The 55,777-nt window shown below is 70.8% G+C and carries 53 protein-coding genes (2 of these 53 running past the window's edge); 23 read left to right on the top strand and 30 right to left on the bottom strand.

Features of this window, described 5'->3' with window-relative positions; genetic code table 11:
* Together AC2CHG_RS00520 and AC2CHG_RS00525 are read right to left on the bottom strand one after the other, a co-directional pair.
* A protein-coding gene (locus AC2CHG_RS00520; RefSeq protein WP_194800757.1) for a response regulator crosses the window boundary here: on the bottom strand, window positions 1-189 show its beginning. It extends 450 nt beyond the left edge of the window; 189 of the gene's 639 nt are visible here — the first part of the coding sequence; the start codon lies at window positions 187-189; its stop codon lies off the left edge, out of view.
* Entirely contained in the window at window positions 186-1,406 is a 1,221-nt protein-coding gene (locus tag AC2CHG_RS00525; RefSeq protein WP_194800759.1) for a sensor histidine kinase, read from the bottom strand. The genes AC2CHG_RS00520 and AC2CHG_RS00525 overlap by 4 nt, the downstream gene beginning before the upstream one ends.
* 171 nt (window positions 1,407-1,577) lie before the next feature.
* Here AC2CHG_RS00525 and AC2CHG_RS00530 point away from each other — a divergent pair, with 171 nt between their 5' ends.
* The 4 genes from AC2CHG_RS00530 to AC2CHG_RS00545 all read left to right on the top strand — a co-directional run bounded on the left by AC2CHG_RS00530 (window position 1,578) and on the right by AC2CHG_RS00545 (window position 6,693).
* Window positions 1,578-2,669 carry an ABC transporter permease gene (locus AC2CHG_RS00530; protein WP_484523923.1) on the top strand — a complete coding sequence of 364 codons (1,092 nt, stop codon included), beginning with the start codon at window positions 1,578-1,580 and terminating at the stop codon, window positions 2,667-2,669.
* The gene (locus tag AC2CHG_RS00535; RefSeq protein ID WP_194800761.1) at window positions 2,666-3,349 is read left to right on the top strand and encodes an ABC transporter ATP-binding protein; all 684 of its coding nucleotides are present in this window, start codon (window positions 2,666-2,668) and stop codon (window positions 3,347-3,349) included. The genes AC2CHG_RS00530 and AC2CHG_RS00535 overlap by 4 nt, the downstream gene beginning before the upstream one ends.
* A gap of 129 nt (window positions 3,350-3,478) precedes the next feature.
* Window positions 3,479-4,228, top strand: a complete 750-nt coding sequence (locus tag AC2CHG_RS00540; RefSeq protein WP_194800762.1) for an ABC transporter ATP-binding protein — start codon at window positions 3,479-3,481, stop codon at window positions 4,226-4,228.
* Complete coding sequence (locus tag AC2CHG_RS00545; RefSeq protein WP_484523924.1) at window positions 4,225-6,693, top strand: FtsX-like permease family protein; 2,469 nt, start codon at window positions 4,225-4,227, stop codon at window positions 6,691-6,693. The genes AC2CHG_RS00540 and AC2CHG_RS00545 overlap by 4 nt, the downstream gene beginning before the upstream one ends.
* Window positions 6,694-6,701: 8 nt before the next feature.
* On the opposite strand, the gene AC2CHG_RS00550 is transcribed toward AC2CHG_RS00545, so the two are convergent.
* A complete protein-coding gene (locus AC2CHG_RS00550; protein ID WP_484523925.1) occupies window positions 6,702-7,466 on the bottom strand; it encodes an aminoglycoside adenylyltransferase domain-containing protein in 765 nt (254 codons plus the stop codon).
* Between the two features lie 66 nt (window positions 7,467-7,532).
* Window positions 7,533-7,742, bottom strand: coding sequence for a hypothetical protein (locus AC2CHG_RS00555; RefSeq protein ID WP_484523926.1), 210 nt, complete (start codon window positions 7,740-7,742; stop codon window positions 7,533-7,535).
* A 128-nt stretch (window positions 7,743-7,870) separates the two neighbouring features.
* Between AC2CHG_RS00555 and mraY the strand changes: the two genes are divergently transcribed.
* Window positions 7,871-8,974: a phospho-N-acetylmuramoyl-pentapeptide-transferase gene (gene mraY, locus AC2CHG_RS00560; RefSeq protein ID WP_194800766.1), complete on the top strand. Its 1,104-nt coding sequence runs from the start codon at window positions 7,871-7,873 to the stop codon at window positions 8,972-8,974.
* Between the two features lie 17 nt (window positions 8,975-8,991).
* Here mraY and AC2CHG_RS00565 read toward each other — a convergent pair whose 3' ends face one another.
* Together AC2CHG_RS00565 and AC2CHG_RS00570 are read right to left on the bottom strand one after the other, a co-directional pair.
* Window positions 8,992-9,480 carry a MarR family transcriptional regulator gene (locus AC2CHG_RS00565; RefSeq protein WP_228532060.1) on the bottom strand — a complete coding sequence of 163 codons (489 nt, stop codon included), beginning with the start codon at window positions 9,478-9,480 and terminating at the stop codon, window positions 8,992-8,994.
* An 8-nt stretch (window positions 9,481-9,488) separates the two neighbouring features.
* Window positions 9,489-10,736 carry an FAD-dependent oxidoreductase gene (locus AC2CHG_RS00570; protein WP_484523927.1) on the bottom strand — a complete coding sequence of 416 codons (1,248 nt, stop codon included), beginning with the start codon at window positions 10,734-10,736 and terminating at the stop codon, window positions 9,489-9,491.
* A 91-nt stretch (window positions 10,737-10,827) separates the two neighbouring features.
* On the opposite strand from AC2CHG_RS00570, the gene AC2CHG_RS00575 reads away from it, so the two are divergent.
* From AC2CHG_RS00575 to AC2CHG_RS00585, 3 genes are all read left to right on the top strand, one after another.
* Complete coding sequence (locus AC2CHG_RS00575) at window positions 10,828-11,211, top strand: PadR family transcriptional regulator (protein ID WP_484523928.1); 384 nt, start codon at window positions 10,828-10,830, stop codon at window positions 11,209-11,211.
* A complete protein-coding gene (locus AC2CHG_RS00580; protein ID WP_484523929.1) occupies window positions 11,208-12,104 on the top strand; it encodes a hypothetical protein in 897 nt (298 codons plus the stop codon). The genes AC2CHG_RS00575 and AC2CHG_RS00580 overlap by 4 nt, the downstream gene beginning before the upstream one ends.
* A gap of 895 nt (window positions 12,105-12,999) precedes the next feature.
* Window positions 13,000-14,055 carry an IS110 family RNA-guided transposase gene (locus AC2CHG_RS00585; protein ID WP_484523930.1) on the top strand — a complete coding sequence of 352 codons (1,056 nt, stop codon included), beginning with the start codon at window positions 13,000-13,002 and terminating at the stop codon, window positions 14,053-14,055.
* Between the two features lie 25 nt (window positions 14,056-14,080).
* Here AC2CHG_RS00585 and AC2CHG_RS00590 read toward each other — a convergent pair whose 3' ends face one another.
* Window positions 14,081-14,497, bottom strand: coding sequence for a hypothetical protein (locus AC2CHG_RS00590; protein WP_484523931.1), 417 nt, complete (start codon window positions 14,495-14,497; stop codon window positions 14,081-14,083).
* Window positions 14,498-14,873: 376 nt separating this feature from the next.
* Window positions 14,874-15,830, bottom strand: a complete 957-nt coding sequence (locus AC2CHG_RS00595) for an HNH endonuclease (protein ID WP_484523932.1) — start codon at window positions 15,828-15,830, stop codon at window positions 14,874-14,876.
* A 305-nt stretch (window positions 15,831-16,135) separates the two neighbouring features.
* Between AC2CHG_RS00595 and AC2CHG_RS00600 the strand changes: the two genes are divergently transcribed.
* Window positions 16,136-16,654, top strand: coding sequence for a hypothetical protein (locus AC2CHG_RS00600; RefSeq protein WP_484523933.1), 519 nt, complete (start codon window positions 16,136-16,138; stop codon window positions 16,652-16,654).
* A gap of 490 nt (window positions 16,655-17,144) precedes the next feature.
* Here AC2CHG_RS00600 and AC2CHG_RS00605 read toward each other — a convergent pair whose 3' ends face one another.
* Window positions 17,145-17,642 (bottom strand): hypothetical protein, encoded by a 498-nt coding sequence (locus AC2CHG_RS00605; RefSeq protein WP_484523934.1) that lies wholly within the window; start codon window positions 17,640-17,642, stop codon window positions 17,145-17,147.
* Between the two features lie 488 nt (window positions 17,643-18,130).
* Here AC2CHG_RS00605 and AC2CHG_RS00610 point away from each other — a divergent pair, with 488 nt between their 5' ends.
* The 3 genes from AC2CHG_RS00610 (at window position 18,131) to AC2CHG_RS00620 (ending at window position 20,124) form a co-directional block, all read left to right on the top strand.
* A complete protein-coding gene (locus AC2CHG_RS00610) occupies window positions 18,131-19,342 on the top strand; it encodes a helix-turn-helix domain-containing protein (protein WP_281600652.1) in 1,212 nt (403 codons plus the stop codon).
* Window positions 19,343-19,648: 306 nt separating this feature from the next.
* Entirely contained in the window at window positions 19,649-19,828 is a 180-nt protein-coding gene (locus AC2CHG_RS00615) for a hypothetical protein (protein WP_281600653.1), read from the top strand.
* Window positions 19,825-20,124, top strand: coding sequence for a hypothetical protein (locus AC2CHG_RS00620; RefSeq protein WP_281600654.1), 300 nt, complete (start codon window positions 19,825-19,827; stop codon window positions 20,122-20,124). The genes AC2CHG_RS00615 and AC2CHG_RS00620 overlap by 4 nt, the downstream gene beginning before the upstream one ends.
* A 16-nt stretch (window positions 20,125-20,140) precedes the next feature.
* On the opposite strand, the gene AC2CHG_RS00625 is transcribed toward AC2CHG_RS00620, so the two are convergent.
* Window positions 20,141-21,229, bottom strand: coding sequence for an epoxide hydrolase family protein (locus tag AC2CHG_RS00625; protein ID WP_484523935.1), 1,089 nt, complete (start codon window positions 21,227-21,229; stop codon window positions 20,141-20,143).
* Window positions 21,230-21,635: 406 nt separating this feature from the next.
* On the opposite strand from AC2CHG_RS00625, the gene AC2CHG_RS00630 reads away from it, so the two are divergent.
* Window positions 21,636-22,613 carry a phosphotransferase family protein gene (locus AC2CHG_RS00630; RefSeq protein WP_281600656.1) on the top strand — a complete coding sequence of 326 codons (978 nt, stop codon included), beginning with the start codon at window positions 21,636-21,638 and terminating at the stop codon, window positions 22,611-22,613.
* Window positions 22,614-22,637: 24 nt separating this feature from the next.
* Here the strand turns inward: AC2CHG_RS00630 and AC2CHG_RS00635 are convergent, their stop codons facing one another.
* Window positions 22,638-23,345 carry an SDR family NAD(P)-dependent oxidoreductase gene (locus AC2CHG_RS00635; RefSeq protein WP_104114708.1) on the bottom strand — a complete coding sequence of 236 codons (708 nt, stop codon included), beginning with the start codon at window positions 23,343-23,345 and terminating at the stop codon, window positions 22,638-22,640.
* A gap of 102 nt (window positions 23,346-23,447) precedes the next feature.
* On the opposite strand from AC2CHG_RS00635, the gene AC2CHG_RS00640 reads away from it, so the two are divergent.
* Window positions 23,448-24,284 (top strand): helix-turn-helix transcriptional regulator, encoded by an 837-nt coding sequence (locus AC2CHG_RS00640; protein ID WP_484523936.1) that lies wholly within the window; start codon window positions 23,448-23,450, stop codon window positions 24,282-24,284.
* Window positions 24,285-24,314: 30 nt separating this feature from the next.
* Here the strand turns inward: AC2CHG_RS00640 and AC2CHG_RS00645 are convergent, their stop codons facing one another.
* From AC2CHG_RS00645 to AC2CHG_RS00655, 3 genes are read right to left on the bottom strand one after another with little or no spacing between them, the layout of a single operon-like run.
* On the bottom strand, window positions 24,315-24,644 hold the full coding sequence (locus tag AC2CHG_RS00645) for a cupin domain-containing protein (RefSeq protein ID WP_064447525.1): 330 nt from the start codon (window positions 24,642-24,644) through the stop codon (window positions 24,315-24,317).
* A gap of 13 nt (window positions 24,645-24,657) precedes the next feature.
* The gene (gene fmdA, locus AC2CHG_RS00650; RefSeq protein WP_484523937.1) at window positions 24,658-25,911 is read right to left on the bottom strand and encodes a formamidase; all 1,254 of its coding nucleotides are present in this window, start codon (window positions 25,909-25,911) and stop codon (window positions 24,658-24,660) included.
* A gap of 21 nt (window positions 25,912-25,932) precedes the next feature.
* Window positions 25,933-26,211, bottom strand: coding sequence for a zinc ribbon domain-containing protein (locus AC2CHG_RS00655; RefSeq protein ID WP_194800774.1), 279 nt, complete (start codon window positions 26,209-26,211; stop codon window positions 25,933-25,935).
* 200 nt (window positions 26,212-26,411) lie between these two features.
* On the opposite strand from AC2CHG_RS00655, the gene AC2CHG_RS00660 reads away from it, so the two are divergent.
* Together AC2CHG_RS00660 and AC2CHG_RS00665 are read left to right on the top strand one after the other, a co-directional pair.
* Window positions 26,412-27,593: a cellulose binding domain-containing protein gene (locus tag AC2CHG_RS00660; protein WP_194800775.1), complete on the top strand. Its 1,182-nt coding sequence runs from the start codon at window positions 26,412-26,414 to the stop codon at window positions 27,591-27,593.
* Between the two features lie 11 nt (window positions 27,594-27,604).
* Window positions 27,605-28,732 carry a glycoside hydrolase family 53 protein gene (locus tag AC2CHG_RS00665; RefSeq protein WP_194800776.1) on the top strand — a complete coding sequence of 376 codons (1,128 nt, stop codon included), beginning with the start codon at window positions 27,605-27,607 and terminating at the stop codon, window positions 28,730-28,732.
* Between the two features lie 23 nt (window positions 28,733-28,755).
* Here the strand turns inward: AC2CHG_RS00665 and AC2CHG_RS00670 are convergent, their stop codons facing one another.
* Both AC2CHG_RS00670 and AC2CHG_RS00675 read right to left on the bottom strand, forming a co-directional pair.
* A complete protein-coding gene (locus AC2CHG_RS00670; RefSeq protein WP_194800777.1) occupies window positions 28,756-29,160 on the bottom strand; it encodes a DoxX family protein in 405 nt (134 codons plus the stop codon).
* A 112-nt stretch (window positions 29,161-29,272) separates the two neighbouring features.
* A complete protein-coding gene (locus AC2CHG_RS00675; RefSeq protein WP_194800778.1) occupies window positions 29,273-29,845 on the bottom strand; it encodes a hypothetical protein in 573 nt (190 codons plus the stop codon).
* A gap of 206 nt (window positions 29,846-30,051) precedes the next feature.
* Between AC2CHG_RS00675 and AC2CHG_RS00680 the strand changes: the two genes are divergently transcribed.
* Window positions 30,052-31,323, top strand: a complete 1,272-nt coding sequence (locus tag AC2CHG_RS00680; protein ID WP_484523938.1) for a hypothetical protein — start codon at window positions 30,052-30,054, stop codon at window positions 31,321-31,323.
* Here AC2CHG_RS00680 and AC2CHG_RS00685 read toward each other — a convergent pair.
* Entirely contained in the window at window positions 31,229-31,690 is a 462-nt protein-coding gene (locus AC2CHG_RS00685; RefSeq protein ID WP_484523939.1) for an SRPBCC family protein, read from the bottom strand. The genes AC2CHG_RS00680 and AC2CHG_RS00685 overlap by 95 nt on opposite strands.
* 152 nt (window positions 31,691-31,842) lie before the next feature.
* Between AC2CHG_RS00685 and AC2CHG_RS00690 the strand changes: the two genes are divergently transcribed.
* Both AC2CHG_RS00690 and AC2CHG_RS00695 read left to right on the top strand, forming a co-directional pair.
* Window positions 31,843-32,706, top strand: coding sequence for a DUF6745 domain-containing protein (locus AC2CHG_RS00690; RefSeq protein WP_484523940.1), 864 nt, complete (start codon window positions 31,843-31,845; stop codon window positions 32,704-32,706).
* Window positions 32,707-32,947: 241 nt separating this feature from the next.
* Window positions 32,948-34,198, top strand: a complete 1,251-nt coding sequence (locus AC2CHG_RS00695; protein WP_484523941.1) for a cellulose-binding domain-containing protein — start codon at window positions 32,948-32,950, stop codon at window positions 34,196-34,198.
* A gap of 74 nt (window positions 34,199-34,272) precedes the next feature.
* Here the strand turns inward: AC2CHG_RS00695 and AC2CHG_RS00700 are convergent, their stop codons facing one another.
* Entirely contained in the window at window positions 34,273-35,112 is an 840-nt protein-coding gene (locus AC2CHG_RS00700) for a helix-turn-helix transcriptional regulator (protein WP_194800781.1), read from the bottom strand.
* A gap of 87 nt (window positions 35,113-35,199) precedes the next feature.
* Between AC2CHG_RS00700 and AC2CHG_RS00705 the strand changes: the two genes are divergently transcribed.
* Window positions 35,200-35,997 (top strand): SDR family NAD(P)-dependent oxidoreductase, encoded by a 798-nt coding sequence (locus AC2CHG_RS00705; protein ID WP_194800782.1) that lies wholly within the window; start codon window positions 35,200-35,202, stop codon window positions 35,995-35,997.
* A gap of 6 nt (window positions 35,998-36,003) precedes the next feature.
* Here the strand turns inward: AC2CHG_RS00705 and AC2CHG_RS00710 are convergent, their stop codons facing one another.
* The 12 genes from AC2CHG_RS00710 to AC2CHG_RS00765 all read right to left on the bottom strand — a co-directional run bounded on the left by AC2CHG_RS00710 (window position 36,004) and on the right by AC2CHG_RS00765 (window position 51,845).
* Window positions 36,004-36,702 carry a DUF4386 domain-containing protein gene (locus AC2CHG_RS00710; protein WP_194800783.1) on the bottom strand — a complete coding sequence of 233 codons (699 nt, stop codon included), beginning with the start codon at window positions 36,700-36,702 and terminating at the stop codon, window positions 36,004-36,006.
* A 148-nt stretch (window positions 36,703-36,850) separates the two neighbouring features.
* A complete protein-coding gene (locus AC2CHG_RS00715; RefSeq protein ID WP_194800784.1) occupies window positions 36,851-37,939 on the bottom strand; it encodes a TFIIB-type zinc ribbon-containing protein in 1,089 nt (362 codons plus the stop codon).
* Window positions 37,936-39,042, bottom strand: coding sequence for an SPFH domain-containing protein (locus AC2CHG_RS00720; protein ID WP_269696442.1), 1,107 nt, complete (start codon window positions 39,040-39,042; stop codon window positions 37,936-37,938). Before AC2CHG_RS00720 ends, AC2CHG_RS00715 begins: the two co-directional genes overlap by 4 nt.
* 123 nt (window positions 39,043-39,165) lie before the next feature.
* Window positions 39,166-40,194, bottom strand: a complete 1,029-nt coding sequence (locus AC2CHG_RS00725) for a glycosyltransferase family 2 protein (protein ID WP_442929330.1) — start codon at window positions 40,192-40,194, stop codon at window positions 39,166-39,168.
* Window positions 40,195-40,215: 21 nt separating this feature from the next.
* Complete coding sequence (locus tag AC2CHG_RS00730) at window positions 40,216-42,027, bottom strand: hypothetical protein (RefSeq protein ID WP_194800786.1); 1,812 nt, start codon at window positions 42,025-42,027, stop codon at window positions 40,216-40,218.
* 89 nt (window positions 42,028-42,116) lie between these two features.
* On the bottom strand, window positions 42,117-42,707 hold the full coding sequence (locus tag AC2CHG_RS00735; RefSeq protein WP_194800787.1) for a DinB family protein: 591 nt from the start codon (window positions 42,705-42,707) through the stop codon (window positions 42,117-42,119).
* 43 nt (window positions 42,708-42,750) lie between these two features.
* Window positions 42,751-43,167, bottom strand: a complete 417-nt coding sequence (locus AC2CHG_RS00740) for a PPOX class F420-dependent oxidoreductase (RefSeq protein ID WP_194800788.1) — start codon at window positions 43,165-43,167, stop codon at window positions 42,751-42,753.
* Between the two features lie 107 nt (window positions 43,168-43,274).
* Window positions 43,275-44,399 (bottom strand): RICIN domain-containing protein, encoded by a 1,125-nt coding sequence (locus tag AC2CHG_RS00745; protein ID WP_194800789.1) that lies wholly within the window; start codon window positions 44,397-44,399, stop codon window positions 43,275-43,277.
* A gap of 11 nt (window positions 44,400-44,410) precedes the next feature.
* On the bottom strand, window positions 44,411-46,135 hold the full coding sequence (locus AC2CHG_RS00750; RefSeq protein WP_194801036.1) for a family 43 glycosylhydrolase: 1,725 nt from the start codon (window positions 46,133-46,135) through the stop codon (window positions 44,411-44,413).
* 124 nt (window positions 46,136-46,259) lie between these two features.
* The gene (locus AC2CHG_RS00755) at window positions 46,260-48,677 is read right to left on the bottom strand and encodes a ricin-type beta-trefoil lectin domain protein (RefSeq protein ID WP_484523942.1); all 2,418 of its coding nucleotides are present in this window, start codon (window positions 48,675-48,677) and stop codon (window positions 46,260-46,262) included.
* Between the two features lie 53 nt (window positions 48,678-48,730).
* Entirely contained in the window at window positions 48,731-50,254 is a 1,524-nt protein-coding gene (locus AC2CHG_RS00760; RefSeq protein ID WP_463839851.1) for an arabinofuranosidase catalytic domain-containing protein, read from the bottom strand.
* Window positions 50,255-50,528: 274 nt separating this feature from the next.
* Window positions 50,529-51,845 carry a cellulose binding domain-containing protein gene (locus tag AC2CHG_RS00765; protein WP_262012106.1) on the bottom strand — a complete coding sequence of 439 codons (1,317 nt, stop codon included), beginning with the start codon at window positions 51,843-51,845 and terminating at the stop codon, window positions 50,529-50,531.
* A gap of 636 nt (window positions 51,846-52,481) precedes the next feature.
* On the opposite strand from AC2CHG_RS00765, the gene AC2CHG_RS00770 reads away from it, so the two are divergent.
* The 3 genes in view from AC2CHG_RS00770 to AC2CHG_RS00780 are tightly spaced (at most 14 nt apart) and all read left to right on the top strand, a layout consistent with a single transcriptional unit that may run on beyond the window.
* Window positions 52,482-54,137, top strand: coding sequence for an ABC transporter substrate-binding protein (locus tag AC2CHG_RS00770; protein ID WP_366623745.1), 1,656 nt, complete (start codon window positions 52,482-52,484; stop codon window positions 54,135-54,137).
* Between the two features lie 14 nt (window positions 54,138-54,151).
* Window positions 54,152-55,162, top strand: coding sequence for an ABC transporter permease (locus AC2CHG_RS00775; protein ID WP_463839849.1), 1,011 nt, complete (start codon window positions 54,152-54,154; stop codon window positions 55,160-55,162).
* Window positions 55,162-55,777 carry the 5' portion of an ABC transporter permease gene (locus AC2CHG_RS00780; protein WP_013285150.1) on the top strand. The gene runs 269 nt beyond the window's last position, so only the first 616 of its 885 coding nucleotides appear in the window; the start codon lies at window positions 55,162-55,164; its stop codon lies beyond the right edge, outside the window. The genes AC2CHG_RS00775 and AC2CHG_RS00780 overlap by 1 nt, the downstream gene beginning before the upstream one ends.

Genomic DNA, 55,777 nt, shown 5'->3' on the forward strand with positions numbered 1-55,777 from the left:
GCCGAACTGCAGGTCCATCAGGACGACGTCGATGTCGCCTGCGGCGGCGCGGGTGACTGCCTCCTCGGCGGTGGCGGCTTCGGCCACGACGACCAGGCCGGGTTCGGTTTCCAGCACGGCGCGCAGCCCGGCCCGTACGACCGGGTGGTCGTCGGCCAGAAGGAGGCGGATGGGGACGTCGTCGGTCACGGGCGGCCCTCGGGCTCGGTGCTGGTGGGCGGGGTGAGGGGAAGCTCGGCGGTCACGGCGGTGCCCCGGCCGGGCGCGGATGCGACGGCCAGGGTGCCGCCGAGGGCGGCCATGCGGGCGCGCATGGCCGCCAGGCCGAAGCCGCCGCCGTCTACGTCGGGGGCGGGCAGGTGGTCCGGGTCGAAGCCGCGCCCGTCGTCGACGACGTGAAGGGCGATGCGGTCGCCGAGATGACTGAGGGTGATCTCGGCGGTGGTGGCCTGGGCGTGGCGGACCGTGTTCGCGACTGTGGACTGGGCGATACGCAGGAGCGCCACCTCGTGGGCGGTCGGCAGCGATACGGGGTCGCCGACGAGGTGGAAGCGGGCGGTGAGGCGGTGGCGGGCGCTGGTGGTGGTGCACAGGCGTTCCAGGGCCCCGGCCAGGGTGGTGCCTTCCAGGGTGGGCGGGGTGAGCGCGGCGACGAAGCGGCGGGCCTCGGCGAGGTTGTCCACGGCGACCTGACGGGCCGCGTCGACGTGACCCGAGGCGGCACCGGGCCGGCCGGGCAGGGCGCGCTCGGCGGCGCGCAGCAGCAGCTGGATGCTCGACAGGCCCTGGGCGAGGGTGTCGTGGATCTCGCGGGCCAGACGCTCGCGCTCGGCGAGCACGCCGGCGGTGTGCTCGGCGCGGGCCAGGTCGGCCCGGGTGGCGGTGAGTTCCTCGATCAGCTGCCGGCGCTGCTCGCTCTCCCGATACAGGGCCTGGTACCCCCACACCACCCCGACGGCGACGGCGGCACCGAGCGCGGGACCGATCACCGTGGCCGGGGTGAAGGAGCCGGTGTGGGCGCCGAACCCGGCGACGGCCGCCACGGCGGTGACGATCACGGCGGCCAGGCCGGCGCGGCGCGGCAGCAGGTGGAGCTGGAGGAAGTACAGCGGGAACGCCACCCAGATCGCGTCGGGGGACAGGCCCAGCAACACCAGCCACACGGCCCCGACGGCGGCCAGCCACCAGGCGGCGGCCCGCCGCGAGCACCGGATGCGGGGGAGGAGCGGCCCGATGGCGTACGCCAGACCGCACGCCACCGCCACGGCAACGATCGAGCCGGCGTGCGGCCGGTCGTCGGCCACCGCCCGGCCGGCGGCCAGGACGAGCAGGCCGATGATCAGCAGGTGCAGGCACCAGGCCAGGGCTCGGGTGGTCGGGGTCAGGGCAGGGGCAGCGGTGCTCACAGTGCGTCCCACGTTACCGACGCCGGCGCCCCGAGGGCCTCTATCGAAAGTTAGAACCCGGGCGCCGTCCTTCGGCCCGCGAAGTGCCGCCCTAGGCCAGACGCGGACACGGGCGCCGGCCGCGATCGTGGAGTCGTACCGCTTCCACCGCCGAAAGGACAGGCCACTGCCGTGTTCGTCGCCTGGAGAGACCTGAAGTTCGCCAAGGGGCGCTTCGCCCTGATGGGTACCGTCATCGTGCTGATCACCCTGCTGGTCGGGCTGCTGTCCGGGTTGACGGCCGGACTGGGCTGGCAGAACATCTCCGCCATCACCGACCTGCCCGTCGACAGGATCGCCTTCCAGGCGCCCGGCGAGGGCCAGGACGTGTCGTACTCCAACTCCACTGTCACCGAGAAGCAGTGGCGGCAGTGGGCCGAGGCCCCCGGCGTGACCGGTGCCGAACCGCTGGGCATCACCACGACCAGGGCCACCGCCGGGAACAGGAGCGTCGGGGTCTCCGCCTTCGGCGTCCAGTCCGGCTCCCGCCTGGCCCCCGACAGCGGCCGGATCGACGACCGCTCGGCGGTGCTGTCCACCAAGGCCGCCGACGACCTCGGTGTGCAGGCCGGCGACTCCGTCACCCTGGCCGGGCAGCGACTCACGGTGGCGGCCGTACGCGGCGACGCCTCCTTCAGCCACACCCCCGTGGTGTGGATCAGCCTGGGCGTGTGGCAGAGGATCGCGCCTCCGGCCGGCACCGGCGACGGCAGCCAGACGGCCACCGTCGTCGCCCTGACCACCACCTCGGACGCCGAGCCGGGAGCCACCGACCGGCAGGCGGGCACCAGGACTGTCTCCGTGGCCGACTCACTGTCCGCGATCGGCTCCTACACCTCCGAGAACGGCTCGCTACAGCTGATGCGCGGCTTCCTGTTCGCCATCTCCGCCCTCGTCATCGGGGCCTTCTTCACCGTCTGGACCATCCAGCGCAGCGGCGACGTCGCAGTGCTCAAGGCACTCGGCGCCCCCACCGCCAACCTTCTCAAGGACGCCCTCGGACAGGCCGTCGTGCTGCTCGTCGGCGGCACCCTGCTCGGCACCGGCATCGCCGCCGCGCTCGGCGCCCTCGTCGCCGGGTCCACGGTGCCGTTCCTCCTCACCCCGGTGACCGTCCTCCTTCCCGCGGCCGTGATCGTCGTCCTCGGCGCCCTCGGCGCCGCTCTGGCCATCCGCCGGATCACCTCCGTCGACCCGCTGACCGCCCTGGGGAGCGCCCGATGAGCCTGAACCTGACCGACATCACCCTCACCTACCCCGACGGTGAGGGCCGCCTGACCGCCCTCGACCGCGTCACCCTTGACGTACCCAAGGGCAGCCTGACCGCCGTGATCGGCCCCTCCGGCTCCGGCAAGTCCAGCCTCCTCGCGGTCGCGGCGACCCTCATCACCCCCGACTCCGGCACCGTCACCATCGACGGCACCGCCACCACCGGAATGACGCGGGGCGAACTTGCCGACCTGCGCCGCCACAAGATCGGCATCGTCTTCCAGCAGCCCAACCTGCTGCCCTCCCTCACCGCCGCCGAGCAGCTCCAGGTGATGGCCCAGATCGACGGCCGCCGACCGGCCGGAGCCCGTACCCGCGCCGTGGAACTCCTCGACGCGGTCGGCCTCGCCGGCCAGGCCGACCGCCGGCCGCACCAGCTCTCCGGCGGCCAGCGCCAGCGCGTCAACATCGCCCGCGCCCTGATGAACGACCCCACCGTCCTGCTCGTCGACGAACCCACCAGCGCGCTCGACCACGAACGCGGCGCCGCCGTCATCGAGCTGATCACCCGTCTCACCCACCAGCAGAGCACCGCCACCGTCCTGGTCACCCACGACCGCACGAACCTCACCGCCGTCGACCAGGTCGCCGAAGTCCACGACGGCCGCCTTCACCTTCCGACGCCGGCCCGCTGAGGTACGGGTCGAAGGTGGTGCCTGCTGTACCCGGACTGGGCAGCCCGCTGGATGGTCGCTGTTCCCCCAGCTCAATAGCGTTTCTGGTGCGCGCAGATCCTGCCGAAGACACGGAGAGAGACCACCAGAATGGGACAGACCGTCGAGCCGGCGGTACGCGTCGAAAGACTCACCCGCGTGTACGGCACCGGCCGCAACCAGGTGACCGCGCTCGCGGGCGTCGATGTCGACTTCGGCCGGGGCACCTTCACCGCGGTGATGGGGCCCTCGGGCTCCGGCAAGAGCACGCTGCTGCAGATCGCGGCCGGGCTCGACCGCCCCACGGACGGCCGGGTGGTCCTCGGCGGCACCGACCTGTCCGGGCTGTCCGAGACGCGCCTGACCGAGCTGCGGCGTACCCGGATCGGGTTCGTCTTCCAGGCGTTCAACCTGATCGGCGCGCTCACCGTCGAGGAGAACATCGTGCTACCCCTGCGCCTGGCCGGCGGCCGCCCGGACCGGGCCTGGCTGACCCACGTGGTCGAGCGGGTCGGCCTCGCCGATCGGCTGCACCACCGGCCGGCGGCGCTGTCCGGCGGTCAGCAGCAGCGGGTGGCTATCGCCCGGGCGCTTGCCACCCGCCCCGAGGTGATCTTCTCGGACGAGCCCACCGGCGCCCTCGACTCGAGGACCGCGGCGGAGGTGCTGGCGCTGTTGCGCGCGGTCGTGGACGAGCACGGGCAGACGGTGGTGATGGTGACCCACGACCCGATCGCCGCCTCGTACGCGGATCGGGTGCTGGTGCTGGCCGACGGTGCGATGGTCGCGGACCTCCCGCAGCTCGGCGCCGTCCGGATCGCCGAGCACCTGGCGTCGCTGGACGGGCGGGTCCTCCGATGACCGGCCTCGCCGCCCGCCTGCTGCGGCACCGCACTGGCCCCGCCGCCGCGACCCTGCTGGCCCTGATCGTCGGCGTGCTGATCCTGGTGGCGATGGGCTCGCTCGTCGAATCGGGGCTGCGGTTCCGCCCGGAGCCGCGGCTCTGGGCGAGCGCCGACGTGGTCGTCGCCAACCGCACGATCAGCCACACGTTCCGGGAGTTCGACGGCGACACCACCACGAGCACGGTGACGCTGCCCGAGGGTGGCACTGTGGACGCCGGCCTGGTGGACCGGATCCGCCGGGTGCCGGGCGTCACCGCAGTCACCGGCGACGACCGGGTGCTGATCGGCTCACCCGCCGCCGTGGGACACGGCTGGGACACGTACGTCTTCACCGGTCGCCCCCTCGCCGCCGGCGCCGCGCCCCGGAACGACGACGAGGTGGTGGCCGACACCCGGCTGGGCGTGGTGCCCGGCGACCGCATCGACCTTGTCGTCGGCGGGATCGGCCGGTCGTACCGGGTGAGCGGGACCGCCGAGACCGGCGCGGTGGCGGTGTTCTTCACCGACGCGCAGGCCGCGCGCCTGTCCGCCCACCCGGGTCGGGTGGACGCGATCGGCGTACGGATGGCGCCCGGCGCCGACGTCGGCGCGGTGCGCGAGATCGCGTCGGCGGCCGGCGCCACGGCGTACGCCGGGAAGGACCGCGGAAACGCCGAGCAGTCGGACCACCTGGCCGCCCAGAGCCTGCTGGTCGGGGCCGGGGCAGCCTTCGGCGGGTACGTCGTCCTGCTGATCGTGTTCGTGGTGGCCGGCACCATCGGGCTGTCCGTCCGGCACCGCCGCCGTGACCTGGCGTTGCTGCGCGCGGTCGCCGCCACGCCGGGGCAGGTGCGCCGCATGCTGGTCGCCGAGGCCACGCTGCTCGCCCTGGCCGGCTCCGCGATCGGCGGCCCGGCCGGCCTGCCGGCCGCCCGCTGGGTGCACGGCGAACTGGTCGGGCGCGGGTTCGTGCCGGCCGGCTTCCCGATGGCGGGCGGTCTGTTCGCGGTGCCGGCCGCCATCGGTACGGCCGTCCTGGTGGCGGTGGTCGCCGCGCTGATTGCCGCACGCCGGGTCACCGCCATCAAGCCGGTCGAGGCGCTCGGCGAGATCGCCGTCGAACCCCGGCGTGGCGGCCCGGTACGGCCGATCGCCGGCGTGCTGACGCTGACGGCGGCCGGCAGCGCCGGGGCGTTCACGCTCGGCGCCGGGTCGGCCGGGGCGCTGGCCGGCGCGGTCGGCATGCTCTACCTGTTCGTCATCGCGGTGGCGCTGCTCGCACCGCACATCAACGCGTACGCGGCACGACTGCTCACCCCGGTGCTGCCGCGCATCTGGCGGGCCGGCGGCTACCTGGCCGCGGCCAACCTGCGGGCGAACGCGCAGGGCATGGCTACCGTCCTGACCGCCCTCGTGCTGTCCGTGGGATTCGGCGGCTCGGTCTGGTTCCTGCAGGACAACCTGGAGCGGCAGACCGCCACGCAGAGCAGCGCCGGAACCCTCGCCGAGCGGGTGCTCGTCGCTCCGGGCGGACTTCCCGGGGACGCGGCGCGGGAGATCCGCGAGTTGGCCGGGGTGCAGGCGGCCACCGGGGTACGCCGCACCCAGGTCGTGGTGCGGGCGCTCGGCGGCATCGAGCCGGTAGCCGCGCTGTCCGTCGACCCGGCCGGCGTGACGTCGACGATGGACCTCGCCGTGCGCAGGGGCACCCTGGCCGACCTGGGTGCCGGTACCGTCGCCCTGTCCACCATGCAGGCGTCCTCGTCCGGCTGGGACGTCGGCGACAAGGCGGAACTCTGGCTGGGCGACGGCACCCCGGTCACCTTGGACGTGATCGCGATCTACGACCGTGGCCTCGGTTTCGGCGACGTCACAGTGGCCGCCGAGACGGTCGCCGGGCACACGGCGGCGAACACCGTCGACGAGGTGCTGGTCCGCGGCGGCCCGGACGCCGGCGCCGCGCTGGCCACGTGGGCCGCGGCGCGGCCCGGCACCGAGATTCTCGACGCCGCGACCCGTACGCGCCTGCTCGGCACCGATCTGGCGCTCGGGGCCTGGCTGAACCGGCTGCTGATCGGCGTGATGGTCGGGTACGCGGCGCTGGCGGCGGCCACCACGATGGTGATGGCGGCACTGGCCCGCCGCCGCGAGCTGGCGTTGCTGCAACTGGTCGGGGTCACCCGGCGTCAGATTCGCGGGATGGTCCGGGCCGAACAGGCCGGGCTGCTCGGCACCGCGGTGCTGATCGGCGCGACGATCGCGGTGCTGACGCTGAGCGCGATCGTCAACGGACTGACCGGCAGTCCGATCCCGTACGTGCCGCCGCTCGGGTGGGCGGCGGTGCTCGGCGGTACGGCGCTGCTGGCGCTGGTGAGCACGGTGTGGCCGGTCCGGCGGCTGCTCAGCGCTCCGCCGATCGACAACATCGGCCTGAAGGAGTAGGAGCGGTGTCACCGCCTGTCGGGTTCCTCGGCCAGGATGGCGGCGCTGACCTCGTGCACGAACGCCCGGACCTCGTCGAACCGGCCGGGATCGCTGTCCTGGCCGGAGTCGTACCACCAGTCGCGTGCCCAGAAGATCAGGTCCGCCCATCGCGGGAGGGCGGCGGCGGTCCGCTCGGCGGCCTGCCGCTTGGACAGTTGCCGCCCGTCGCACATGCGCTGGTAGGCCCGGCAGAGCGTGAGCACCGCGTACGACTGGGCTCCGGGTGGGGTCATCTCGAGTACCCAGGCCGGCCAGTCGCGGACGTGGTCCCGCAGAGCGGCGCGCACGAAGCCGGGGTCGGCGGCGGGCAGCAGCTCGCCGGCCGGCGGCCCCAGCAGCGTACGGCCGTAGTCGTGCACGGCGGCCCAGGTCACGACGCGGTGGGTGGTGGCGGGCAGCAGGTGCAACGACTCCCCGGGACTGATCCGGGCGATCAGGTGGTCCCGGCCGGAAACGGCGCGCACCGCGGCCAGTGACACGTACTCCACCTCGATCCGGCCCGCCCACAGCGGGTGCCGCCGCTCGAGGTCCGCGTGCAGGTCGGCGAGTACGTCGAGGAGCTTCTCGTCCGGGTCGTCGGCGAGGACCGCGAGCAGGTCGAGGTCGCTGCGGTTCACGTCGAAGTCGCCTGTCACGAGCGACCCGTGCAGGTACAGGCCCAGCAGCCTGCCCGCCAGCGTGCGGCGCCACGCCTCGCGGAGGTCGGAGAGAACGGTGTCGGGTGGGACCACCAGGTGATCGTGCGCGACGGGTCGCCGCGGGGCCACCGACAAACCGGCCCGCACCGCCGGTCGTGCCTACGTGCTCGGCGGGTTGCGGTGCCGCTCGGCGAGGCCCGACGCGACCTGCCGCTGCGCGTCGTGCCGGTGCCGGTCGGCGCCGGCCTGGCGAACCGCAGCCGAATCCTCGTCCGACGGGCGCCTCGTCCGGTCGCGCCGGGCGACGAAGACGACGAGCGCGAGCACCACCACCACGATCACCGCGAGCGACACCAGCATCGTTCTCATGCCGTCGACGCTACGGCCTACGCGCCAGCCTCGGCGTGGTGACGGTCAGGGGGCTGCTCCGTCCGCCGCCGGATGGCAAGCTCACGTCTCGTGACCGATGAGAATCCGGAGCTCGTGGAGGTACGCCGGTGAGGGCTGTCATCGTCGCGGCCGCTGTCGCGTTCGTCATCTCCCTGTTCGGCACGCCGGTGGCGGTTCGCGTCTTCACCGCGCTGAAGGCCGGTCAGCCGATCCGGTCGATCGGGCTCGCCAGCAACGAGCACAAGGTGGGTACGCCCACGATGGGCGGCGTCGTCTTCATCGTGGCGACGGTCCTCGCGTACGTCGCCGGGCACCTCGCCCTGACCACGCTGCCCGAACGGCAGATCGCGCAGGAGGGGCCGACCATGACGGCCCTGGTGCTGCTCGGGTTGTTCGTCTTCTGCGGCGCGGTCGGCTTCTTCGACGACTTCCTCAAGGTGCGCCGGCGCAACTCCGACGGACTGTCCGCCAAGGGCAAGCTGCTCGGCCAGGCGCTCGTCGGCGGCGGGTTCGGCGTGGCCGCGCTCTACGTGCCCAGCACCAACGGCCAGACCGTGGCCAGCGAGCACATCTCGCTCATCCGCGACATCAGCTGGCTGGACGTCGGCAAGGTCGGCGCGGTCATGGTCTTCATCTTCGTGATCACGGCGATGTCCAACGGCGTGAACCTCACCGACGGCCTCGACGGCCTCGCCACCGGCGCGTCGATCCTGGTGCTCGGCGCATACTCGCTGATCGGCTTCTGGCAGTACCGGCACTGGTGCGCCGACGACGGGTACGCCCGCGTCAACGAGTACTGCTACCAGGTCCGCGACCCGCTGGAGATCGCCATGATCGCGGCCGCCGCAGCCGGCGCCTGCGTGGGCTTCCTGTGGTGGAACACCTCCCCGGCGCGGATCTTCATGGGTGACGTGGGCGCGCTCGGGCTGGGCGGCCTGATCGGCGGGCTCGCGGTGGTGACCCGTACGACGCTGCTCTCGATCCTGATCGCCGGGCTGTTCGTCATCATCACCACGACCTGGGTGATCCAGATCGTCTCGTACCGCACCACCGGCAGGCGCGTCTTCCGGATGGTGCCGCTGCACCACCACTTCGAGCTGGCGGGCTGGAGCGAGTCCACCATCGTGGTCCGGTTCTGGATCGTGGCCGGTGTCTGCGTCGCCGCCGGCCTGGGCCTGTTCTACTCGGACTTCCTGGCGACCGTGGGATAGCGGCGCGAGACGCCGGCTCAGACGGGCCGTTGCGCGGTGTCGCCGTCGCGGAGGTGATCCAACTCGGCGAGGTACATCGCCTGCAGGCGGTCGTGGTGCCGGACCAGCAGCCGGACCTCCTCGGCGCTGTAGCCCTCGACGAGCCGTCCCGCCCGCTCGGCGAAACGCTCGTACGGCCGCTCCAGGTCGGCGATCCGCTCCGGCCGGATGGTGACGACGACCCGCCGCCGGTCTGCCGGGTCGCGTTCGGTCGTCACGTAGCCGGCCTGCTGGAGCCGGCGGAGCATGCTGGTGACCGCACCGGTGGTGAGGTTGGTCCGCTCGGCGATCTGCCCCGCGGTAGCGGAGCCGATGTCCGCCAGGTAGTCGAGGCACTCCAGGTCGCTCACCGCGAGGCCCAGCCGCTCCGCGATGGCGTACCGGAACACCATGGACAGCCGCGACGTCTCCCGCCCGGCGCGCATGAGGTCGGCGATCGCGGATGCGCGGGCCGAATCGTGGGACATGCGGGCAATCATGCCTCCGGCACGGTGACCCGGTGCAGCCGAGGTAGCACGCGGGTCAGCACCCAGTGCGGTGCGGCGGCGCCGCCGGTGAGGCGGTGCATCAGCTTGGCGGCACTGTCGACGGCGTGGAAGGCGTACGGCACCATCTCGTCCTGGTATCCGCCGATCGCTTCCTCCACCGGCGTGCCCTTCGTTCGGGCCTCGACCAGCTTGTGGCCGAGCAGGGCGGCGTCGCGCAGCGCCGTGTTGCCGCCGTGCGCGCCGAACGGCGGCATGACGTGCACGGCGTCGCCCATCATCGTCGCCCGGGGCACCGTCCACCGGTGCGGGCGCCGGCCGGTGGCGAACAGGTTGAGCACCGTGGCGTCCAGTTCGGCCGTGTCGACCAGCCGCCGGACGAGCGGGTGGAAGTCGATGCTCTTCCGGGCGGCCACGTGCCACAGCGCCCGCAGGTCCCCGCGGACGCCGGTGGGCAACTCGTCCCGCCGGAGCAGCAGTGCCCACATGACGTAGTCGTCGCCGGTGGGGGCGTAGCTGCCCGGAGCCAGGCGCGTGAACGCCTCCCGCGGGCTCTCGCCGAACCGCATCGAGGTGAAGAAGAAGGCGCTGCCCGGCCGGTCGGCGATGGCGAGGACCCCGCTGGTCCGCAACGCGTCCGGGATGACGCTGGCGCCGTCGCGCCGCAGCGGCGACCGGCCGTAGATGCCTGCCATCGGGGTGTCCGCCGGGTCGGCGTCCGGCGTGAGCTGCGCGCGCAGCGCCGAACCGACGCCGTCCGCGCCCACCACGACTGTGGCCGCGGCGGCCCCGCCGTCGGAGAACCGCAGCCGCAGCCCGGCCGGGCCACCGCTGTCCACCGCGACGCCGTCCTTGCCGTAGTGGATGCGCCCGTCCAGCCCGGACCGCAGGATCGACCGCAGTGTCAGCCGGTCCACCTGACGGGTCTCGTGCGGGTCGTGCTTGAAGGTGATCGTGAAGGCGTCCCGCAGCCGCCTGTCGGTGAAGCGCAGGTGCCCGCCGGGCTCGTCGCCGGTGGCCAGCGCCAGCCGGTACAGCGGCCGGGGCAGGCTCTCACGCAGCGCCGCCAGCCCGTACCGGTCGAGGATGATCCGGTATCCCTGCCGCCGGACGAAGGGGCCCGGGTCCCGCTCGTAGACGTGTACGTCGATGCCGGCGCGCGTCAGGTACTGGGCGAGACAGAGGCCGGAGAGGCCGGCGCCGGAGATCGCCACCGAGAAGTCCGTCGATGTGCTCATCCAATTACCTTAATCATTAAGATGATTCGGGCAAGGGTCACTGTGAACAGTCACCTTGGATGAATACTCAAGTTGGTTGTATATTCGGCTCATGGGATCGGCATCGCGTCCCGCGCTACGGGAACCGTCGTACTTCGTCCTCGCCGCCCTGCTCGGCGGGCCGCTCCACGGTTACGCCGTGATCAAGCGGGTGACCGAGCTGTCCGGCGGGCGGGTGACCCTCGCCGCCGGATCGCTGTACTCGGTGATCGACCGGCTGCTCGGCGAGGGTCTCGTCATCGCCGACGGCGAGGAGATCGTCAACGGGCGTGCCCGCCGCTACTACCGGCTCACCGACGAGGGCTGTCGCGTACTCACCGACGAGGCCGACCGGCTCGCCCAGGCCGCCCGGGTGGTCATGGACCGCCTGCCGCGCCGGGTCGCATCGCAGGCAGGTGCCCGTCAACCTTCCACCGTGAGGATCAGACCCGCATGACTTCCGATGTCCTGGAGAAGCGTTACCGCATGCTGCTGCGGGCCTACCCGGCCGGCTACCGGCGCGAACGCGCCGACGAACTGATCGACACGTTGATCGGCGACGAACCCACCACCCGTCGCTGGCCCAGCGCCCGGGAGGCGGCCTCGCTCGTCCGCGGCGGCCTGCGGGTGTACGGCGGCAGCAGCGCCGTCCGGCCCGCCGCCGTGCTGTTCTGGCAGGGCCTCCACCTCGGCGCCCTGGCGGTGCTGGCGCTGGGAGTCCTCATCGGCCTGGACGACCTCGTCGAGGCGTTGCAGTACGGCGGGCTCACGGACCCCCTGACCGTCCTGCGCAACCAGGGCGTCCACGAGCTCGTGCTGACCGCCGCGCTGGTGGCACTCGTCGCGGGTCGCGCCCGTACCGCCGCCGTCCTGGCGGTGACCGCGGCGGTGGTGCCGAGCCTGATCTCGCCGTACCTGTTCCTCAACGGCCTGCCGCAGTGGTGGGCGCCGGTCGTCGCCGCGCCGCTGATCGTGCTGGGCCTGCGGCGCCCGGCGGACGTGCCGCCGGCGCCCCGGGCCAACGCCGTCCTGGTCACCGCCGGCATCCTCGCCCTGCATCTCATCCCCGCGGGCGGCCTCCGCATGGCCGACGCCGGTCCGCGGATCGTCGTCGCCGTCATGGTCGTCGCCGGGATTGCCGCCTTCCTGTGGGTGGCCACGGCCGACCAGCGGCTGCTGATCGCCGTCGTCCCCACCCTCCTGCTGGGTACGCTCCACCAGTTGGACAACAGCGGGTTGACGGGGGAGTTGCTGCGCCGGCCGGACGCCCTGCCGTCCCTGGTCGTCGCGGTCCTGATGGCGGTCGTCGCGATCGTGTCGACCCAGTTGCGGCAGCGCACCCGAGCCTGACCGACAGGCGGGTGGTCCGGTGTGACCCGCGTCAGCTGATGCGTGCTCGGGCCAGTGGAGGATCTCTTGCCGAGCCGGCCTCTACAAGGTCAAGCGCGCTCCGCGCGGCGCGGGCCGGGGCCCGGCAAACGGTTCCTACAGAGCCGCCGCCCCGCCCGCCTACGGCGCCGAGGCGAAATCAACCGGCCCGAACCCCACGCCCCGCCCCGCGCGTCACACCTGGGTCAGTGAGGTGACCCGGTGACGAGTCCCGAAGGACGACCAAGGCCAGGCGGACACCTTCCACCCGATGCCGGCGATCCCGAAGCAGCACGAGATCCGGCAGGCCAACCGCGGCGGGGCGAAGTTGCCGAACGTTTCCGCACGGTCGCTCAGGGCCCCAGGTGGGGAAGGGGTGGAGGTGGGTGGGAATGGTGGGGTGAGGAAGGAGGCGGGGTTAGAGCTGTGCCTCCGGCGGGGGCCAGACGACTCCGAGATGGAGTTGCCGAACGGTTCCGGTCGGAGAGTGGTTGAGGTGGGATGCCATCCCGCCAGCCACCGACCCAGGCAAGCCGAGCAGACCAGGGCCAGGGTGACAAGGTCGTACGTCCAGTAGGGCGCTCCACCTTGTCACCCTGGCCCTGGTCTGCTCCACGGTGTGTGGGTCGGCGGCAGACAGTGAGGATGGTGGGGTGGGTCGCCGGGTTGGTCTGACTCACCGGCAGACCGACGGTTGCTGTCCTGATCCCGATTCGTCGGCTGGCTCGGTGGCCCCGTGAGCTGCATGTCACCGGTCAGGCGTCGTGACTTGATAGGAGCCTGTGCGAGAGGCCCCACCACTGTGTTGTCCGCATCGCCTGACCGGTGACGTGTCCCCGTGTTCTCGACTCGACCGAGAAGGGCGGACCTCACCAGCATGGCAGCGAAGAAACGATTGGTCATTGGTGGTGTCGACACCCATCGCGACACTCACCATGCGGCGATCATCGACAGCACCGGCGGTCTCCTGGCCGATGCCGAGTTCCCCGCGACCGGCGGCGGCTATTCGGACTTGCTGGCCTGGATGCGGTCCTTCGGCCGCCTCGTCGCAGTCGGGGTGGAGGGCACGGGTAGCTATGGTGCGGGCCTCGCCCGGCACCTGGCCCGGCACAAGGTCACTGTCGTCGAGGTCGACCGGCCTGACCGCAGGACTCGACGGGCCAAGGGCAAGTCCGACCCAATCGACGCCATCGCCGCCGCCAGGGCCACCCTCGCCGGCACCGCCATGGGCACGCCCAAGACCCGCACCGGACCCGTGGAAGCCATCCGCGCCCTGCGAGTGGCCCGGCAGGGGGCGGTCAAGGCCCGCACGGCAGCCATCAACCAGATGCGTGGGCTGGTCGCCGCCGCACCAGAGGCTCTACGGGCGCAGCTGACCAAGCTCAGTGCCGCCGTCCTGGTCAGCCGCTGCACCGCCCTCACCATCGACCCGACCAAGCTCAACGACCCAGAACAAGCCACCGCCGCCGCACTGGCCGGACTCGCCCGACGGGTCACTACCTTGACCGACGAGATCACGACCCTCGACCGGCAGCTGGCACCCCTGGTCCGCCAGGCCGCACCCCGCACCAGCGCCCTGTTCGGCGTCGGCACCGACGTCGCTGCCCAGCTACTCACCACCGCCGGCGACAACCCGAACCGGCTCCACTCCGAAGCAGCCCTCGCCCACCTCTGCGGTGCAGCCCCCATCCCCGCCAGCTCCGGACGGGTACGCCGCCACCGCCTCCACCGAGGAGGCGACCGCGGCGCCAACCACGCCCTACACACCATCGCCCTCTGCCGCCTGCGCTACGACCAACGCACCCGCGCCTACCAGCAACGACGCATCACCGAAGGCCTCAGCAAGCAGGAAATCCTCCGCTGCCTCAAGCGCTACATCGTCCGCGACGTCTACACCGCCCTCCGCGCCGACTTCGCCGCCCTCACCCCTTGACCTCCATAGGAGCATCGGGATGTCATCACTTCCTCGCGTCAAGGAAGGCGTCGGCTTTCAGTTCCTCACGCATCGCTTCAAGAAGGCGCGCACGACGGGCTAGATACGCGTCGCGAGCCGCCTGATCAGCCGCTTCGTCTTCCTCGACCATCGCAGCAAGCAGTCGCTCTAGCGCCGAAAGGAGTTCAAGGGTGGCGTCGACAGTCGATGCATTTGCTACCATCGCTACCTCGTCCGCCGCTGCCTGCATGCGAGTCTTGAGGGTTAACAGTTCATGGAAGAGTGCAGTTTCGGCTTCAATTCCGTGACGCTTCAAGCGGGCGAGTCTACCGACGAAGGCCTTAGCCTCCAGCGCAGTGGCGGCGTCCATGCAGGCAAGGAAGGCGACCTTACGCTCGGCTCTTCGAGACTGAGACTGTGTCTCGGCGTGCTGCTGTGCCACGATGCGTTCCTGAGCCCGCTGCGAGGACCTTGCGGCGACCAACCCACCGACTACGGTCGCAATGCCGAAGGCCGCACCGGACACGGGAGTCACCCAGTCCCAACTCACACCTCAACGATTACCAGGCATTGTCAAGTTTGATCGGCTGACGGGCTCGCCCAAGTCTATGCTGGCCGGCAGCGGCAAGGTGTAGTCCGGGCTGTGCTGCCATTATACGGCCAAGCCGGCCGATGGAGACGGACCGGGACCGACGCGAGGAGATAGGGCGAGCAGGTCAACGGCGGTCACTGACACCAGCCGACAGGAGTCTTGATCTTTGCGAGAGTGAGGTAGCACGAGAGTCCGCGGTCGCGGGGGTCGTTGCGGCAGACAGTTGCTAGGCGGGTGCTGATGCAGCTACGAGCACCTTCAGCTGTTCAACCGTCAGCCAAGGGCTGCCGCGGTGCGCCATCCGATGGCAGTTCGAGCAGATCAACGCAAGGTCGCTGAGCCGGGTGTCAGTCTCGCCGGAGACATGCAGTGGGGTCCGGTGGTGGCACTCGATGTAGTCACGTCCCCTCTCGCCGTAGACACGTTGGAAGTCGAACCCGCACACCTCACAAGCGATGGCGACGCCGCGCCGCTTCGCCTCGGCCAGTTTCTGCCGACGGAGCTTGGGGCTGCGCTCTCGGCGAAGGTGCTCCCGTAAGGTGACGCCGCCCTCCAGAATCGACAACTCGTCGAGGTCGGGATCGTCGATCGCAGGCTCTTCGCCGAGGCCCTCATGGAGCAGCCCACGGATTCGATCAGCCAGCGACCGCATCTCAGCTGGGTGGGCTTGGAACTCCTGGCGTACCAGCTTGTCTAGTTGGTTGCCGTTGCTGCGGTCGGCGACGATGTTGTAGGTCTTGAGGGCGACGCCGGCAGGATTGCGGAAGTCTGGATTGCGGCGACCACGGTGGATGGCGCGGCTCTGGAGCAGGTCTGAGAGGAAGCGCACCCGTTCGTCGCTGGCGTTGAGTTGGCGCCAGCCGTTGGACTGGACGAGGTCGCAAGCGAGGATGATCTCGTCTCGCGTCCAGTCTGGATTAGATAGGAAGGCAACCGTAAACCCGAGCCCTTTCAGCCGGTGGGCCACGGTTGTGTCCCCTTCGAGGGGCCCCATACTGTTCCAGTGCTGACGCCGTGCGCGTAGCCGACGATCGGTTTCGAGTCGTAGAGGTTTCCCGTGGTCGAGGTAGTAGGCCTTTGACCGACCAAAGCCGGTGGACTTGAGGAAGGCGTCACGGCCGAGCCTGTCGAACTCATGCACCGCGGCGAGTACACCGTCACGGGTTACATCGGCGAGCGTCACGGGCCGAGACTATGACGTTGGTGCAACAGGGAAGCGCCTGGCGCGAGGAGGCCCAGGGGCAGCCGTGCAGCAGCGGAGTACAGCAACGCATCAGCCTGTAGCAGTCGAAGCCCACCCGCCGTCGACGGCGTACCAGCGCAGATGGACGCATGAGACCGGGTCGCCCGTAGCTACGGATCAGAAGGCTCAAGAGTCGATCGCGGCACCTCAGAACCTTACCGTCCCGGCTCTCAACCGAACGGATCTTGTGCTCTGCTGCCGGTCGGTAGACCTGGCCCTAGGAAGCAAGCCCAATAGGAGTGCCAGTGGCCCAGCTGGACGCGATCAAAGACATCGCGGCAAAGATCCGTGCGGAAAAGGCCATTAAGATGCTTACGGTCGCTGGGTCGGTGGCGTACGTCACCGACCATGCCGGGGAACTAGCGCGGTTCCAGTATCTCGACGACCTCGCCGAGGAACTTATTCGAGACGAAGTTGACGAGAATGTCCGAGCCATCAGCTTTCACCTGGAGAACGTGCGCAACGCTCTGGCGAGAGAGCTGTGGCAGCAGGGTCTTGGTGTAGGCCCGTACACGCTAGACGAGCTGCTCTTCGACGCAGTCAAGAGCGGCGACTTGAATCCGGTCGTGTCTGTGCTAGCGAGACTTCGCCGAAGTGAGAAGAACGTCTTGTTCGCTCTCGGGACGGGCGAGGAGGAAGACCTGGTTAATCAGGCAATTGATGCTTCCTCTGAGCGCTTCAGATGTCGTAATAGCAGACGCCATAGCTCCATCCCCATATTCCCAGGTCGTCCTTCATCAAGATCCAGGCGTTCACGCCGGTAGCCCCACATCCGTCGTAGCGGGAGCCAAGGCCCCAGTCAGCGCAGATAAAAACACCGCCTCGCTGGACGGAAGAAATCTTTTTACTAGAAGTATTCTTCTCGGTGAAAATAGGAATATTGGTATAGGCCTTGGAGAGAATCTGTCCCGTGCTGCAGTTGGCGTAAGCCGTTGCCGCAGAAGCGGGTGCAGCGGTGGTGGTCGTCAGGATTAGACCCAGGACTGCGACAACTAGGGCAATGGTGCGGCGCATCAACGGAAATCCTCTCGACAGGAATTGAAGGATTGGGTAGAAGTCCAGATCTGGGAACCGGCTGGTCGCCGAGAATGCAGTGGTAACCTACTGCACGCGTTGACCGCGATACCCGATGTCCGCGGCCTTGCACCATCATCCTCATGTCTAGCCGGGCGTAGCCGCGGGTGGCGAAGAGTGGCGACGTTCGTTGCTAGTCCCGACCCGCAGGCGCCATGTCGGGCAAGTTTTCCGGAGTGGTTAAGCGTCCTCCCAGCAGACTGCATATGTCCAAATCCGGCCGTAGCCCACGTAGTCGATCCCGAGCCAGGCATTTACGCTTGTAGCCCCGCATCCGTTATAGCGGCCACCGACCATAGTTCCAAAGCACGGGCTGTACTCGTATCTGTCAATGTAAGCTTTTAGGGTGCTGGAAGTGTTCGGCTCAGCAAAAGCAGGTATTTTGGTATAGGCTTTGGCATAGACCCCTCCCGTACTGCATTTCGCATACGCTGTAGCAGCAGAAGCGGGCGTGGTGATGGTGGCGACCAGGCACAGTGCAGCGGCAGTTAAGGCGATGGCACGACGAATCAACGGAGTTCCCTTCGACAATAACCGAACATTGATCGGAATCATCACATGGTGGAAGCTTTGATCGCAACCCCACCAGCTGATAAAGGGCAAAATGACTGAACCCGCACCCGGCTGCGAGGATAGCGCTCCGTAGGGCATCCATGGCCGTCGCAGCAGCACGCCCACGCTTTGCACGAGGGGCGGAGCCCTCGTCGCATCAACGCCCTGCCAGTGCAGCCGCATCTTCCTGCTGCCGGATCGCCGCGGCATCTGCGGAGTCAGCAAGAAGTCAGCGCGAAGAGGCGCGTCACCCATGAGCGGATGGCCCACGAGGGCAATCGGAACGCAGTCGACGACATTCGTTGGCATCGGTTGAACCGCGACCGGCAGCGAGATTGACGTTCACACCGAAGAGGTCACTGGTTCGATCCGATATCGCAAACCCAGGTGAAGCTTGTGCTCGGGGCGCGACAACCTCATCGGAGCCGACGATGCTGACGGCCCCGTGCTGAGGCGGCTGCCCAAGGAATAGAAGCGGGAGCCGGGCTTCCACGTTGACGCGCAGTCGGCGCACGCGCGCGTTCGGGGTTATGTGGCCAGAGGCAGGCCGGTAGCGTTGGTCCGGCGGTGGCCCAATCGCCGCTGACGCATCCCGCGCTATGAGGAGGTTCGGGATGGAACCCTTGCCGGAGCTGACATTCGGGCAGCGGCTGAAGGTCTACCGGGAGCGCTCCGGGAAGACTCGCGCGGTGCTCGGTGGGCTCGTTGGTCGTAGCGCCGAGTGGGTCAAGGCGGTGGAGACCGATCGGATCCTGCCTCCGCGCATCCACATGCTGGACCGCATCGCACGTGCGTTGAAGGTCGACGTGTCCGCCCTGGCCGGCGAGCTGAGCGACCGGTCCGCTGTGGTGAACGGGCCTGAGCATCCGGCGCTGGCGTCGGTGCGGGACGCCGTGAACCGTGTCGTGCTCTCCGACGAGGCTGAGGTGGAGTCGTTGACCGGCTTGCGGGAGCGGCTTGCGGTGGCGTGGCGAGCGCGCCACCAGGCGTCTGACCACCGGACGGTGCTGGGTGGGTTGCTGCCGGGGCTGCTGTACGACGTGCAGCGGGCCGCGCTGATGTACGAGGGTGCCGAGCGTCGGCAGGCGCAGTCGCTGTTGGCGGAGACGTTCGGTTTGACGCAGATGTTCCTGGCATACCAGCCGGCTGCCGAGTTGTTGTGGCGGGTTGCGGACCGGGCGATGGTGGCGGCGCAGGATTCCGGCGATCCGGAGGCGGTGGCCTGTGCGGCGTGGTTCCTGTGCCAGGTGCACCGGGACGCCGGGGACTGGGACACCGCCATGGTGTTGACCCAGGATGTCCTGTCGGCTCTGGAGCCCAGGGCAGCCGACGGGAGCACGAATTTGCTGGCCTTGTGGGGCGCGCTCAACTTCGAGGCCGCCTACACCGCCGCTCGTGCCGGCGAGGAAGGCCGGGCCTGGCGGTACTGGGATCGGGCGGACCGCGTGGCGCAGCGTCTGCCGGAGGGCTTCTATCAGCCGCAGACGTCGTTCTCCCGCGTCGTCATGGGCGCCCACGCGGTGACCGTGGCGGTGGAGTTGCAGAAGTCCGGGGAAGCGGTACGCCAGGCACGCCGTCACGACTCGGCGGCCATCCCGTCGAGGCCACGCCGGGCACGCCATCTCATCGAGGTGGCGCGGGCGCACTACGGCAAGGACGACAAGGAAGCGGCCGTGACGACGCTGCGGCAGGCGTACGAGTCGGCCCCGGAGACGATCCGCTTCAACGGGTACGCCCGCCAGATCACGTTGGACCTGCTCGACGGTCCACGCGCCACCCGTGACGACGCCCGTGACCTCGCGGTCAAGGTCGGGCTGCTCTCCTGATCCAGGGGTAGGAACCTTACCCATTCCGCTCCGCGACCCACCGTAGCTTTCTGCTCACGGGATGCGGCGGGCGGTGCGGGTATCGCCTGGTCGCCGCGTCCCCCTCAGAACCGAGGGAGGGTCCGTGCGGCGCGTCTCGTATGACGAATACCTGTCTGCCACCGCGCTGACTCTTGCTCGTAGGCACCGGCCGGTGTGGTCGTGGCGGCTCTGGCGGCGCGTCTGCCGCTGTGGGTCCGACCTGCCCTGCCGCGCCCGGCACCGGATTCCGATCAATCGGGGCCACTGGCCGTCGGAGGGTGAGCAGTGACCAGTGAGCAGGAACAGGCGATCGTCGCGGTTCATGTCCGAGGGCTCGACGGCATGTGTGCCGGCTGCCGAGCGTGGTGGTCGCGGCTCACGCCGTACCCCTGCTGGCAGGTGGAATGGGCGACGAGCCGGCAGGCGCGGGCGATCACCGCGCGGTTCCTGGAGGGTGCGCGGTGACCACCCACGGGCCGGTCATGCCGGTGTGGAGCTGCGGCGGCTGCGACCTGCCCTGGCCGTGCCCGACGCGCAAGCGCGAGCTGCGCGCGGAGTTCATGGATGCGCCGGTGTCGCTGGCGCTGTACCTCGGCGCCTATCTCGTCCAGGCCACCGAGGACATGCCGTGGACGCCGGCGGGCGTGTTGCACCGCCGCTTCCTCGGCTGGACCAGGGAAACCGGCCCGCCCATGCCAGCCGAATCGGAGCCGGGTGTTCGATCGGGTACGGACGACCGGGCGCCACCCGCGTGGAGCTAGCGGCCTACCCGCTGGATCATCGCAGCGCGCTGAAGAAGGCGCGCAGGTCGGCAGCGAGCACGTCGGGCTCTTCCTGGGCGAAGAAGTGGCCACCGACCCCGGGCTCGCGCCAGTGGGTGAGGTTGGCGTAGGTGCGTTCGGCGAACGACCGGGGCAGGCCGGCGTCCTCCACGCTGACCGTGATACCGGCGGGCACGTCGACCATTGGCAGATGTGGGGCCAGGCGGTCGTCCCGGTAGGGCCGGAAGGACGTGCCGATGCAGTTGGTGACCCAGTACAGCATCACGGTGGTCAGCAGCTCGTCGAAGCCGAACCGGCGGGAGATGTCACCGCCACAGTCGCTCCAGCGCTGGTACTTCTCGATGATCCATGCGGCCAGTCCGGCCGGCGAGTCGCTCAGCGCTGCCGCAAGGGTGTCGGGCCGTGTCTCCTGGATGATTCCGTAGCCCCAGTCATCCTGGGCCTTCGCGTCGAGCATCGCGACGAACGCCTCCTCGGCCGCGCTGAGGTCGCCCCTGCGGTCCGCTGGCGGGAACTTGATGTGCTGCGAGAAGACCCCGATGACCCGATCTGCGTGGCGGGCGCCGAGCCACGTCGACACGCCGGACCCGATATCGCCGCCGTAGGCGCCGAAGCGGTCGTAGCCCAAACGGGTCATCAGCTCGGCCCACACGTCCGCGACAGCCGCCTCGGTCGTGGGGCCCTCGGCGAGTGGTCCGGAGAAGACGAAGCCGGGCAGGCTCGGTATGACGAGGTCGAAGTCTGCGAGCCGGGAGGCCAGGGGCAGCATCTCCGTGTACGTGCTGGGCCAGCCATGGGTCAGGATCAGCGCCGTGGCGTCAGGCGATGCCGAGCGAACATGAACGAAGTGGATCGGCGTGCCTCGGACCGTGGTGACGAACTGAGGGTGCCGATTGAGGGCACGCTCGGCCGCACGCCAGTCGAATCCATCGAGCCAGTACCGCACCAGACCTGCCAGGTACCCGGGGTCGGTACCGGCGGCCCACGGCTCACCTGGGGCGGCTGGCGCGAGCCTTGTCCGCGAAAGCCGAGCCCGCAGGTCGTCCAGGACAGCTTCGGGCACATCGATGTGGAAGGGCGTCACCTGATCATGATTCCATCGCACGGAGTCACTCGGCAGCCGCCCGAATGGGCAGGCCGCAGACTCGATCTCCGATCCGGGCGAGACATCCCCGACACCGAGGTCCTCGTCGACGGCTACGCCTACGGCTCGTTGTCCATGACGGCCTACACCCTGGGCATGTCCTGTCCACCGGCTGCCGGCCGGGGCGGATCCCCGCAGCCACCGCCTGGCCTGCCGCCGGACGGCTCCAACATCTGAGGGAGCGCCGGCTGCTCGGTGGCACCATCGATGAAGCCGACCTGCATCAGCAGCGCGAACACGGTCAGCGCCGGGGCGGGCCGGTCCGCGAAGTCCGCTGCGTCAACTCGGTTGTGTGCCGCTGCCCCGGCCTGGCAGCCTGGCTGCCTCGATCTGACGAGAGGCGGCCATGACGCGGACCTTCCTGCAGCCGGACGATCTGCACGACCTCGTGTCGGACCAGTTCGGCTCCGACCGGCGGCTCGCTGCCCTGGACCGGCTGACGGGCGGCACCAAGAAGGGCGTCTACCGGCTCCGGCTGGACGACCGGACAACCGTGATGCTGTACGTGTGGGCCGCGGACGAGAACTACTGGCCCCCGTCACCGACCATCCCGGACGACCCGTTCACCGATGCGTCGGGCGCGGATCTCTTCGCCGCCAGCCACGCGGCGCTCACCGCGGCGGGTGTGCGTGTCCCGCATCTGATGATGATCGACCGGGACGGCCGTCACCTCGACGCCGACATCGCGCTCGTCGAGGACGCCGGCGCGCGACGGCTGGAGGCGGTGCTGGAACACGATCCGGCCACCGCCGCCAGGCCGCTGTCCGCGCTCGGCGACGCCCTGCGCCGCATGCACACCGCCTTCGGACCGCACTACGGCAAGGTCGCGGCCGTCGCGCGAGGTGAGGCGTCCCAGACGCGGCGCGCGGAGGACGTGATCGTCGACCGGGCGCTCGGCCACCTCGACGCGGCAGCGGCCCGCGACGCCCGGCTGGCCGACGCCCACCAACGGATCACCGCCCACGTACGCCGTCTCAGGAGCGCGGTCGCCCCACGCGAGGAGTACGGGCTGGTGCACGGTGAACTCGGCCCGGATCACGTGCTCGTCACGCCGGCCGACGAGGCCGTCATGATCGATTTCGAGGGGCTGACGTACTTCGATGTCGAATGGGATCATGCCTGGCTGCAGATGCGCTTCGGCGAAGCGTATCCGGCGCTGCGTCCGGTCGATCTCGATCCCCACCGGCTGGAGTTCTACCGGTACGCGCAGACGTTGTCCTTGATCGAGGGGCCACTGCGGATCGCGGACACCGACTTCCCGGACCGGAAGTGGATGCTCGACCTGGCCGAGTGGAACATCACCAAGGCGCTCGCCGCGACCTGACGGCAGCCTCAGTCGGCCGCCGGTCTACCAGGGGAGCGGGCCCTCGGCGTCGAAGTAGCCGCCGGTGGGGCCGTCGGGGCCGACCAGTGCCATCCGGACGATGATCTCGGCGCCCTGCTCGACGGTCTGGATCCCGGTGTTCCCGTTCAGGTCGGTCCTGGTGAAACCGGGCTCGACCGCGTTGATCCGCATGTTCGGGAACGCCTTCGCGTACTGCACGGTGATCATGTTGACCGCGGCCTTCGAGGCCGGGTAGGCGACACCGGGGTACGCGTACGCCGGGGTGACCGGGTCGGTGACCCGCGTCAGCGAGGCCAGCCCGCTGCTGAGATTGACGATGACCGGGGCCGCCGAGCGCTGCAGCAGCGGCAGGAACGCGCCTGTGACACGGACGGTGCCGAAGACGTTCGTCTCGAACGTCTCCCGCATCATGTCGGCGGTCACCTCCGCGGCGCCGATCACCCGGTTGCCGGTGCCCCGGCCCTCGACGCCCGCGTTGTTGATCAGGACGTCCAGCCCTCCGTCCGCCTCGACGGCTCGCGCCGCGGCCGCCACTGACGCGCCGTCGGTGACGTCGAGCTGGACGGCCCGGGCACCCAGCAGCTCGGCGGCGCGGCGCCCGCGTCCGGCGTCCCGGCTGCCGACGTAGACGGTGTGGCCGGCGGCGACGAGCCGACGGGCGGTCTCGAAGCCGAGTCCCTTGTTCGCTCCGGTGATCAATGTCGTGGTCATGGCTCCATGCTGCGGCGCGGCGGCGCGGTGACCCAGTCGTCCGGTTTTCCTGGGACTGCCGGTACCAGGCAACGCCCCAGCTCGGCGGCGCACACTGGGGGCATGGCGACGGAGTTCGGGCAGGCGGTGCGCCGCTGGCGCGACCGGGTCCAGCCCGCAGCCGCCGGGCTGCCGGCCGGCGGGCACCGGCGTACGGCCGGCCTGCGTCGGGAAGAGCTGGCGCTGCTGGCCGGGGTCTCCGTGGACTACGTCACCCGGCTCGAACAGGGCCGCGCGTCCCACCCGTCGGGGCAGGTGGTCGAAGCCCTGGCCCGGGCTCTGCGACTGTCGGCGACCGAGCGCGCCCACCTGTTCCGGCTGGCCGGGCTGGCGCCGCCGGGCGCGGAGACGGTGCCCGCGCACCTCACCCCGAGCGTCCAGCGGATGCTGGACCGGCTGGCCGGTACGCCCCTCGCCGTCTACGACGCGTCCTGGACGCTGCTCGTGGCCAACGTGCCATATGCGGCGTTGATGGGGGATCCGTCCGGGTGGCGTGGTCACCAGCGCAACGCGGTCTGGCGGCATTTCCTGGGCCCGGGCACCCGGGCCCGGCACACGCCGCAGTCACTGCGAGCGTTCGAGATGGCGCTGGTCGCCGACCTGCGCGCGGCGGCGGATTGCTACCCGGCCGACCAGCGGCTCCGGCGGCTCATCGCGGAGCTGCGGGCCGGCAGCGACCGGTTTGCGAAACTGTGGAAGTCCGGCGCGGTCGGCCGCCACGAGGCCGCCCGCAAGACCATCGACCACCCGAACGTCGGCCCGCTGACGCTGGACTGCGACGTGCTCACCGTGGCGGGCAGCGACCTGCGCATCATGATCTACACGGCCGAGCCCGGCACCGAGGACGCCGACCGCCTCGCCCTGCTCACCGTGCTCGGCACCCAGGCCCTGGTCGGCTAGCCGCCACTCGCCCGGGACGCCGTGGCATCGTCAGCGCTTGGCGACGGTGAGCAGCACCGCGGCGTCCTCCAGTGCCTCCAGCGTGTGCCGGCGGTCCGGCACGATCAGCAGATCGCCGGGTGCGCCGTCCCAGGACGTCTCGCCGGCGCCGAGCCGGACCCGGCCGTGCAGCACGTGGACGGTGGCCTCGCCGGGGTTCTCGTGCTCGCCGAGCGCCTGGCCGGCGGTCAGCGCGATCACCGTCTGGCGGAGCCTGTGCTCGTGGCCGCCGTAGACGGTGGAGCTGCTGCGGCCGCTGGAGGAGGCGTGCGCGAGCTTGAGCTGTTCGCGGGCCAGTGCGGTCAGGGATGACTTCTGCACGAGGGTCACCTGCTCACGGCATGGTGGCTTTCGGGGCGCCCTTGCCCGGGTCGATCCGGGTCGGACCGGCGGCCGAGGGGCGGATGTCGAAGTCGAAGATCTCGGTGGGCAGGTAGACGGTCGCGCAGGAGTTGGGGATGTCCACCACGCCGGAGAGCCGGCCCTCGATCGGTGCGGCACCGAGCAGCAGGTACGCCTGTTCCGGCTGGTAGCCGAAGCGGGTCAGGTAGTCGATGGCGTGCAGGCAGGCGCGCTGGTAGGCGAGTTGTGAGTCGAGGTACCGCTGTTCGCCGTCGAGGGTGACCGAGAGCCCGGAGAAGGCAAGCCACTGGGAGTACTGCGGCGGGTTGTCGCCCGGCATGAAGATGGTGTTCTCGGCGACGCCGTACGTCTGCATGCCGTTCTTGATCACGTCGACGTGCAGGTCGACGAAGCCGCCCATCTCGATGGCGCCGCAGAAGGTGATCTCCCCGTCGCCCTGGGAGAAGTGCAGGTCGCCGAGGGACAGGTTGGCTCCCGGCACGAACACCGGATAGAAGACCCGGCTGCCGACTGTGAAGTTCTTGATGTCCTGGTTCCCGCCGTTCTCCCGGGGCGGCGCGGTCCGCGCCGCCTCCGCGGCCACCCGGTCGAAGTCGGCGCCGGTGAGGCTGCCGAGGATCGCGTCCTGCGGCTCCGGGGGCAGGGCCAGGGGCGGCACCCGGTCGGGCGCGGTGGCGATCAGCGCACCCTCCCGCTGGTTCCAGGTGGCCAGCAGCGACGCGGACGGGGCGGTGCCCATCAGCCCCGGGTGGGCGATCCCGGTGAACGAGACCCCCGGGATGTGCCGGGAGGTGGCCTTGCGGCCGGAGAAGTCCCAGACCGCCTTGTACGCGTCCGGGAACTGCTCGGTCAGGAAGCCGCCGCCGTTGTTCTTGGGGAAGATGCCCGTGTAACCCCAGCCCTGGCCGGCCAGCGGGCCTGACTCCTGCGGGATCGGGCCCATGTCGAGGATGTCGACCATGAGCAGGTCGCCCGGCTCGGCGCCCTCGACGGCGAACGGGCCGCTGAGCGCGTGGACCCGGGTCAGCGGCGCGTCCCGGATGTCCTCGGCGGAGTCGTCGTTGTGGATCGCGCCGTCGAACCACTCGCGGCAGTGGACACGGAACGACTGTCCGGGACGTACCGTCGCCACGGGCGGGATGTCGGGATGCCAGCGGTTGTGCCCGACCTTCTCCTGGTCGGTGAACCTCTTCGTGGAGTCGAGGGGGAACAGCAGTTCAGGCACGGTCTCGGGCCCTTCTCGTGGTCACCATCGGGGCAGGCGGGCGTGGGCCGGGTTCGTCGAGCGGCGCGCCGGGCGACCGCCGGGTACCCGCCCGACCACCTCCGGCTGTTCCGCGCTGCGCTCGGTCCGGTCCACGGCCTCGCGTAGCGCCGCCGGCATGCGGGTGAGCCGGGGCGCGGAGAACACCCGTGTCGCCGGGCGTCCGCACCGGGGGCAGCTCGTCGACGGGCCCGCGGTGCCGATCGGCATCACGACGTCGAAGTTGCCGTCCTGCGGGCAGCGGTACTCGAAGGTGGCCATCGCGGCTTCCCGTCCAGCCTTCGTGCGTGCGGTGGCCTCCTGCATCGGCTCACCCTGTCGTTCCGATTGTGGCTGATCAGTCGGATAGGCGGCGGAAAACGACGAATCAGGCAGGAGTCGTACCTCGCAAGAGGTTGCCGCGCCGACCGAGGTGTGGGACATGTTGGCGATCATCGATGTATTGGCGGCATCGTCGACGTATGGCTGCCGTCTCGTCGTCCTCGCTGTTCCGCCGCCTGCGGCCGGGTCTGCCGGCCGCAGGCGTGCTGTCGGCCGCGGTACTGGTCACCGCCCTGATCGCCGCGCCGTCGGCCGGCGCCGGCACCGCGTACCCCGCTGCCGCGACGGCGCCCGGCGGCGCCGCGGTGCCCCTCGCGGACCCGACCGGGACTGTGACGCCCACGTCGACGCCCAGGACGCCCGACCCGCCCAGCACCACGCCGTTCCCGCCGAGCGCGCCCACGCACCTGGCCGCCACCCAGGTGCGGACCACGTCGGTCACCCTGACCTGGACGGCAGCCGCGCGCGGCTGCTGCCCCGTCGTCGGGTACGACATCACCTACTACCAGGCGTTCAGCGACGTGATCTACAGCCTCAGCCTCGGCGACGTCACCACCGTGACGATCACCAACTACATTCAGCCGGGCCAGCAGTACTCGTTCCGGGTGTCGGCCCGCGACGGCGACGGCCGCCGTTCGCCCGCCACGGACGAGCTGAAGGTGGTCACTCCGGTGACCGACACCGGCCCGGACACCACCCCGCCGAGCGCCCCGCAGAACCTCACCGTCGGCGAGGTCACCGGCTCCGCCGCCACGCTGTCCTGGGCGCCGTCGACCGACGACGTCGGCGTGCTCGGATACAACGTCTACCGGTTCGACGGCTGGTTCACCTCGACGCTCGTCGCGACCGTGCCGGGGACCACGTACACCGGGCCGCTGCCCCCGTCGACGCCGCTGCGCACCCTGTACTACGTGCGGGCCCGGGACGCCGCCGGCAACGTGTCGATCGCCTCCAACACGGTCACCGTGCCCACGACGTCGACTCCGCCGCCACCGCCGCCCTCGACCTGCCGGGTGACCTACCGGAACCAGTCCGAGTGGCAGGGCGGTTTCGTCGCCACTGTGACGGTGCAGAACACCGGGACGGCGCCGGTCGACGGCTGGATCGTCACGTTCGGTTTCCCCGGCGACCAGCAGGTCACCAACGCGTGGAACGCCGCAGTCGGGCAGGCCGGCGCCGCGGTGACCGCCCGCAACGTCGACTGGAACCGGGTCATCGCGTCGAACGGATCCGCGACCTTCGGCTTCCAGGGGCGGTGGAGCACGAGCGACGCGCCGCCGACCGGCTTCTCGCTCAACGGCGTCCCCTGCACTGTCGGCTGAGAGGAAGTCCTGTGACCACACGCCACCGCCGCCGCGCCCTGGTCGGTGCCGTCACGGCCGTCGTCCTCGCCGTCACCACCACAGTCGGGGGTACGCCCGCGCCGGTCGCCGCCGCTAACACGCTCAGCATGCGCGGCGCCGACGTCTCCTCGTTGCAGCGCAGCCTGGACCTTGGTGCCAAGTACTACGACGCGGGCGGGGTGGCCCGTGACCCGCTGGACATCCTGCGGTCCGTCGGTCTCAACTACGTCCGGCTGCGCGTCTGGAACAACCCGGCCAGTGGCTACAACAACAAGACCAAGGTGCTGGCCCAGGCACGCGTCGCGAAGGCCAAGGGCCTCAAGGTGCTGATCGACTTCCACTACTCCGACACCTGGGCCGACCCCGGCAAGCAGTACAAGCCCGCCGCCTGGGCCGGGCACAGCCTCAGCCAGCTGCGCAACGACGTGTACGCCTTCACCTACGACGTCTGCGCCGCCCTGCGTGGGCAGGGCACCCTGCCGGACAGCGTGCAGATCGGCAACGAGATCAACGTCGGGATGCTGTGGAACGAGGGCAAGGTCGTGAACAACGATTTCGCCCCCCTGGCCGGGCTGCTCAAGCAGGGCTACAACGCGGTGAAGGCGTGCGGCGGCGGCATCCCCGTCATGATCCACACCGCGAACGCCGACAGCAACGCCAACGCACGCTGGTTCTACGACGGCATCCGCGCCCAGGGTGTGCAGTGGGACATGACGGCCCTGTCGTACTACTGCATGTGGCACGGCAGCCTGGCGAACCTCTACAACAACATCGTCGACCTGCGGAGCCGCTACGGGAAGCCGGTGGTGATCGTGGAGACCGCGTACCCGTTCACCCGGGACGACGCGGACAGCCAGCCGAACGTCATCGGCGGCGACGCCACCTGCGACGGCATCAGCGCGACCTGGGCCGGGCAGGCCCAGCAGTTCGACTGGGTCCAGAACACCGCCCGCAACGCCGGCGCCATCGGGGTCTTCTACTGGGAACCCACCTGGTACGCCGTCCCCGGCAACGGCTGGGACCCGGCGAACATCAACGGAACCGGGAACGGGTGGGACAACATGGCCCTCTTCGACTGGTACGGGCGGGTGAACCCGGGGGTGCGCTGGACGCCCTGACGGGTCGGCCGGCGCACCCCGGTTCAGCGTCCGAGGAGCCGGGTGATCGAGTGGCGGCGGCCCCACGCGATGAACACGAACAGCACGAACAGCACCACCGGTGTGAGGACCAGCGCGCCGCCGTCCAGGATGAACGCCTGGGTGACGGCGGCGCCGATCATGAGCAGCGCGAGCCCGACAGCGGCCAGGCCGGCCAGCCTCGGCACGAGCAGCCCGATGCCGCCGGCCAGTTCCAGCAGGCCGACGAGGTAGCGGAACCAGGGCGCGGAGCCCATGTCCTCGAAGGTCTGGACCGCGTTCGTCTCGCCGAACAGCTTGGGGCCGGCCGAGGCGACGATGAAGAAGACGCCGAGGAAAACCTGGAGCACCCACAGCGTCCGGTGCAATCCGCGGGCGACGGGCTGGGGAGTGGTGTCGGCAACGGTCATGGTTCTCGTCCCTCCTGGCGGTCTGCCGGTTTCCGGCATTCGATCGGATACACCGGTCAGACCGGCCAGGGCGGGCGAACTCATCGCGCCCGGAGCGGGACGAAGTCCAGGATCAGATGCGGGGGGCCTCGGACTGGTTGTCCTCGGGGGATGCGAGGCGTTGCTGCAGGCGGTCGGACTGGGCGACTGATCCGCCTCTCACGCCCAGGCCGCGTCGAGCCGCGTCATAGAAGCGATCACGGCTCGCGTTGGCCTGCTGGTAGAGGCCGCTCAGCGGCTCGGTGGTCTCCCCGACCTCGCGGGCTCGGTGCTCCAGCCGCCAGACCGCCTCGCGCCAGTCCTGCGCGGCGGCGACCGTGGCGGCGTCCCCGAGCAGCAACAGGCGTTCCCACGCGAGGGTGTGCCTGATGTCGGCGTCGGCGAGCCGGGGCAGCGCCGCGGCCTTGTCCAACCCTGAGCGGTACTTGTCGCCGTCCGCCGCGGCCAGGACCCGCAGCGAGATCGCCTGGATCTCCTTGAGCACCTGTGCGAACTCGCCGTACGCCTCCAGTCGTCGTTCGTCCCACCGTACGGACTGACCGCGCTTCCACTGACTTCTGGTGGACAGGAAGGTCACCAGACCCGTACCGAGGGCACCGACGACGACGCCGAGCAGCGCCGGCAACTGTGAGACGAACGCATCCATCGGCGCAAGCGTGTCATCCGGCGTCAACGCATGCCGGATGACACAGCTTCGGAGCGAGAATGGAGCTTCAGACGGTCTCGGCCGTGAAGGCGCCGGCCTCGGCACGCAGCTCCGGCCGCATCAGGCCGTACCGCAGGGTCGTGGTGATGCCGGGCGCGGGTGTGCGTGTCCCCCAGCAGCCGCCTGTCCGGCCGTACCCTCTCCTGGTGAAGCTCCGCCGCCGGCTGGTCGCCGTGTCACTCCTCCTGGCGGTCGAGGCGGCGGCGTTCGCGCTGCTCGTCACCGAGTCCGTGACGGATGCGATCGCCGCCGCCGGCCTCACCTGCGCGTCGCTGTGGCTGCACCTCGCCCTGCACGAGTGCGGACACCTCGTCGTGGCGAAGCTGCTGCGCCTGCCGGTCGTCGCGGTCCGTATCGCGCCGTTCAACGGTTGGCGCAACGAGGTGGCGGTCCGGCCTTCGCCGTCGATGCCGGCGTTGCCGCTGCGGATGGTGCTGTTCAATCTGGGTGGCCCGCTGACCAACCTGTGCGTCGCGACGGCACTCGCCGTCGCGTCGACGTCCACCGGTACGGCGTCGACGCGGTTGACGTTGCTCTGCGCCGCGTTCGTCGGGGCGCTGCTCGGCCTGACCAACCTCCTCCTTCCGGGGCGTTCGACCTGCAGCGACGGCCAGAACGTGCTCCGCTGGCTCCGGGCTCCGGCAGCCGCCCGTGACGGGCTGCGGGCGGGTTACTACCAGGAGGAGGTGATCAGGGCTCTGCGGGCGGTCACCCGAGCGGGTGGTGACGTCCACCGGGTCGGGATTCAGGCCCGCGCCGACGACGCTCCGCTCCTGGCCCTCGCTGCCTACCAGCAGAGACTGATGACGGAAGCCACCCCGTCGGCCGAACTGATCACGGAGGCCGAGCGGCTCGCGGCACTGGCTCGCGCGGGCAGCACCGATCCCGCGGCCGCCGCCGCGATCGGCCAGACGCTGAGCGTCCAGTTCGGGCTGTGGTACCTGTACGCCGCGGTGGTGGCCGGCGCGCCGGTGGAACGCCGGGAGGTGCGGGAGATCTCGGAACTCGCCCGGATCGCCGCCCGGACGCAGCCGCGAGTGTTGTCCGCCCGGATCGCGATGAGCCTGGCACATCTGCTCAACCAGCGGCCCGAGGATGCGCGATCGCTGCTCCTCGACGTCCGCCCGGGTGCCGAGCCGGTCGACCTCTGTGCCGTCGCGCTCCTTCTGCGGGCGGCCGCCGAGTCGTATCTCGGCAACCACACCGACGCGGACCACCTTCTCCACGCGGCCCGCGCCGACTACCCGCAGCTGGCGCAGCTCGTGGCCGCGATCCGGGCAGCCGATCCGGCTCCGCCCCTGTTCGCGCCGGTGGCCGGCGTGGTCATTCCTCGAAGCCGGACGGGTGGGCGTCGCCGACCGCGTTCAGCAGCACCCCCTGCTCCAGCAGCGCCTTTGCGGCGCAGAGGACCATGGTGAACCCGCCCATCGAGTCGATCGCCTTGCTCACGGCCTGGTCGGCGTTGCCGGCGAAGCCGGTCTCGGTGACCCGGACCAGCGTGGTGTCGTCCCCACCCGGCAGGAACCGCCACTCGACCCGGGTGGGGGACTCCGGATCCCACTCGACCAGGATGCGGCGGTTCTCCTCCACCTCCTTGACCGTCACGACAGTGGAGACGCCGTACATCTCCCAGTCCCAGGTGACGACGGCGCCGGGTTCCAGCCGGCCGCTGCTCCTGGTGAACCAGAACCTCGTGGTCACCGCCGGGTCGGCGAACGCCTGGAAGACCTCGGCGGCGGGCCGGCGGATGAGCATCTGCGCGGTGATGACAGGGGGTCGGGTCAAGCGGTCACTGTCCACGGGCAACGGTGTTCCCTTCTCTCCTGGCCGGGCACTGCGGATGCGGTCACGGTACGGAATTCGCTTGAGCGGTGCCGAGACATGGGTCAGAGTCGTTCCATGATCTCCTACCGGAAGGGCGGTGACGCCCCGGCGCGATGAGCGCCTCCCCGCGGCGCGACGACGCCGCGAAGATCCCGCACGAACTGTGGCAGCAGGCGGTCCGGATCCGCCAGGAATGGCTCGACCACGCCCTGTCCACACAGCCGGCCGACCGGCAGACCGCCGAGCGCTGCCTGACCGCCGTCTACGCGAGGGCGTCGCGGCCGCGACCTCGCTTCGAATGGGTCGACTCGCCGGCCAAGGCGCTGCCTATGGTCAGCGGCTGGCCCACCCTCGAAGGGCTCCACGAGCGCATCCGGGCGGTACGGCCGCCCCGGACGCCGCTGCTGGCGAGCGACATCGCCGTGGTCGTCTCCCAGCTCCGGGGCGCGCTCAGCGCGGGCGTCGTGCACACCGATCCCGAGCTGTCGCCCGCGCGCCGGGGCAAGGCCAAGGAGCCGTGGCCCGAGCTGGCACCGCAGCGGGCGTTCGACGGCGGCGTACCGCTCGCCGTCGTGCTGCACCAGGGGGTACGCGCGGCGCTGCACCGCAGCCTCGCGCACGGGTTCTACCTGCCGGTGCGTGCGGCGCTCGCAAGTGACGGCCCGGTGCCCGTGTGCTGGTACGGGCAGCAGGACGCGTCGTGGATCGCCTACTACGACGTGCTGCGCCGGCTCGGTCTCGCCCGGTACGGGCCGGACGAGGCCGGACACCTGGACACCTGGGCCGACCTGGCCCGCTCCTGCGGCTGGTGGTGGCCGGGGGAGGACGTCTGCGTCGTGGTGGACCGGCCACAGGTGATCCGGACCGAGCCGGTCCCCGGTACGCCGCACGACCGGGTCCGGCTGCGACCCGGCGGCGTGCGCTACCGCGACGGCTGGCAACCCCTGCGCAGCGGCGTGGGCGCCGATCCGGGATGACGGGCATCCGCGCGGGCGGAGGCCTTGATTGGATAGGCGACGGTAAATAGATTGGGCTGGGCGCCGCCGAGGTCCGCGAGAACCGGACCCCGGCGGCTGACCGGGCCACCTTCGAGCCGGGCACATCGGTCGTACGCATCGACCACTCACCGTGGCGCATCGCCGCGCCGCACCCTCGCGCACCGCCGCGTCCGACGAGGACGCGCGCTGCTGCGCCCTGTCCGACGCCGAAGGACTTCCCATGACGATTCTCCGTGCCCGTCCCGCCCCGCTCATGGCGGCCGTCGCCGCGCTGGCCGCCGTCACCGCGGCCGGTACGGCCCTGCTCACCGGCCCGGCCGCAGCCGCACAGGGCTGCCGGGTCGACTACACACCCAACCAGTGGCCCGGCGGGTTCACCGCGAACATCACTGTGTCACCGGGTGACACCGCCGTGTCCGGCTGGACCGTCACCTGGACGTATGCCGGGGACGAGCGCGTCACGAACGGCTGGAACGCCACAGTGAGCCAGTCCGGGTCGACGGTGACCGCCCGCAGCATGTCGTACAACGGCAGCATTCCGGCCGGCGGCTCGACCGAGTTCGGCGTGCAGGGCACGTACGGCACCGCCGGCGGCGCGCCGACCGGGTTCAGCCTCAACGGCGTACCGTGCAACGGCGCCGGGCCGACCACACCGCCGCCCACCACGACGGTGCCGACCACCGCCCCGCCGACCACGCCACCGCCCACCACCGCGCCGCCCACGACTGCTCCACCGACAACCCCGCCGCCCACGACGCCGCCGCCGACCACCCCGCCGCCGAGCGGGTGCGCGGGGGCGGTGCTCTGCGACGGCTTCGAGAACCAGACCGGTCCGACGCCGTCGGGTGACTGGAGCGTGGTGAGCCCGGACTGTTCCGGCGCCGGCACGGCCACCATCGACACGTCCACCACGCACAGCGGCAGCCGGGCGGTACGGATCAACGGCGCGGCCGGGTACTGCAACCACGTCTTCGTCCGGACCACGAAGAACCTCAGCGGCCTGGGCAGCGTCCGGTACGCCCGGATCTGGGTGCGGCACACCACCGCCCAGCCCACCGACCACACCACGATGATCACCATGTCCGACGCCGCCGACGGCAACCGGGACCTGCGGCTGGGCGGCCAGAACGGCGCACTCCAGTGGAACCGCGCCTCCGACGACGCCACGCTGCCCGAGCAGAGCCCGGCCGGGGTGGCGCAGAGCGTGCCGCTGCCCACAAACCGCTGGGCCTGCCTGGAGTTCATGGTGGACGGTTCTGCCGGTCAGCTGCGTACCTGGCTGGACGGCGTCGCCGTGACCGGGCTGACCGCCGACGGCGTACCGACGCACGACATCGACGGCCAGTGGTACAACCGCACCTGGCGACCGCAGCTCACCGACCTGAAGCTGGGCTGGGAGAGCTACGGCGGCGGCGCCGACACCCTCTGGTACGACGACGTGGCGATGGGCTCCACCCGCATCGGCTGCTGACCCACAGCGAGTGGAACGCCACGGGTGCCGCAGGCCGCCCGGACACCCGTGGCGTTCCAGCGCGGGCGGGCGGCTCAGTGCTCGACGGTCATCCGCTGGGTGCCGATCACGGAGAGCAGCCGCAGCGCCTCCTCCGAGGGGGAGCCGGGCGTGGCGGTGTAGATGACCACCTGCTGGTCGCGGTCGGTGATGTCGAGGACGTCGCAGTTGACAGTCACCGGCCCGACCAGCGGGTGCCGGAACGTCTTGCACAGCGTCCGCGCACCGCCGACGTCGTGGGAGGCCCACAGGCGGGCGAACTCCTTGCTCCCGGCGAGCAGCTCGGCGATCAGCGCGGCCATCTCCGGGTCGTCCGGATAGCGGGCCGCGGCGGCGCGCAGCCGTCCGACCGAGTGGCGGGCGAACTCGCTCGCGTCCGACACGCCGTACATCAGGTGCGGGCCGAGGAACGCCCGGCGGACCAGGTTGCGGTCCCGCCGGGACACCGCGGAGAAGTCCTCCATGAGCGCTGCCGCGAGGTCGTTCCAGGCGATCACCTCGAACGTCGCCGAGGTCACGAACGCCGCCGCCTGCGGCAGCCGGTGCAGCAGGTCCAGCACGCTCTGGCGTACCTCCCGGGGTGGCCCGGGCGGCGGCGCGGGCGGCTCCCCGGCCAGGTGGTGGAGGTGGTCGCGTTCGGCGTCGGACAGCCGCAGCGCGCGGGCCAGCCCGGCCAGCACCTCCCGCGACGGACGCGGACCCCGGCCCTGCTCCAGCCGGGTGTAGTACTCGGTCGAGATGAACGCCAGCCGCGCCGCCTCCTCCCGGCGCAGTCCCGGGGTGCGGCGGCGCCGTCCGGCGGGCAGGCCCACGTCGGCCGGGGCGATCCGCTCCCGCCTGCTGCGCAGGAACACTGCCAGCTCACGTCGGTCCACGACCCCAGTGTGCCCGCGTGCCGCGGAGCGTAACCAGGTACCGCCGGTGCCTGGATGGGCTCCGCGACCGGCCCCAGGCTTGCCGGCATGGACACCACACGAACCGACACGACAGTCCACCCGACCGCCGGCCTGCTCGCCGGCAAGGTCGCCTTCATCACCGGCGCCGGGCGCGGCATCGGCGCCGCGGCGGCCCGGCTGTTCGCCGCCGAGGGCGCCCGGGTGCTGCTCGCCGCCCGGACCGAGGAGCAGTTGAAGGCGGTCACCGAGCAGGTCCGGGCCGCGGGCGGCACCGCCGAGTACGTCGTCTGCGACCTGGCCGACGCGGCGAGCGTGCGCGCCGCGGTCGACCGCACGGTCGAGGTGTACGGCCGCCTCGACGTCGCCTTCAACAACGGCGCGACGATCGTGCCGCCCGGACCGATGGACCGGGTGCGCGAAGAGGACTTCGACCACGTCTACACCGTCAACCTGAAGGGGCCGTGGCTCGCCCTGGTCGCCGAGGTCGCGGCGATCCGGGCCACCGCCGGCACCGGCGCGATCGTGAACAACTCCAGCGTCGGCAGCCTGATGGGCAACCCCGCGCTGCCCGCGTACGGGGCGATGAAGCGCGCGGTCAACAGCCTCACCGAGTCCGCGGCGGTCACCTACGGACCGGAGGGCATCCGCGTCAACGCGATCGCCCCGGGCAGCACGCTCACCGAGATGATGCGGTCCTGGGACGCCGAGTCGCCCGGGATCATCGACCGTCTCGCGGCGGCCACGCCGCTGCGCCGGGCCGCCGAGCCCGACGAGATCGCCCAGGCCGCCGCCTGGCTGCTCAGCGACCGCGCCTCCTTCGTCACCGGTACGGTGCTGCGGGTCGACGGCGGCGCGCGGGCCTGACAGGGCTCAGACGGTGGCGTCCCGGACCGGCCGGGGCTCCACCGCGCCGGCCGTGACGGGAGAGGGCCGGAAGCCCTTGACGACCAGGTGGACGCCGAGCGAGAACTCCCACACCGCGATGGGAAGCGCGGCGACCGCCGCCACCGCTGACAGCCGGTCCCAGGCGCCGAACAGCGTGCCGAGGTCGGAGGCGACGAGCAGCGGTGCCCCGGCGAGCCCGAGCAGCGGCAGCACGCGCGGTACGAGACGCGACTGGTAGAGCAGCGTGCCCAGCAGCAGCGCGTTCACGGCGGGCAGGAAGCCCTGGCTGAGCAGGAACACCGAGTCGTAGAAGGCGACGAGCGTCCGGCCGGTGACGAGCGCGTCCGGCCCGGCGGCGGAGTCCCGCAGCGCGACGAGCGTCAGGATGCTCGCGACGCCGACGAGGATGCCGGCGGCTTCGAGCACCCGGGCGCCGACGAAGCCCAGCGCGCGGGCCGGGCCCTGCTGCCGGAGCACCGGGTACAGCGCGACGGCGGTGCCGATGCAGGCGAGCGCGACGACCATCTCCAGGACGCCGCCGAGGACGACCGGGGCCTGCGACGTGGTGCCGAGGACGTAGTCCGGCTCGCGGACCGGGGCGTACAGGGCGACGGTGGGGATCGAGACGAAGGTGAGCAGATAGGCGCCGCCCGCGACCAGCGAGGTCTTCCGCAGTGAGTCCATCGGGGCTTCCCTCCGTCGCCGCCCGGCCGATGGTGGTGGTGCCCTCACTCTGCTGTGGACCCGCGCGGCGGCACATCGGCCGCTCGGACATCTCCCCTCGCGCGATGCGTACGGGCCACCGGTGCGGCACACCGGTGGCCCGTACGCGTCAGCGGTTCATCGCGTACGCCACCACGAGCGCGACGAGCGCCAGCGCGGCCAGCACCGCCGCCACGATCTTCGCCGTGCTGTAGGGACGCTCGCCGATGACCTCACCGGTGCGGGCGTTCACCAGCACCTGGTACGACCGGCCCGCGTGCAGGTACGCGGCGATCCACACCGGCAGCAGGACCAGCTTGTACGACACGTCGGAGTACGTGGTGTCCACGGCGGACACCCGCTGCTCGTCACCGCCGATGTCCGACCGGCAGTCCCCCTCGATGACCGGAGCCATCCGCGCCTTCGCCTCGGTCAGGCCCGCCTCGGGCTCGGTGTCGTACCGCAGCGCCTGGTATCCGGCCAGGTAGTCACCGTGGAACGCGGCCGCCTCGGCCAGCGGCCACGGCGCCAGCTTGTCCAACTGCTCGGTGGGCAGGTGGGTGGTGGCGGGCACCAGCACGTCGTCGAAGTCCCGGCGTACGGTCCCGGCGGCCGGATGCCACCGGGTGTGCCGCACCTGCCGGGTTCGCGTCTCCTGCTTGCCGTCGACCGTCACCGTGTACGTCTCGGTGACGTAGTAGTGCTCGCCCCGCTGACCCTGGTAGTCCGACACGGTCCGCGCGTCGAACGTCCAGTGCGGAAGGTACGTGCCCTTCAGCGTCTCCGCCTCGCTGATCTTCTTCAGGCTCCCGGGCGCGAACCAGCGGCTGCGGCACCACTGGCCCAGGGCCGTCCGCACACCGTTGCGGTCGACGGCGAACGGCAGCACCGCCTCCGGCGCGATCAGCTCACCCGCCCCGGCGTCGGCCACCAGGGGAGCCGCGCAGAACTGGCAGCGCTGCGCCAGCGCGTCGCTCTCCGTCCGTGCACCGCAGCCCGGGCAGACGAACGTGTGCGCGCCGACGCTCGCCACCGGCTTGCGGGGCAGCGACGCCAGTTCCGCGTACGCATGCTCGCGCACCTCCCGGCCGGCACCGGCGATCTCCTGCCGGTGCCCGCAGTACGGGCAGCTCAGCGCGGTCGTGCCGGGTGCGAACTCGACCCGGGCGCCGCACCCCCCGCACTGGTAGGAGGGCGGCGAGACAGCCGTGTCGCTCATTGCGGCGGAAGCGGCGGCGGGACGCTGGCGAGCACCGACGCCAGCTCGGGCACCTGCCCGGCGGGCTGCCACTGCGCCATCCCGGTACGCCAGACGAGCGTGTCCGCGCCGAGCGCGCCCGCGTTCGCCTGCTCGGCCAGCGCGCCGAGGTCGTACGGACCCTGGCGCTGGCCGCCGACGCCGACGTACCACTGGGCCTGGCCCGGCAGCGGCGGCGGCTCGGCGGGGGCGGGCTGCGCCGGCTGCGTGGCCGCGCCACCGCCCATCGACCGGGCCATCTGCTGGCCCATCGCCATGCCCATGCCCAGGCCGATGCCCGCGCCCGCCTCGCCACCCGGGTTGTTCGCCGCGGCCTCCATCGCGTTCGCGGCCTGGAAACGGGTGTACCGGTCCAGGTCACCGACCGCGCCCATGCTGGTCCGCTTGTCCAGCGCCTGCTCGACCTCCGGCGGCACAGACACGTTCTCGATGACGAACTTGGGGATCGCGATGCCGACTTCGGCCAGTTCCTCGGTCAGCACGGCGGCCAGCCGCCGGCCGATCGCGTCCTGGTGCGCGGCGAGGTCCAGCAGCGGCACGCCGGCCGTGGCGAGCGCGCCGCCGAGGCGTCCCACCATGAGCTGCCGCAGGTACTCCTGCACCTCCTCGGTGCGGAACTGCGGGTCGGTGCCGACCAGTTCCCGCAGCAGGCGCGACGCGTCCACCACGCGGGCCGCGAAGGCGCCGAACGCCCGTACCCGGACCACGCCGAACTCGGCGTCGCGCAGGATGACCGGGTTCTGGGTGCCCCACTTCATGTCGGTGAACTGCCGGGTGTTGACGAAGTACACCTCGGCCTTGAACGGCGAGTTGAAGCCGTACTTCCAGCCCTTCAGGGTGGACAGGATCGGCAGGTTGCGGGTCTCCAGCGTGTACGTCCCCGGAGTGAAGACGTCGGCGATCTTCCCCTCGTTGACGAACACCGCCGTCTGGGACTCCCGGACGACCAGTTGGGCGCCCATCTTGATCTCGTTCTGATACCGGGGGAACCGCCAGACGATCGTGTCGCGGCTGTCGTCCAGCCACTCGATGATGTCGATGAGTTCGCCCCGGAGCTTGTCCATCAGCCCCATCGCAACCCTTTCCTCGGCGCCGGTCTCCGGCGTCGCGGGCGACCATAGCAACCGCCCGCCACCTGCGAAAAGAGAACGATTCTGCGCCTATCGGCACCCACCGATCGGGGTTGCTCAGCCGGTTTCGCCGGCCATCGATTCGCCGGTGGCCGTACGCTGCTCCGGAATCCGGGAGGTCCGGCCGGGGGCATCGACGACGCGCTCGGTCTCCTGCACGAGATAGTGCGGACGGCGTTTGGTCTCGTAGTAGATCCGGCCGATGTACTCGCCGATCACCCCGAGGATCATCATCTGGATGCCGCCGAGCCCGATCACGCTGACGATGATCGTGGTGTAGCCGGGCACGTCGATGCCCTTCTCCACGGCGTCCGCGACCACCCAGGCCATGTAGCCCACGGCGATGAGCGTGAGGAACAGGCCGCCGTAGATCGCCAGGCGCAGCGGCCGGTTGTTGAACGACAGCAGGCCGTCGAACGCGTAGTTGAACAGCTTGCCGAACGTCCAGCGGCTCCGCCCGGCCTGCCGGGTCTCGTTGCGGTGCGCCACCACGGCGGTGCGGAAACCGATCCACGAGAACAGGCCCTTGGAGAAGCGGTTGTACTCCGGCATCGCCAGGATCGCGTTCACCGCGAGCCGGGAAAGCAGCCGGAAGTCGCCGGCGCCGTCGAGCAGGCGTACGTCTATCCACCAGTTGACCAGGCGGTAGAAGGAGCGCGAGGCGACCATCCGGATGAACCGGTCACCACGGCGGTCCCGGCGGGCGATCACCTGGTCGAAGCCCTGGCGGTAGAGCATCACCATCTCGGGCAGCAACCGCGGCGGGTGCTGCAGGTCGGCGTCCATGATGACCACCGCGTCGCCGGTGGCCCGGCGCAGGCCGGCGAGCATGGCCGCCTCCTTGCCGAAGTTGCGGCTCAGCGACGTGTAGCAGACGGCTGGGTCGGCGGCGGCGAGCCGGCGCAGTGCCACCAGCGTGCCGTCCTCGCTTCCGTCGTCGACGTACACCACCTCGACGTCCACATCGGTGAGCTCGGCGAACGCGACGCTGAGCATCTCGTGCAGCCGCTCCACCGACGCTTCCTCGTTGAAGCAGGGCACCACCACCGACAACCGCACGGCGCTCACCCCGCCCGGCCCGGGCATGCGGGACCGGTGCCCACGGCGTCAGAGGCGGTAGACAAGCGTGCCATCGACTTCCTCCCGGGTGATGCCCAGCCCGTCGACCGGCCGGGTCTCGATGCCCTCCCACGGCGTACCCGCCGCGCGGCTCGGCACCGCGACGACCGACCGCACGCCGATTCCGCGCAGGTACGCCACGCTGCCCGCGTCGGGGAACGTCGCCACGGCGACCCGTGTCTGGGCCTGGGTGACCGGCTCGAAACCGCCGAGCCCGTTGGTGATCCGGGGGAATCCGTCGGTCGACCACAGCATGTAGTTCAGGTCGCCCACCCCGCCGGCGGGCAGCACCAGCATCGGTTCCGGCGCGGTCCGCATCGCCGCCGGTGGCGTCGGCACCACCGGGTGCGGCGTGCGGTTCACGCCCTCCAGCGTGACCAGGGCGAGCGGCACCAGCAGGACCAGCGCCGCCACCGCCCGGGACGCGCGCGCGGCGGCGGGCCGGCGCCACGACTCGGCCAGCGCTGTCACCAGCCCGGCCGCCAGCACGGCGAGCAGCAGGCTGGTCCAGTGCATCATCCGGCCCGGGGTGCGCAACGCGTCCCAGCCCGGCAGGAGGTTTGACAACGTCAGGTAGCCGGGGTCGCCGTCGCCGCCGAGCGTGGCGCCCAGGCCCAGCAGCACGGTGCCGGTCACGCCGAGCCCCAGCGCGACCCGGTGCCGCACCGGGAACGCCGAGACGAACAACCCCGCCGCGGCCAGCCCGATCAGCGTCATGCCGGGCAGCAGTGCCATCTCCGGCGGCCAGGTCAGCTGTTCGCGGGCGGCGGCGTGCCGTTCCCCCCACAACCACGAGTCGCCGGGCGCGGTGATGAACCCGATCAGCGGCGGGGAGAACATCTTCGTCCAGTCCAGCGAGCGGACGGCCTGCGGGTTGAGGTCGACCACGCGCAGGTAGACCAGCCCGAGCAGCAGCGTCACGGTGCCGAACACGGCGCCGCCGGCCAGGTCGGCGATCAGCAGCCGCCGGCCGAACGGTGGCCGCTCCCGCTTGCGCCACCAGGACCAGCCGTAGCAGCCGGCCGCCACCAGCACGGCAGCCAGCAGGAAGTAGACGAGCGGCAGCCCGATGCCGAAGCCGAGCGTGACCTGCCAGGCCGCGACGAGCCACCCGGCCACCGCCCAGCCGGGCTTGCGTCGTTCCGGCCGGTAGCCGTGGCGTAGCGACCAGCCGTGACCGCGGGCCAGCATCGCCAGCGCCAGCGCGATCCCGCCACTGGACAGGATGTTCAGGTGACCGGAGTGCGCCAGCCGCCAGGGCGCGTACGCCCACGCGATCCCGGCGACCGCACCGCCCCAGCGGTTGGCGCCGAGCTGCCGGGCCAGCGCGTACGCCCCGAGGAACGCCAGCGCGTGCAGCAGCACGTAGAGCACGTTGTAGCGGATCACCGCGGCCTCGAAGCCGGAGCCGAGCATCCCGAACGGGGCGTACCCGAGCAGGGTGTCGCTGTAGGCGTAGGTGTAGCGCTCCGGATAGAACGTGTTCGAGTTCCAGAGGTTCGCCGGATCGCTTAGCAGGGCGTGCCCGGACCAGGCGACCTGCCACGCCTGCAACGTCGGGTCGCCGAGGTCGCCCGGGATCGTGGTCGCCGGGTGCCGCATCGTCGGCCAGGTCAGCACCACCGCCAGCAGCAGGCTACCCAGGATCGCCAGCGTCCACTCCGGGTTCGGCCGCCACCGGCGCCTGCCGTCCGACGGGCGCTCGTCCGTGGGGCGGTCGTCCGAGGGCCGGTCGGCGGGGGGCTGCGCGGGACCGGTGTCCTCAGCGGTCGGCGGGGCGACGGCGGGCCGGATCTTCATGGGATAGATGCTTCACGATGCTGCTGGTCCTGTCGATCCGCTGTCCGAAATATGGTTGAAACTTCCGGCCCGCCATACCGGAAGGCCGCCTACGCGAACCGGTCGGCGAGCGCCGACAGCTTACTGACGTACGCCGGCCAGTCGTAGCCCTCGGGAACGTTCCGGTTGTCCCGCCCCAGCCCGATCGCCGCGTCGTGCTGCTCACGCATGACATCGGCGTGCCCGGCATGCCGGGCCAGGTCGACGCAGACGTGCACGATGACCTGGTGCAGCGTCACGTCCTGCCGGCCCGGCTGCCACCACGGCACCCGCCCCGGCGCGTCCAGCGGCAGCGTCTCGATCGTCTCGTCCGCGAACGCGCCGACCCGGCGGTACAGGTCGATCAGCCCGTCCTTGGTCTCGTCCTCGCGGGCGTACCAGTCGGCCTGCGGGTCCGCGTCGAACGTCTCGGCGGCGACCAGCTCCGCCGGTGTGGGGAACTCGCGGCCGAACGTGGGCCCGAAGTAGCCGGCCTCGACGTTCAGGCAGTGCTTGAGCACCCCCAGCAGGTTGTTCCCGGTCGCGGTGCGGGGGAGCCGGGCCTCACGTTCGCTCAGCCCGTCGAGCTTCCAGATCAGGTTCTCCCGGATCGCGCGCAGGTAGTGGTGCAGCGCTGCCTTCGGGTCGTACGGCTCACTCATGCCCGACACTCTTCCGCATGGGTCGGACATCGTGGGGGCGCCGTCAGCCGGTCTGGCTGTTGTCCTTGTGCGCGCCCCACCCGTGCCAGCGCTCGATCTCGATCCAGGCGCTGACCCGGGCGCGGTCCCGCCGGGGGTACGGCTTCCCGGTGTAGTGCTGCGAGATCCGGTCGATGTCCGCCAGGCCCTCGTCGTCGCGCAGCTCGACCACCCGCCCGATCAGGCTGACGTGGGTGTACCAGTTCCCCTCGTCCAGCACGGTCAGGGAGACCCGGGGATCGCTGCGCAGGTGTGCCAGCCGGCGGCGGCCCTCGTCCATGTTCACCAGGACGCGGCCGTCCTCCCACAGGTACCAGGTGGCCGCGGACACCGGCTGGCCGTCGCGCAGCGTGGCGATGACGGCGGGATTCGGCTTGCCCAGCATGGCGACGGCGGGCTCGGGCAGCGGCGGCTTCGACATGGCTCTCACTCTACGTACCCGCCGGGCCCGCCGCTGGTCATGCGGCGGGCGCCGCCCGGACGGGCTCCCCGGCGGTGTCGCCCGCCGGGGAGCCCGTCGCACGCCGGTCAGGCGCGTGCGCTCCACTGCTGGTTGGTGCCGCCGTGGCAGTCCCAGAGGTTGATCCTGGTCCCGTTGGCGGTGCCGTAGCCGGCCGCGTCCAGGCAGCGCCCGGACTGGACGCCGCTGATCGTGCCGTTGGCGTTGAGGTTCCACTGCTGGTTGGGCTGGCCGTTGCAGTCCCAGATGATCACGCTGGTGCCGTTCGCGGTGCCCCGCCCGCTCGCGTCGAGGCACTTGTTGCCGAGCACCTGCAACTGCTTGGCCGAGGTGTAGGTCCAGCGCTGCATGGTGCCGCCCCAGCAGTCGTACAGCTGCACGGCGGTGCCGTTCGTGGTGCTGCCGTTCGGCACGTCCAGGCACCGGCCCGAGCCGGCGCCGACGAGCTGCACGTTCTGGTACGTGCCGCCGCTGCTGCCTGGGGTGCCGATGCTGCCGGACACCGACTGCAACGCGCGGTACCAGACCGCGGCCATCTTGTCGTAGCCGGTGGCGGTCGGGTGGATGCCGTCGATCAGGTCGGCGGTGGTCAGCGCCGAGTACTGGTCGACCAGGTGGACCCGCTTGCCGGCGTTCACCTTCGACTGCACGATGCCGGGCAGCGCGGCGTTGAACGTGCGCACCGCCGCCGCCTGGCCGGAGTTGGCGAGCGGGATGATCTGCGCGACGAACACGTCCGCGTTCGGCGCCGTGGTGGTGATGCGGTCGATGAGCGAGGAGAGCCGGTTGGGCGCCGTCGAGACGTTGTAGTTCTGCAGGATGTCGTTGGTGCCGATGTGCAGCAGCACGGTGCGCGGCTGGTAGGCGTTCAGCCAGCCGGTGATGTTGGCGTCGATCTGGTCGATGCGCCAGCCGGGGTGGCCCTCGTGGTCGTGGTCGCCGAGGTTGCCCGGCCCGTTGAACTGGGAGCCGACCAGGTCGACCCGGTAGCCGCCGCCGGCCAGCCGCTGCCACAGGCCGATCCGGTAGCCGCCCGGCACCTGGGTGCCCTCGGTGATGGAGTCACCGAGCGGCATCACCCGGGTGCCGCCGTTGGACTCGGCGACCGCCGGGCCGGCGGGCGTGAGCACACCGGCGGCCAGCAGGGCCAGCGCGGCGCCCGCGGTGAGCCATCTCCTCACTGTCGTACGCATGAACGCTCCTCTCACGGGCTGGTGCAGGTCAGGGACGGGGTGGACGGGGAGCCGTCGGCGATGAAACCGAACGTGGTCGAGCCGGACGCGGGCACCGAGCCGTTGTACGCCGCGTTACGGACGGTCGCCGTGGATCCGCTGGTGCTCAGCGTGCCGCTCCAGACCTGGCTGATGCTCTGGCCACCGGCGAGGTTCCACCGCACCGACCAGCCGTTGAGTGCCGCGGCGCCGGCGGTGACCGTCACCTCGGCCTGGAAACCGCCGGACCAGGAGTTGGTGGTGCGGTAGGTGGCGGTGCAGGCGCCGCCGGTCGGCGGCGGCGTGCTGGGCGGCGGGGGAGAGGAGGGCGGCGGGGTCGACGGCGGGACCGGCGGCGGGGTGCCGCTGAGGCTGGAGGTGAACCACCAGTGGTCGATGTTGAACAGCGAGCCGCTGCCGCCGGTGAACCGCAGGTAGAGGTCGTGGGTGCCGGTGGCACCGCTGACCGGGCAGCTCGGGTTGGTCCACGTCTGCCAGTCGCCGGTGGGGGTCACCTGACAGGTGCCCACCAGCGGGCCGGTCACGCTGTCCAGGCGCAGCTCGATTGACCCCCCGCTACCGGCCGAGGCCACCATCGCGGTGAACTTGGTCGCGCCGGCGCCGAAGGCCACGCCCTTGACCTTGATGTAGTCCCCGTTGTCGATGTAGCCGACGTTCCGCCCGCCCAGGGAGGACGCCTCGGTCTCCACTCCCTGCCCCCAGGCCATCGTCTCGGCCTCCTGCCGGGCGTACGGGTCCAGGGTGCCGACCTGCGGGGCGCCGGTGGTGGTCATGTTGATCGTGGGGATCGAGCCGTCCGCGCCGTAGGAGAACTTCTCCACCGCCACCGACCTGGTGAAACCGCCGCCGCCGGGCAACGCGCCGTTGTGGTAGAAGAAGTACGAGTTGCCCTTGAAGTCGATGATCCCGGGGTGATTGGTGAAGCTGCTGCCCTGGGTCGGCATGATCGTCCCGCGGTACGTCCACGGGCCCAGCGGCCCGGGCGCGGTCGAGTAGGCGACGAACTCGGAGCAGCACTTGGCCGCGAACGCCATGTAGTAGAGGCCGTTGCGCTTGTACACCCACGGCCCCTCCTCGTAGAGGGTGGGCCGGTTCGCGTCACCGGTCCGTGCCCCGAAGCCCGCTGTGGTCAGCGGGATCTGCGTCGGGCTGCCCGAGTACGAGATCATGTCCGCGTTCAGCTTCACGTACCACAGGCGCGGGTTGCCCCAGTACAGGTACGCCTGACCGTCGTCGTCGATGAACACGGTCGGGTCGATCTCGCCGTTGCTCACCAGCGGACGCCCGATGGCGTCGCGGAACGGGCCGGTGGGGCTGTCCGCCACCGCCACCCCGATGCCCATCTGGCCGGTGGCCCGCACGACCATCGGCACGTACCAGTAGAACTTGCCGTTGCGGTGGACCGCCTGGCCGGCCCACGCGTCCTGCTTGGCCCAGCTGAACGTGGCGAGGCTGAGCGGCGATCCGTGGTCGGTCCAGTTGACCATGTCGTCGGACGAGAAGACCCGCCACTCCTTCATGGTGAACCAGGTCGAGTTGTCCTCGTCGTGGCCGGTGTACAGGTAGACCCGATTGTTGTACACGAGCGGGGCCGGGTCGGCCGTGTAGATGGTCTGCACGATCGGGTTGTCCGCCCGGGCGACGGTCGGGCTCAGCCCGCCGGCGACGACCGGGGCCAGCCCGAGCAGGGCGAGCATGGTCACGGCCAGCGCGAGCCATCGTCTGGTCCGGCGGTCGGGTCTCCATAGCGTTGAGTTCACAGGTCATCTCCCCGGTAGGCCGCGCCGCGGCGGATGGGTACGGTCGGCGAAGGTCGGGCCGTCACGCCCGGCTCCACTTCTGGCTGCTGCCGCCGGTGCAGGCGGACAGGACGATCGGGGTGGCGTTGCCGGTCCCGCCGCCGTTCGGGCTCAGGCACAGTCCGGACTGGACGCCGGTGATCGTGCCGTCGGTGTTGACGTTCCACTGCTGGTTGGCACCGCCGTTGCAGTCCCAGATGATGACCCGGGTGCCGGACGAGGTGCTTTGTCCCTCGGCGTCGAGGCACTTGGTGCCGTACACCTGGAGCTGTCGGCCGGAGGTCGTCGTCCACTGCTGGTTGGTGCCGCCGTTGCACTCCCACAACGTCGTCTGGGTGCCGTTTGTCTGGGATTGGTTCGGCACGTCCAGGCAGCGGCTCGAGTTGGGGTTGAGCCACGCGCCGCTCGTACCCCCGGGGTTGCCGCCCGGGCCGGCGACGACCGACAGGTTGTCGAACTGGGCGGTCTCGCCCTGGCTGGTGCCGAAGCCGACCTGGCCGGTGCCGAACGTGGAGTCGGTGACCGTGCCGACGGTCGTGCCGTCGATGGTGGCGGTGATGGTGGTGCCGGAGAAGCCCAGCGCGAGGCTGTGCCAGCGGCCGGTGCCCAGCGCCGCGACGTTTCCGCTGCGCAGCGTGGCGAGCTGCCCGGCGGTGTTGTTGCGCAGGATCGACCACGAGCCGGAGTCGGTGACCCGCAGGAAGTAGCCGTTGTACCGGCCGATCGGGTCGAGGTTCGTGGTGCCGACGCGGCCCTGGATCTGGGCGTAGCCGGACTGTTCGAGCAGGACGTCGGCGGAGACGGTGTAGTTGCCCCAGCTCAGGTTGCCGCCGTAGGTGGCCGGGTCGGCGAGGGTCTTCCAGGTGATCGGCGCCTGCGCGGACATCTGCCGCAGGCACATGCCGGCCCGGCCGCCACCGCAGCCGACGGTCTCGAACGCGCCCTGCATGTCCTGGAGGTACTTCGGTATCCGACCGGCGGCGTACCCGTCGAAGTCGTCGCGGTACGGCAGGCCGAGCGAGCCCTGGGCCGGGCTGGTGGCGGTGCCCTTGCCCTGCCCCGTGGTCGTGGTGACGGTGTAGAGGTGTCCGGGCTGGACGGTGAGCGAGAACGATCCGCCCGACGGGGTGATGTCCGCGCCGCGGACGAAGAAGTCGTTCGGGTTCGTCGAGTTCAGGTTCGTGGACCAGACGTGCACCTGGCCGGTGGAGAGCCCGCCGGTGACGTTCATGGTGAGCTGCTGCGCCGACGTGGCGTCCATGGTCTCGATGACGGTGCTGTAGTCGCCGCCGGTGGGGGAGCGCAGCGACACGTAGCTGCCGTTGTTGCGGTTGCCGCCCAGGTAGCCCGAGGACGAGTCGAGGTAGCGCCAGCCGGGGGCGGTGAACTGGGTGGTGTGTGCCAGTGCCCAGGTGTTCTTGCCGACCGAGTACCAGCCGGACCAGGGCTGGTTGGCCAGGATCAGCCCGACCGTGGACCAGGGCAGGTTCGGTGTGATCGCGGCGATCAGGTCCCAGTTGAGGTAGGCGACCATCCGGCCGTCGATGTAGCCGCGGTTGATGCCGCGCGCGAGCGGCTTGGCGCCGTCGTTGTAGTCCTGCGAGCCGCCCTCGCTGTTCCACAGCGTCTTGCCGGTGCTGGTGGCCGTGGAGGAGACGGTGCAGGTGGTCTGCGCGCTCAGGTAGCCGCACGGGTAGTGGCCGCTGAGCACGTCGATGCTGTTGCGCAACGTCGTGTTGCCGGCGACGGCGTTCGCCGGGCCCCAGCTGCCCGGGTAGTCGTCCCCGTAGATGATCTTCACGCCGCTGTAGCCGTTGGCGTTCAGCGCCTGACGCAGGCTGATGGTCCAGTTCGCGTCGGTCCGCTTCTCGTTCTGGGCGGCGGTGATGTAGTCCATGGTGAGGTTGTGCTGCCGCGCGCAGCCCAGCCAGTCCACGAAGTAGTTGATCATGTCCTGGGACATGAAGTTGCCGTTGCCGATCCACCCGGGAGCACCCCAGGGCAGCGCCGCCAGCTTGATGGCGGGGTTGCGGGCCTTGGCCTGCTCCATGATCCACCACTGGTAGCCGCGGTTGCAGTTCAGGTCGCCCCGGACGTGCTCGTGGCTCGGCTCCGAGCCGCTGGTGGAGTTGGTGTCGCCGCCCATCTCCACCTTGAGGATCTGCAGCGCGGCGCCGTATCCGGGCTTGAACAGGTAGTCCAGGATCTGGCCGCGCTGCGGTTCCGGATAGTCGATCAGCAGGCGGCTGTTGCCGCCGCCACCGCTGACCGCGCCCACCCCGTCGAACGTCTGGCCGCCGGAGGCGCCGTTGACGGTGATCGTGGTGGCCGCCTGGGCGGGACCGGCGGTGAGGGTCAGGCCGCCGCCGGCGGCCAGGACGGTGGCGGCCAGCGCCGCCAGCAGTCGGGGGCGGCGGCGTATCCGTCTCGGTTCGGACATGACGGGTCCCTTCACGAATTCGGGAGTGTGGTCGCTGACGTCGCGCGCGCCGGTCAGCGGTAGCCGGCGGCGACGATGTCGGCTTGGACGGCGTTCTCGGTCGCGTCGGACGGGTAGCCCGCCACCATGGCGCCCTCGTAGAAGGTGCCGGCGCTGAGGTTCGCGCCGCCGCCGGGCTTGCAGCAGTCGCCGCCGCTGCCCAGGATGATGGCGCCCTGCTTACGCATCGGGCTGTAGCCGGCCGGCAGCGACCCGTCGTAGAGCGTGTAGAGGCCGCCGGACTGGGCGTTGCTGCCCTTGATGGCGAACCGCGAGGTGCCGTTGTTCTTCAGCGTGGCGGTGACGAACCGGTTGGTGAAGGCCCGCTGGTTCGGGTTCCAGGACTGGCTGCCGCCCGGGTAGAGACCCCACTCCAGGTCGGCCTGCACCCAGGGGCCGCTGCCGGAGCAGCCGCCGAACCAGCAACTGGTGCTGAAGTTGATCGCGTCCATCGCCCCGGCCGCGTCGGCGCTGCGGGTGGTCTCGCTGTTGCCGTAGTCGAAGCAGCAGCCGCTGTTGACGTGGGTGCCGCTGGTCACCATGTACATGCCCTCGGGGGCCGCGCCGGTGGGGACGCCGGTCAGGTGGCCGTCCCGCCAGTAGCTGTTCCCGGGGTTGATGTAGAGGGAATACGCTCGGGCGCCGCCGACCGTCAGCGACTCGCTCGTCGCGTTCGCGGGCCGGCTGGAGGTGGAGCCGGGGACCTGCGCGGAGCCCTGGTACCACAGGTCGTTCCCGCGTCCCGACTGGTCGAACACGGCGGTGATCACGCAGCTCGTACCGGCGCAGAACGCGTCCTGCGCGGCGGCGTCGGCGTAGCCGCCCGCGCTCAGTGGACCGATGTTGCGGGTGCCGTTGTCCGAGGAGCGGCGGACCTGGTAGAGGTTGCCGCCGTACGCCGAGAACAGCGCCCGGGTGGTGCTGTGCGCCGCCACGCACGGCGTGCCGCCCGCGGCGTAGATGTCGCACGGCCGGCCGCCGGGCGGGGGCGTCGAGGTGGGCGGCGGTGACGACGGTGTGGTCGAGATGGTCCACCGCTGGTTGGCCTGGCCGTTGCAGGTCCACAGGATGATCCTGGTGCCGTTGGCGGTGCCCGCGTTCGTGGCGTCCAGGCACAGCCCGGACTGCTGGCCGGTGATCGCGCCGGCCGAGGTGACGTTCCACTGCTGGTTGGCCTGGCCGTTGCAGTCCCAGATGATCACGGTGGTGCCGGGGCTGGTGCCCTGGCCGTTGGCGTCCAGGCACTTGTTGCCGTACACCGTGAGCTGCTTCGCCGACGTGTAGGTCCAGTTCTGCGGCGCGCCACCCGTGCAGTCGTGGAGCTGCACCTGGGTGCCGTTCGTGGTGCTGCCGTTGGGGACGTCGACGCAGCGGCCGGACTGCGCGCCCACGATGGAGCCGGGCCCGGGAGCGGCCACGGCGCTTCGGCTCTGAGTGGCCAGGGCGGCGCCGGCAACGACCAGGACGAGGATCAGGGCGGGGATGGTCAGGCGCGGTGGTCCGGATCGGGCGGACCGGGGGGGACGGGGGATCACCATGACGGCTCCTCGGGTACGCAGGGCTCCGCTGCCGTTCGTCGGCGCGGCGCCTCACGAGCTATGGATGGCCGCCGGTGCAAGCGCTAACACCTGTGACACAAGTGCTCTGACTAGCCTGGTGGTGGTGGCATGTCAGGCGCCAATGTTAACGCAAACATCGACCGGAGTTAATTAGAGCACATTCCGGGGGGTAGCGGGACCTCAGTTGGTGCCGGCCGGGGCCGGGCCGAGGGCGGCGGCATGCCACCCAGGCCCGGCTCCCGTGCCGGGTCGGTCAGGGACTGGTGCAGCTGACGCCACTGGGTGCGGTGGCGCCGTTCCCGGTGGCGGTGAACCCGAACGTCGTCGAGCCGTTCGCGCCGACAGTGCCGTTGTAGTCGGCGTTGCGGACCGACACCGAGCCGGTGGTGCCCGTGTTGACGCCGTTCCAGAGGCTGCTGATCGCCTGGCCGGAGGCCAGGGTCAGGCGTACGGTCCAGCCGTTGAGCGTGGTGGCGCCGTTGTTGGCCACCGTGACCTCGGCCTGGTAGCCACCCGGCCAGGTGTTCACGGTCCGGTAGGTGGCGGTGCAGGCGCCCGGCTCACCCGGCGGCGGCGTCGTGACCGGCGGGGTCGTGGGCGGTGCGGTGGTGACCGGCGGCGTGGTCGGCGGCACGGTGGTCGGCGGCACCGTGGTCGGCGGCGTGGTGGACGCGAACTGGCTGAAGAACCGCCAGATCTCCCCCGACGTCCAGGTCCGGGAGTCGTTCGGGCTGGACGACCCGTCGACCGGGCTGGGGGTGTGGTCGCCGTCGAACGCGGCCCACTGCACCGGGTAGCCCTCGCGGCAGCCGGAGTACGTGGTGGTGATGTGGGTGAGGCTGCCCCGGCTCGGCTCGCGCGGACTCTGCGCGGTGCAGCCGTTGTTGCGGACGAACGTGTCGCGCAGCGAGCGGCCCATGGAGATGTTCAGGACGCTGTCGTAGATGCCGTGGATGCCGAAGTAGGCGACCGGCTGGGTGCCGCCGTTGCAGCCGCTGAGGTTGGCGCCGGAGATCACGGTGACCGCGCGGACGACGTTGGGCCGGGCGCAGGCCACCGCGTAGCTCATCGCCCCGCCGTAGCTCCAGCCGAGCGCGAACCGCTGGCTGGTGTCGACGCAGAGGTCGTTCTCGATCTGCCGGGAGATGTCGTCGAACAGCGTCAGGTCGCGGCCGTTGGTGTTGGCCCAGCCGTTGTCGATGCCCTGCGGTGCGACGAAGATCGTGCTGTTGTTCGACAGCGGCAGCAGGCCGTAGTAGCCGGCCGAGGCGACGTTGTTCGCCGAGCCGTTCAGCCAGTGGAACCCGAAGATCAGCCGGTACGGGCGGTTGCGGTCGTACCCGTCCGGGATGCGCAGGATGTAGCTGCGGTTCTGGCCGCCGCTGGAGATGGTGCGCGTCCCGCTGGACAGCGTCGGGGCCTTGCCGCAGCCGGCGGTCGCGGCGAGCGTGCCGTTTGTCGACGCCTGCGCCGTCTCGCCGAGGTCGGCGCTGAGGGCGCCGCCGGCCGCCGCCGCGAGGAGCACCGCCGCGGCGGCGATGGATGAGAGAAGGGATGTTCGTTTCGCCATTGCTGGACTCCTTGCCCTGGGTGGTGGTGCAGGCCGAACCGTCCGTCGATGCCGACGTCGCCTGCGAAGAGGGCGCGGAGCCGCGCGTGCGGCCGGGGCCGAAGTCGTCCGTTGGCCGCCTGCGTCGGCGTGCATCGGCGGAGCGGCCCGGACTGGTCACCGACCGGCGAGGCGGCGAGGACGGTGCCTCGGGTCGCTTTGCCGGTTGCGGGGGTGACGGGGAGCGTGCCCTTCGCTCCCGTGCCGGAACATAGCAGGTTATCGATAACATGTTCAACCGGCCGGGTCCGGAGGAATGCCGGGTGGACCGCCGGGTGAGCGCTCACAGGAGCGCGCGGGCGAGGTCGGCCTCGGCGAGCCCGAGCCGCCGGTACGCGGTGGAGCGACCCCGGGTGTCCCTCCCGGGGTCATCGGCGTCTTCCAGCCCGGTTCGATCTCCCGTGCGTAACGGTTAGGTGAACTTGTGTGAACGCTTTCAGCGGGGTCATCCCGCACTTCGGGAGTGCTCTGATTTCATGGCGCGGCCGTGTTCGGTGAACACCGTTCACCCTATTGTTCACTCGTGCCTAATCCGGTAGAACACCAGGTAGGTCCGCAGCTCGGGCCATTCGCCTCGTGCTTCTAGGAGGGCTTCTCATGGCTCGTTCACCCCGTCCGGGCGCCTCCTCGCCCGCGCTCTCCCGCCGCGGCGTCCTGCAGTTGGGTGGCAGCGTCGCGCTCCTGTTCGCCACCGGTGCCTGCGCCGCGGACAGCGGCAACAAGTCCACGGACGGCAAGTCCGGCGGCGCCTCCGCCAAGACGCTGCGCATCGCCGTCTCCAGCTACCTGTCGAGCTGGGACCAGGACTTCGTCGGTTTCGACCTGACCGCGCTGATGCTCTACAAGAACGTCTTCCCGTACCTGATCGACTACGGGGTCACAAACGCCGGCGGCAGCCAGATCCTCGACACCCAGAACATCACCCCGACGTTCGCCGAGTCGTTCGAGCCGGACGCCGAGCAGAAGGTGTGGACGCTCAAGCTGCGCCGCGGTGTGAAGTTCGCCAGCGGCAACGAGATGAAGGCCGCCGACGTCAAGTGGTCGAAGGACCGCGCGTTCGCCGCCCAGGCCAACGTCGCCGGCGTCTACCGCACCATCGGCCTCACCAGCGCCGACCAGGTCAAGGTCGTCGACGACTACACGGTCGAGTTCCACCAGGCGTTCCCGAGCGCCCTGACCCGGCAGATCCAGGCGATCTCGCTGTACGTCTTCGACTCCGTCGAGGCCAAGAAGCGCGCCAGCGCCAGCGACCCCTGGGCCAAGGAGTGGTTCGCGAAGAACCCGCCGACCGGCGGCTACTTCAACGTCGCCAAGGCCACCCAGGGCCAGGAGATCGAACTCAGCGCGAACACCGGCTACCCGGGCCCGGACCCGGCCAAGACGCCGACCATCCGGATCTCGGTGGTGCCGGCCGCGTCCAACCAGCGCCTCCAGCTCCAGGCCGGTGACATCGACATCGCCCTGGGCATCAGCCAGCGCGACATCCAGGACCTGAAGAAGGCCCCGGGCATCAAGGTCATCTCGGCGGCCAGCAACCGCCAGGTCGCCATCCAGATGTCGGTCACCGCGGCGCCGTTCAACGACGTGAACGTCCGGAAGGCGCTCGCGTACGCGGTGCCCTACGAGCAGATCATCAACAACGTGTACGGCGGCGACGCCCGCGCGGCCAAGAGCCCGGTCCCGCTGGACATGCCCGGCTACGACGAGAGCGGCTACCCGTTCACCTACGACCTGGAGAAGGCGAAGGCCGCCATGGCCGCCGCCGGCCGGGCGTCGCTCGACTCCGAGCTGGTCTTCGAGGCTGACAACGAGGAGCAGCAGAAGATCGCCGTCCAGGTGCAGAGCGAGGCGGCGAAGGCGGGCATCCGGCTCAAGCTGACCCCGCTGGACCCGGCCACCCTCGGCGAGCGGCGGACCAAGAAGAACATCCCGCTCCAGATCACCTCCGGGCAGCTCTGGGTGGACGACGTCGAGTACATGCTGGCGACCAGCTTCGTCAAGGGCGCCAACCTCAACTACTCGAACTACAGCAACCCGGAGATCGAGCAGATCTACGAGAAGTCGCACACCACTGTCGACACGGCCGCCCGCAACGCGCTGTGGAAGCGGGTCCAGGAGATCCTCGCCGCCGACGTGCCGTGGGTGGTCATCTGCCAGCCCAACTTCAACCTGCCCGTCCGGGAGTCCGTCGCCGGCTGGGTGCAGCCGATGGACGGCCTCGCCCGCCTGCGCTACCTGAGCGCGTCGGCCTAGGACGTCACCCACCCATGCGTATCTTCCGCTTCGTCGTCAGGCGACTGCTCCAGCTGATCCCCGTTCTGCTCGGAGTGGTCGTCCTGGCCTTCCTCCTGGTCCGGGTGCTGCCGGGCGATCCGGTCCGCAGCATCCTCGGGCAGAACGCCACCGAGGAGGACGCCGCCGCCGCACGGGCCCGCTTCGGGCTGGACCAGTCCCTGTGGCAGCAGTTCCTCGACTACCTCGGCGGGCTGCTCACCGGTGACTTCGGGACGTCGATCCAGAGCGGCACCTCCGTGGGCTCGGAGATGGCGCTACGGGTGGGTCCGACCCTGGAACTCGTCGTCATCTCGGTGAGCATCGCGCTCGTGGTGGCGACGGTGCTGGGCATCTGGTCGGCCAAGCGGGCCAACCGGGCCGGCGACCACAGCGTCCGGATCTTCGCGCTGGTCGGCAACTCCGTACCGGAGTTCTGGCTCGGCCTGGTGCTGGTGCTCGTCGGCTACAGCATCCTCGGCTGGTTCCCGGCACCGAACGGCCGCGTCGACCCGGACACCGGCCTGACCCCGCTCACCGGCGCCGACCTCGTCGACGCCGTCCTCACCGCCAACGGGCCGGCGATCGCCTCGGCCGCGGCGTACCTGGTGCTGCCGGTGCTGACCCTCGTGGTCGGCGTGGTCGCCCCGCTGCTGCGCAGCGTCCGGGCCTCCGCGCTGGAGGTGCTGCACTCGGAGTCGTACGCCGCGGCGAAGGCGCACGGGCTGCGCGACCGCACGCTGCACTACGGCTACCTGCTGCGGGCGACGCTGGTCCGGCTGCCGTCGCTGGCCGCGCTGGTCTTCGGTACGGCGATCGGCTCCACCGTGCTCGTTGAGTACGTGTACTCGTGGCAGGGCTTCGGCCAGTGGGCCCTGCGCGGCCTGCTCTACCGGGACTACCCGGTGGTGCAGGCGTCGGTGCTGGTCATCGCGCTGTGCTACGTGCTGGTGTTCCTCATCGCCGACGTGGTCCACGCGATCCTCGACCCGAGAGTGAGGCTCTGATGGCCGAGCTGCGAACCGTCCCCGACGGTCCCGCCGCCGCGCCGGTGGTCGTGCCCGGCGGCGACCGGGACAGCCGTTTCGCCCGCCGCATGATCATCGCCGGGGCGAGCATCCTGTCGGTGGTCGCGCTGCTGGCGGTGTTCGCGCCGCTGCTGAGCCAGTGGGGCGAGACCGAGATCGACGCGGCGAACACGCTCGTCGCGCCGGGCGGCAGCCACCTGCTCGGCACCGACGGCAACGGCATGGACATCTGGAGCCGGGTGCTCTACGCCGCCCGGCTCGACCTGGGCATCGCCCTGGCCGCCGTGGCGCTCGCGGTGGTCGTCGGCACGCTGCTCGGCCTGGTCGCCGGCTACTTCGGCGGCTGGCTCGACGACGTGCTGATGCGGGTGGTCGACATCTTCCAGTCGTTCCCGACGTTCATCCTGGCGCTCGCCGTGGCCGCGCTGCTCGGCAACGGCACGATCAACCTGATCATCACGATCGCGGCGGTGAACGCGCCGGCGTACGCCCGGCTGGTCCGCGCCGAGGTGCGGTCGCTGCGGGAACTGCCCTTCGTGGACGCCGCGATCACCTCCGGCGCGTCGCCGGTCGGCGTGCTCTGGCGGCACCTGC

This window comes from Micromonospora sp. ATLC20 (assembly GCF_057196585.1).

Excerpts from the sequence above, each read along its gene's own strand:
- AC2CHG_RS00630 (WP_281600656.1), top strand. The coding sequence starts at position 21,636 with ATGACGCGGACCTTCCTGCAGCCGGACGATCTGCACGACCTCGTGTCG.
- AC2CHG_RS00535 (WP_194800761.1), top strand. The coding sequence starts at position 2,666 with ATGAGCCTGAACCTGACCGACATCACCCTCACCTACCCCGACGGTGAG.
- AC2CHG_RS00770 (WP_366623745.1), top strand. The coding sequence starts at position 52,482 with ATGGCTCGTTCACCCCGTCCGGGCGCCTCCTCGCCCGCGCTCTCCCGC.
- AC2CHG_RS00670 (WP_194800777.1), bottom strand. The coding sequence starts at position 29,160 with ATGACCGTTGCCGACACCACTCCCCAGCCCGTCGCCCGCGGATTGCAC.
- AC2CHG_RS00710 (WP_194800783.1), bottom strand. The coding sequence starts at position 36,702 with ATGGACTCACTGCGGAAGACCTCGCTGGTCGCGGGCGGCGCCTATCTG.
- AC2CHG_RS00660 (WP_194800775.1), top strand. The coding sequence starts at position 26,412 with ATGGCTGCCGTCTCGTCGTCCTCGCTGTTCCGCCGCCTGCGGCCGGGT.
- AC2CHG_RS00725 (WP_442929330.1), bottom strand. The coding sequence starts at position 40,194 with ATGCCCGGGCCGGGCGGGGTGAGCGCCGTGCGGTTGTCGGTGGTGGTG.
- AC2CHG_RS00735 (WP_194800787.1), bottom strand. The coding sequence starts at position 42,707 with ATGAGTGAGCCGTACGACCCGAAGGCAGCGCTGCACCACTACCTGCGC.
- AC2CHG_RS00585 (WP_484523930.1), top strand. The coding sequence starts at position 13,000 with ATGGCAGCGAAGAAACGATTGGTCATTGGTGGTGTCGACACCCATCGC.
- AC2CHG_RS00705 (WP_194800782.1), top strand. The coding sequence starts at position 35,200 with ATGGACACCACACGAACCGACACGACAGTCCACCCGACCGCCGGCCTG.
- AC2CHG_RS00750 (WP_194801036.1), bottom strand. The coding sequence starts at position 46,135 with ATGCTCGCCCTGCTCGGGCTGGCCCCGGTCGTCGCCGGCGGGCTGAGC.
- AC2CHG_RS00760 (WP_463839851.1), bottom strand. The coding sequence starts at position 50,254 with ATGGTGATCCCCCGTCCCCCCCGGTCCGCCCGATCCGGACCACCGCGC.
- AC2CHG_RS00690 (WP_484523940.1), top strand. The coding sequence starts at position 31,843 with ATGAGCGCCTCCCCGCGGCGCGACGACGCCGCGAAGATCCCGCACGAA.
- AC2CHG_RS00720 (WP_269696442.1), bottom strand. The coding sequence starts at position 39,042 with ATGGACAAGCTCCGGGGCGAACTCATCGACATCATCGAGTGGCTGGAC.
- AC2CHG_RS00555 (WP_484523926.1), bottom strand. The coding sequence starts at position 7,742 with ATGAGAACGATGCTGGTGTCGCTCGCGGTGATCGTGGTGGTGGTGCTC.
- AC2CHG_RS00775 (WP_463839849.1), top strand. The coding sequence starts at position 54,152 with ATGCGTATCTTCCGCTTCGTCGTCAGGCGACTGCTCCAGCTGATCCCC.
- AC2CHG_RS00745 (WP_194800789.1), bottom strand. The coding sequence starts at position 44,399 with ATGCGTACGACAGTGAGGAGATGGCTCACCGCGGGCGCCGCGCTGGCC.
- AC2CHG_RS00545 (WP_484523924.1), top strand. The coding sequence starts at position 4,225 with ATGACCGGCCTCGCCGCCCGCCTGCTGCGGCACCGCACTGGCCCCGCC.
- AC2CHG_RS00575 (WP_484523928.1), top strand. The coding sequence starts at position 10,828 with ATGGGATCGGCATCGCGTCCCGCGCTACGGGAACCGTCGTACTTCGTC.
- AC2CHG_RS00655 (WP_194800774.1), bottom strand. The coding sequence starts at position 26,211 with ATGGCCACCTTCGAGTACCGCTGCCCGCAGGACGGCAACTTCGACGTC.
- AC2CHG_RS00715 (WP_194800784.1), bottom strand. The coding sequence starts at position 37,939 with ATGAGCGACACGGCTGTCTCGCCGCCCTCCTACCAGTGCGGGGGGTGC.
- AC2CHG_RS00540 (WP_194800762.1), top strand. The coding sequence starts at position 3,479 with ATGGGACAGACCGTCGAGCCGGCGGTACGCGTCGAAAGACTCACCCGC.
- AC2CHG_RS00740 (WP_194800788.1), bottom strand. The coding sequence starts at position 43,167 with ATGTCGAAGCCGCCGCTGCCCGAGCCCGCCGTCGCCATGCTGGGCAAG.
- AC2CHG_RS00580 (WP_484523929.1), top strand. The coding sequence starts at position 11,208 with ATGACTTCCGATGTCCTGGAGAAGCGTTACCGCATGCTGCTGCGGGCC.
- AC2CHG_RS00695 (WP_484523941.1), top strand. The coding sequence starts at position 32,948 with ATGACGATTCTCCGTGCCCGTCCCGCCCCGCTCATGGCGGCCGTCGCC.
- AC2CHG_RS00675 (WP_194800778.1), bottom strand. The coding sequence starts at position 29,845 with ATGGATGCGTTCGTCTCACAGTTGCCGGCGCTGCTCGGCGTCGTCGTC.
- AC2CHG_RS00570 (WP_484523927.1), bottom strand. The coding sequence starts at position 10,736 with ATGAGCACATCGACGGACTTCTCGGTGGCGATCTCCGGCGCCGGCCTC.
- AC2CHG_RS00610 (WP_281600652.1), top strand. The coding sequence starts at position 18,131 with ATGGAACCCTTGCCGGAGCTGACATTCGGGCAGCGGCTGAAGGTCTAC.
- AC2CHG_RS00765 (WP_262012106.1), bottom strand. The coding sequence starts at position 51,845 with ATGGCGAAACGAACATCCCTTCTCTCATCCATCGCCGCCGCGGCGGTG.
- AC2CHG_RS00565 (WP_228532060.1), bottom strand. The coding sequence starts at position 9,480 with ATGTCCCACGATTCGGCCCGCGCATCCGCGATCGCCGACCTCATGCGC.
- AC2CHG_RS00730 (WP_194800786.1), bottom strand. The coding sequence starts at position 42,027 with ATGAAGATCCGGCCCGCCGTCGCCCCGCCGACCGCTGAGGACACCGGT.
- AC2CHG_RS00640 (WP_484523936.1), top strand. The coding sequence starts at position 23,448 with ATGGCGACGGAGTTCGGGCAGGCGGTGCGCCGCTGGCGCGACCGGGTC.
- AC2CHG_RS00755 (WP_484523942.1), bottom strand. The coding sequence starts at position 48,677 with ATGTCCGAACCGAGACGGATACGCCGCCGCCCCCGACTGCTGGCGGCG.
- AC2CHG_RS00635 (WP_104114708.1), bottom strand. The coding sequence starts at position 23,345 with ATGACCACGACATTGATCACCGGAGCGAACAAGGGACTCGGCTTCGAG.